Genomic DNA, 54596 nt, shown 5'->3' on the forward strand with positions numbered 1-54596 from the left:
CCGCAGGAGGGCGAGCCCGTCGTCGTCAAGGGGTTCCCCGACTCCTTCCAGGCCACCGACCTGGAGAAGACCCTCGTCGACCTGGGCTTCGCCCCCGGCGGCGACAAGGACCTCGTCCTCGCGGGCTTCATGACCCACATGTGCGTCGCCTTCACCGCGCAGGGGGCGGTCAACCGCGGCTACCGGCCCACCGTCGTCGCCGAGGCCACCGCCACCCGGTCCCTGGCCGCCCCGGACGGCACCGTCCTGTCCGCCGCCACCGTCCAGGCCGCCGCCCTGACCACGATCACCGACCGGTTCGGTCCCGTGGTCCGCACGGTCGAGGACCTGCCCGCCTGAGCACCCGTGCCGGGCCGCGTCCGCACCGCCGAGGTGCGGCCGCGGCCCCCTTGGGCGATGTTGAGGAGGTGCCGGACGGGGCACTCGGCGATGACGACAGCTCAAGGAGGCAATGATGGCGCTGCGTCATCGACTCATCGAAGTGAGCCCGGCGACGGTGTGGACCGTCCTCGCCGACGGCACCAAGTACGCCCAATGGGTGGTCGGCACCGCGTCGTCGCGGCCGGTGCGCGGCCAGTGGCCGGAGGTCGGCGCGGCGATCGAGTACGAGGTGCGCCTGGGCCCGTTCCGGGCGACCAACGAAACGGTCGTACGCCGCTGCAAGAAGGGGTCCGGCGAGGAACGTTCCGTACTGGAGCTGGAGGCGAAGGCGGGCCCCCTCGGCACGGCTCGCATCGCGATCGACGTACGCCCCTGGGGAGAGCACACCCTGGTGAGAGTGGACGAGCACCCCCTGCACGGTGTGGCGGGAGCCCTGCACAACGCCGGCGTCGAGATGGTGATCCAGCTGCGCCACCGCGCGATGCTCGCCCGCCTCGCCCGCGTCTGCGAGGCCGAGGCGGGCGGTCCGCAAGCCGCCCCGGACACGGCGGCCGGGCACGGCTCGCCACGGCGTGGAGGCGCGGCGGGCCATGCCTGACGCGGTGGTGATCGGGGCCGGGCCCAACGGTCTGGTCGCGGCCAACGTACTGGCGGACGCCGGGTGGAGCGTCACGGTGCTGGAGGAGCAGCCCGAGGCCGGCGGTGCGGTGCGGCACGACCGAGGCGTGCACCCGGATTTCGTCAGCGACCTCTTCAGCTCCTTCTACCCGCTGGCCGCCGCGTCGCCGGTGCTGAAGCAGCTGCGGCTGCACGAGTACGGGCTGCGGTGGAGCCACGCGCCGAGGGTGCTTGCCCACCCCCTCACCGACGGCCGCTGCGCCGTCCTCGACCGGCGTACCGACGTCACCGCCGCCTCCCTCGACGCCTTCGCCGCGGGCGACGGAGCGTCCTGGCGGCGGCTGCACGACGTGTGGGAAGGCCTCCGCCCCGACCTGCTGGACGCCTTGTTCACGCCGTTCCCGCCGATCCGGGCCACCGCGCGCATGGCCCGGCGTCTGAAGCCCGCGGGCGCGCTCCGCCTGGCCCGCTCCCTCGTGCTGCCGGTCCGGCGGTTCGGCGAGGAGGAGTTCGCGGGCGAGGGCGGCCGCCTCCTGCTTGCGGGCAACGCGCTGCACGCCGACCTCGCGCCCGAGGCGGCGGGCAGCGGCGGATTCGGCTGGCTCATGTCGATGCTGGGCCAGACCTACGGGTTCCCGGTACCGGTCGGCGGCTCCGGCGAGCTGATCAAGGCGCTGGTCGCGCGGCTTGCGGCACGCGGTGGCAGTGTGCGGTGCGGTCGCAGGGCGGAGCGGATCGTCGTCCGCGACGGGCGCGCGGTCGGTGTGCGCACCTCGGACGGCGACACCGTGCGTGCCGCGCGCGCCGTCCTCGCCGACGTGTCGGTGCCCGCTCTGTACGGCGAACTGGTCGAGGCGGAACACCTGCCGGGGCAGCTCCTGACGGACCTGCGGCGCTTCCAGTGGGACTTCGCCACCTTCAAGGTCGACTGGGCACTCGACGGGCCGGTCCCCTGGCAGACCGAAGGAGCGGTGGGGGCGGGCACCGTCCATCTGGCCGACGGGGTGGACGAGCTCACCCGGTTCGCCGCACAGCTCGCCATGCATCAGGTGCCCGACCGCCCGTTCCTGCTCTTCGGCCAGATGACGACTTCGGATGCCACCCGCTCACCGCGGGGCACCGAATCCGCCTGGGCCTACACCCACGTACCGCAGGAGATCCGCGCGGACGCCGGTGACGAGGGGATCTCCGGGGCGTGGCGGCCCGGCGAGCAGGAGGCCATGGCCGACCGGGTGGAGCGGCAGGTCGAACGCTTCGCCCCCGGTTTCCGTGCCCTGGTCCGCGCCCGCCGCGTCCTGGCGCCCACCACCATGGAATCCCTGGACCGCAATCTGCGCGGCGGCGCGCTCAACGGCGGCACGACGGCGCTGCACCAGCAACTGGTCTTCCGGCCCGCTCCGGGCACAGGGCGCCCGGAGACACCCGTGGCCGGGCTGTTCCTCGCCTCGGCGGGGGCGCATCCCGGCGGCGGCGTGCACGGGGCTCCGGGAGCCAATGCGGCGCGGGCCGCACTGCGCCGCCGGCTGCCGGTGCCGCTCGCGGGAGCGCAGCGCCTGCTCACCGGTCGCGGGCGCCCCGGCGGGCCGCCCGTCCCCGTACGGCCCCCGAGGTAGAACACCGGCATGACGAGGCACCGGGGAAGCCGGTCCGTGCCGACCGCGGAGATCGGCGACCGCCATCCGCTGTCGCTGGCCCTCACCACCCTGACGGCGGTCAGCGGTCTCGTCGACGCCGTCTGCTATCTGGGCCTCGGCCGCGTCTTCACCGCCAACATGACGGGAAACGTCGTCGTCATCGGCTTCGCCCTGGCCGGGGCGCCGGGCTTCTCCGTCGTCGGGTCCCTGGTGTCCCTGGCGGCGTTCCTCGTCGGCGCCGTGGCCGCGGGCCGGCTGGCCCGTGCCTTCCGCGATCGGCACCGCGTGCCGTGGGTGCGCACCGCGGTGTGGATCGAGGCCGTGCTCCTCGGCGCGGCCACCGCCGTCGCGTTCACCGCCGGAAGTACGCCGCCGTATCCCGTGATCGCCCTCGTGGCGCTCGCGATGGGGCTGCGCAACGGCACCGTCGGCAAGCTGGCCGTGCCGTCGATGAGCACGACGGTCCTGACCCGGACCCTCGCGGCGCTCGCCGCGGATTCCCGGCTCGCGGGCGGCACCGACCGGCGGGCCGTCCGCCGGAGCGTCGCCGTGGTGGCGATGGTCGCGGGCGCGGTCCCCGGCGCGTGGCTCGTCCTCCACCACGGGATCGGCTGGCCGCTGCTCCTGACCACGCTGATCGTCGCCGCGACGGCTCTCGCGTACCGTGAGCACGACTGAATCCCTGCCGCCGCACCCTCGACGCGGTCCAAAAACGCCGGTGGGCCCCGCCGCGACGGGGGAGACACGGCGGGACCCACCCATCGAGTGCCCGCTGAGAACGCCCTCACACCCCCGTGTCGTGTCCGAGTGCGAGCCCACCGCCCGACGCCCCCCGCCGGACCCTCCGGACCGCCCCCGCCCCAGGCCCCCGTCGTGGCTCCCCCAGCGTCCCGAACCTCGCGTGTGAGGGCCGAAAACAGCGGTCACTTTTCCGTCGTGGTCGCGTCTTCCCGCACGCCTTTCGTCTGATTGACGCTGTTGTTCGGCAGGAGTAGGAAACCAGTATCGCCCACACCCGTCCGGCGATGGTCAATTCAGGAGGGAAGCCCATGACCATCGATCAAAAGCAGTTGCTGCAAGGGATTTACGACGCGATCTTCGACGCACTCACCACCACCCCTTCCGGAATCGGCGGCGGTCAGCCCATTTTACGGCGGGCTCAGACTTATATGTCGCTGCAACTTCCTGGAAATCCCGTGGACGCGGCGCAGTTCGCGAACCCGTGGTCGCCGAACAATCCGAACGGTTCCGTCGCGGCGAGCGAGAACTTCGCGACCCTGGTCGACCCCGTCCCCTTGCTGACACCGGCCTATGCGGTCGGCGGCGTCAGCACCGACAACGTCTACGGCGAGATCGTCCGCGCGAACGTGAACCCGCCACCGGCGGACCCCGAGGGACAGAAGGCCTACGAGAAGGCGTTCAATCTGCTGTTCGTGGACGGGCAGGACTTCGACCAGGACGGTCTTCCCGTCACGGTGAAGGTCGACTCACCGCTGTACCGCAACTACAAGAACAAGATGCAGCTGTACAACGCCGCCCTGCTCAGCTACACGACCAACTTCCTCCAGTACGACCTGAGCAAACCGGAGGACCAGCGGAAGTGGGCGATCCTGGCGCCGGTGCTCAGGGCACCCGTCGACTTGGCCTACCAGGACCTCCAGGCAGCCAGCCCCGGCGTGGTGGAGAGCGCCCTCGCCACCCTGGGACAGCACCAGCAGTCGAGCCTTGCGGGCATCTTCTCCCGCGCCCGGCAGACGTATCTGCAGACCAGGCGAGGCAGCCTCGTCGACGCCAACATCTTCTGGCACCTGTGCGAGGCCTTCCCCGGCAACTGGTTCGCCGAATCGGCCGCCGCGAACTTCACGGCACTGACGCTGAGCTCCAACAGGCTCCGCATCAACGAGGAATCGCGATTCTCCCGCTATGGAGCGGGCGGCGGGATCAATCTCGGTCTGTGGCGGGTCGGCGCGGCCGGTTCCACGGAAAGGACCCAGTACAGCCTCCACACCGAGACATCGAACATGAACATCTCGTTCCGTTTCGGCCGGATTGAAATACGCCGCCGCTGGCTGGACACTTCTCTCACCTCCTTGCGCGGCTGGAGCACGGCAGGCCGTCGCCCGGGCGACTATTCGACCGGCGAGATCAGCGACAAGAATGAGGGAATCTTCTCCCTGCTGCCGACGGCATTCATCGTGGCAAGGGACATCAAGATAAGCGCGGACTGGGGTACGACCGACCTCCAGCGGGCCACACAGGCCACGTCGATCCGCAGCAGCGTCGGAATAGGTCCTTTCTCCCTCTCGGGCAGTTACCAGAACAGCTCGTCGACCCGTCGATTCGCGTCGTCCTTCGACGGCACGACCCTCACGGTCCCCGGCGTCCAGATCGTCGCCTGGCTGAGCAGTCTGGTTCCCTTCTCGCCGCCGACCGACGGCCCGCCCTCGGCCAGGGCGGAGCAGTTGGCGCTGGCGGCGGCCAGGCAGCCGGCCCGCACCAACGTGTACGCCATCCCGTGGCTGGAGTCCGTGGGCGGCGACGGCGGACACACCGCCGGCCAGGGTGCCTCGCCCGCTTCGGGCACGGGCGCCGAAGGCGCACGGGAGGATGCGCCCGAGTCGACGGACGCCACGGCGGCGCCTCCTCCGGACGCCCCCGACAGCCAGTTCATCTCCGTGGAGTCGTGAGTGCCAGCGACATCGTGAGCACCGGCGCCGGCCCGTCGGCGACCCGCTCGCACTGACCGCAAGGCCGCCGAGGCCTTGCGGTCAGCTCACGTTCAGGTGACGTCCGCGCCGGTGATCACCGGGCCGGAGCGCTCCCTGATCGTCTGCACGATCGCCGAGAAGTCGCGCTCCGCCCCGCCGTCCGCGGCGAACTCCTCGTACAGTTCGGCCGCGCGCAGGCCCAGCGCGGCGTCCACGCCGGTCGCGCGTGCCGCCCCGGCGGCCAGGCCGAGGTCCTTCGCCATGAGGGCGGCCGCGAAGCCCGGTCGGTATTCGCGGTTGGCCGGGCTCGCGGGGACCGGGCCCGGCACCGGGCAGTTGGAGGTGAGCGCCCAGCACTGGCCGGACGCGGTGGAGGCCACGTCGAAGAGGGCCTGCGCGGTCAGGCCCAGGCGTTCGCCGAGTACGAAGGCCTCGCTCACGGCGACCATCGAGACGCCGAGGATCATGTTGTTGCAGATCTTCGCCGCCTGCCCGGCGCCCGCGTCCCCGCAGTGCACGGCCCGCTTCCCCATCACGGCCAGCAGGGGTTCGGCCTGCGCGAACTCCGCCGCGCCGCCGCCCACCATGAAGGTCAGGGTGCCGGCCTCGGCTCCGACCACGCCGCCGGAGACCGGCGCGTCGAGCCCCCGGTGGCCGGCGGCGGTCACCGCCTCGTGCGCGGCGCGGGCATCCGCGACGTCGATGGTGGAGCAGTCGAGGAACAGCGTGCCCGGAGCCGCCGCCGTGAGCAGCCCCCCGTCCCGGTAGAGCGCGAGGACGTGGCGTCCGGCGGGCAGCATGGTGACGACCACGTCGGCGTCCGCCACGGCTTCGACGGCCGAGGCGGCGGGCAGCACTCCCCTCGCCGCCGCGGCGGCCAGCGCGCCGGACGCCAGGTCGTGGCCGATCACGCGGTGCCCGGCGGCGGCCAGGTTCGCGGCCATCGGACCACCCATGTTGCCGAGTCCGACAAAGGCGACGGTCCTCGCCTCGGCCGACTCGGCAGACGCAACTGCCTCGGCTGTCTCGACTGACTCGGCGAGCCCTGCACCCTTGGCCCCGCTCACCACGCCACCTCCTGCGTCACGGCCCCGCCGTTCAGGGCCAGTTCACGGCCCCCGAGCGGCGCGAAGAAACGTGCGACGTCGTCCGCGGCCACCTCGGCGAGCGTGCCGGGGCTCCAGCGCGGCGTGCGGTCCTTGTCGATGACCTGGGCGCGGATGCCCTCCGCGAGGTCGTACGAGGTCAGGGCCGCACACGAGACGCGGTACTCCTGGTCGAGGACGGCTTCCAGCGAGCCGAGGCCGCGTGCGCGCCGCAGCGCCTCCAGGGTCACTTTGAGCGCGGTGGGCGAGCGCCCGAGCAGGGTCTCCGCCGCCTCCTTCGCCGCGCGCGAACCGTCCGCGTGGAGCCGGTCGACGATCTCCTCGACGGTGTCGGCGGCATAGCAGTGGTCGATCCACTCGCGCTCGTCGGCCAGGTGAGCGGGCGGCGCGTCCTGGACGTATCGCGGGAGGACGTCTCGTACGGGCGCCTCGGCGAGGTCCGCGATCAGCCGGGGCAGGGCCGACGACGGTACGAAGTGGTCGGCGAGGCCGCACCTGAGCGCGTCCCCGGCCGTCAACTGCGCCCCGGTGAGGGCGATATGAGCACCGAGCCCGCCGGGCGCGAGGCCAAGCAGATAGGTGCCGCCGACGTCGGGCACGAAGCCGATGCCGGTCTCCGGCATCGCCACGCGGGAGCGTTCGGTGACCACGCGCACCTCCGCATGGGCCGAGACGCCGACACCGCCGCCCATCACGATGCCGTCCATGACGGCCACGAACGGCTTCGGGAAGCGCGCGATGCGGGCGTCGAGGCGGTACTCGTCACGCCAGAAGTCCCGCGTCGCCTCTCCGTCACCGGTCGTCACGTCCTCGTGGATGGACCGGATGTCCCCGCCCGCGCACAGGCCGCGCTCCCCCGCTCCGGTGAGGACGACGGTGTCCACCGCGGGGTCCCGTTCCCAGTCGGTGAGTGCCTGGTCGATGCGGCGCACCATGGTGTGGGTGAGGGCGTTGAGGGCCTTGGGGCGGTTGAGGACCACATGGGCCGCGCGGCCTTCGACGCGCAGCAGCACGGAGTCGAGCAGCACGGAGTCGTCCGCCGCGCTCATCGGACGGCCTCGGTCAGGCCGCGGGCCACGATCAGGCGCATGATCTCGTTGGTTCCTTCCAGGATCTGGTGGACCCGCAGGTCACGGACGATCTTCTCGATGCCGTACTCGCTCAAGTAGCCGTAGCCGCCGTGGAGTTGGAGCGCCCGGTCGGCCACGGAGTAGCCGGTGTCCGTGGCGAACCGCTTGGCCATGGCGCAGAGCTGCGGGGCCCGAGCGTCGTCCCTGTCGAGGGCGTCGGCCGCCTGACGCACCAGCGCGCGGGCGGCCGACAGCTCGGTGGCCATGTCGGCGAGCCGGAACCGCAGCGCCTGGGCGTCCAGGAGCGAGGCGCCGAACGCCTCGCGGTCGGCGAGGTAGGCCACGCTGCGGTGCAGTGCGCTCTGGGCGCCGCCCAGGGAGCAGGCCGCGATGCCGAGGCGTCCGCCGTTGAGGCCGGACATGGCGATGCGGAAGCCGTCCCCCTCGGCGCCGAGCCGCCGGCCGGCGGGGACGCGGACGCCGTCGAGGAGCACCTGGCGGGTCGGCTGGGCGTTCCAGCCCATCTTGCGTTCGTCGGCGCCGAAGGAGAGGCCGGGGTCGTCCCGTTCGACGACGAACGCGGAGATGCCGCCGGGCCCCTCCTCGCCGGTGCGGGCCATGACGACGTACACGTCCGAGGCGCCCGCTCCGGAGATGAACTGCTTGACGCCGGTCAGGACGTAGCCCCCGCCGTGGCGTTCGGCCCGCGTCCGCAGGGCCGCCGCGTCCGATCCGGCACCGGGTTCGGTGAGGCAGTAGCTGCCCAGGGACGCGGCCGTGCACAGGTCCGGCAGCCAGCGGGCGCGCTGGTCCTGGTCGCCGTACCGGTCGATCATCCAGGCGACCATGTTGTGGATGGAGAGGTAGCCCGCGATGGAGGGGCAGCCGGTGGCCAGCGCCTCGAACACGAGGGTTCCGTCGGTGCGGCCGAGCCCGGAACCGCCGTGCTCCTCGCGTACGTAGACTCCGCCGAGGCCCAGTTCGGCGGCCTTGCGCAGGACGTCCACGGGGAAGTGTTTGTCGCGGTCCCAGGCGACGGCGTGCGGCGCCAGATACGTATCGGCGAAGTCGAGTGTGACCTCGGCCAGTGCGAGCTGGTCCTTGGTGAGGGTGGTGGCCATCGATGTCATCGCCGTCATCCCATCGTCGGGATGGTGAAGCTCGCACCCTCCCTGGCCCCGGAGGGCCAGCGCGAGGTGACGGTCTTCGTACGGGTGTAGAAGCGGACGGCGTCGGGGCCGTGCTGGTTGAGGTCGCCGAAGCCGGACCGCTTCCAGCCTCCGAAGGTGTGGTACGCCACCGGTACGGGGATCGGCACGTTGATCCCGACCATGCCGGCGCCGACGCGGCGGGTGAAGTCGCGGGCGGTGTCGCCGTCCCTGGTGAAGAGGGCCACGCCGTTGCCGTAGGGGTGTTCGGTGGGCAGGCGCAGAGCGGTCTCGTAGTCGGCCGCGCGGACCACGCACAGCACCGGGCCGAAGATCTCCTCGCGGTAGATCCGCATGCGCGGCGAGACGCGGTCGAAGAGCGTGGCTCCGGCGAAGAAGCCGTTCTCGTGGCCAGGGAGGGTGAAGTCCCTCCCGTCCACGATCAGTTCGGCCCCTTCGTTGACGCCGATGTCCACGTAACGGCGGACCCGGTCGAGAGCGTCTCGGCTCACCAGCGGGCCGAAGTCGGCCCCGGGGTCGTCGGAGGGGCCGATGCGCAGGTCGGCGACGCGTTCCTTGAGCCGGGCGACGAGCGCGTCGGCGGTCTCCTCGCCCACGGGGACGGCGACCGCGATGGCCATGCAGCGCTCCCCCGCCGAGCCGTACCCGGCGCCGACGAGGGCGTCGACGGCCTGGTCGAGGTCGGCGTCCGGCATGACGATCATGTGGTTCTTGGCGCCGCCGAAGCACTGGGCGCGTTTGCCGTGCGCGGCGGCGGTGGCGTAGATGTGCGCGGCGATCGGCGTGGACCCGACGAAGCCGAGCGCCTGGACCCGGGGGTCCTCCAGGAGGGTGTCGACGGTCTCCTTGCCTCCGTTGACGACGTTCAGGACACCGGGCGGCAGACCCGCCTCCAGGAACAGTTCGGCGAGCCTGAGCGGGACGGAGGGCGCGCGTTCGGACGGCTTGAGGACGAAGGAGTTGCCGCAGGCGAGCGCGGGGGCCGCCTTCCACAGCGGGATCATGGCGGGGAAGTTGAACGGGGTGATCCCTGCGGTGACGCCGAGGGGCACCCGCAGGGAGTGCACGTCGATGCCGGTACCGGCGTTGTCGGTGAACTCGCCCTTGAGGAGGTGCGGGATGCCCGCGGCGAACTCGACTACTTCGAGGCCGCGTTGCAGGTCACCGTGGGCGTCGGAGACCGTCTTGCCGTGCTCGCTGGAGAGCAGCCGGGCCAGGGACTCCCGCTCCTCGTCGACGAGTTGGAGGAAACGCAGCATGACGCGGGCGCGCCGCTGCGGGTTCCACTCCCCCCACGCACGCTGCGCGGACTCGGCGTCGGCGATCGCCGCGACCGTCTCGTCACGCCCGGCCAGCGGCACATGTGCCTGTACAAAGCCGGTGTTGGGGTCGTACACGTCGGCGAAGAGCCCGGACGCCCCGCGCACGTGTTTGCCGCCGATGAAATGTGTCAGTTCACGGACCATGAGAGCCTGCTCTCGTCAGGTGAGTCCGGGGATGGCACGGCAGGCCGTCGGCGCCACCGGGTGCGGTGGGCGGGCGGTTCTGACGTGGGACGCGAAGGCCTAAGAGCCGTCGTGGAGTCGGGCGTCGACAGGGGTCGCCGCTCGCTTCGCCGGATCACCTGGGTCGTGGTCACGGACCGGTGCCATGCGTGTCTGCTCCATCCTCGTGGACAACACGGAACACCCCGCGGCCGGTATCCTGACTCCCGGATCAGCGCGCGTTCTCCCGCCTTCCCGACGGGACGTGCTCCGTCAGTGGCGTATCGCTCGGCGAGAACGCACTCCCCGGTCACAGTGGCGGGACCGCGCCGGATTCACACCGGCTTCCCTGCACCGCGGGCTCTGGTCACGAACATATAGTTGGACGTCCTAGTAAGTCCACCCCGTCCGGCGAGTCGGCGTCCGCGCGATCACTCGCCGTCCTTCAGCTTCACGATCCTGCCGTCCTTGTCGAGCGTGTGATCGTTCCAGTACGTGTCCCACTTGTCCCCGACATGCTCGGGGACCTTCCCCTGCGGGTAGCGGGCATAGCCCTTGGGCGGCTCCTCCCCGTCGGGCTGGCACGCCGACCCGCTGCCACCCACCCGCAGGACGGGATACTCGCCGCCGCCGCAGATCGCGTCCTCCGTGGAACAGGCGGAGAGCACGCCACCCACCGCACCAGCCAGCGCGAGTCCCACCGCGACCCGCGCCACACGGCCGCCGATCGCTCGCGGGGCGGTACGAACTCGGATCTTCCTGGCCACTGTCGGCTCCTTCATGTCGGCTCGTCGCACGTTGCCACACCAGCTTGCGCGAGCCGTGGCTCCCGATCATGAGTACGGGTACTCAAAGAGGAGCGGCCCCTCGGTCACCCGCACGGGAAGCCGCACCCGTACGTCAGGACAGGGTGCCGACCACGTCGCGCACCTGACCGGCGACCGATTCGGGGAGCGGCGCGTAGTGCAGGCCGGACAGGTCCTTCTGGCCCGCCTCACTCGCCGTGTACGTCAGGAACGACTTGAGGGCGGGCAGCGTCTCCTCGTGGTTTCCCTTGTCGCAGACGATCTCGTAGGTCACCTGGACGATCGGGTACGCACCCGGATGCGCGGCGCCGTAGCGGAACTTCAGCTTCATGTCCCGGCCCTTGCCCGCGACGCGCGCCTGCGCGATTCCGGCCGACGCCGTCGTCGGCGTCGGTGCGACCGGGGCGGGCGCGCCCGTGTCGATGCTCACGGTCTTGATCCGCCGGTCCCGCGCGAAGGACAGCTCGAAGTAGCCGATGGCACCGAACCCCGAGGTCACCTCCGATGCCACGCCGCTGGACCCGCTCGCGGAGGCGCCGCCCCCGCCCTGCCAGGCCTTGCCGACCGGGTGGGCCCAGGCGGCGGGCGCCGCGCCCGCGAGGTAGGCCTGGAAGTTCTGGGTGGTGCCGGAGTCGTCCGACCGGTGCACGGGGCGGACCGGCATGGACGGCAGATCGGCGTCGGGGTTGAGGCGCCGGATCGCCGGATCGTCCCATGAGGTGATCTTCCGGTCGAAGATTCCGGCGAGGGTCGGGGCGTCCAGGACGAGGTCCTCCACGCCCGGCAGGTCGTACCCGATCGCGATGGGCCCGCCGACCATGGGCAGGTCGATCGCGCGCCCGCCCCGGCAGACGTCCTTCGAGCGCTCGACCTCCTCGGGCTTCAGCGCGCTGTCGGAGCCGCCGAACGCCGTCGCGCCCCGCAGGAACTGCGCGCCGCCCGCCCCCGACCCGATCGGGTTGTACGCGATCCGCACGCCCGGGCACGCGCGCTGGTACTGCTTGATCCAGTACTTCATGGCGTTCTGCTGGGCGCTCGACCCCGTACCCGGAACCTTGCCGGTGTCGGCGCAGTCGATCCCCGCGACGGCGGAGGAACGCGCGGCGCCCCGCTCGTCGCCGTCCCCGTCGTCACCCCCGATGCCCGCGACTCCGCATCCCGCGAGGGAGAGCGAGAGCAGAACGGTGAGGCAGACCGCCGCGTGCGCTCTGCCTCCTTGGTACGTACGTCCTGGACGTGGGCGTTGCAACGTTGTCCCCTCGGGGTACCGCGACATGGGTCTCGACCGGCCGTGCGTCTCGACCGGCTGTCTGTTCCGACCGACTCCGGGCCGGACCTCAGATGTTCGCCGATCCGCGGCAGCGGCGGGTGAAGCAAGGGCGAACATCGAGCGACGTGCTGCGATACGGGAATCGAGCGGTAGGCAGGCATGTACGCACGGTGTTCGGGGGGGGGCGAGGGCCCGGAGAGGGGGCAGAGCCTCTCACCGGTCGTCCCCCGGAGCATGTCCTAAACTCCGCCCCATGAAGAGCACGCCCGCTGCCGTCGCCGAGGACCTGGCCCCGACCGGCGTGCTCCGAGCGTCCATCAATCTGGGCAACCCCATCCTCGCCCAGGGCACTTCGGCCGCTCCCTCCGGCATCACCGTCGACATCGCGCGCGAGATCGGTGCCCGCCTCGGCGTCCCCGTGGAACTCCGCTGCTTCGACGCCGCACGCAAGTCGTACGAAGCCATGGCGGAGGGCCGGGCCGACCTCTGCTTCCTCGCCGTCGAGCCGGCCCGTGAGGCCGAGGTCGCCTTCACCGCCCCGTACGTGGTGATCGAGGGCGTGTACGCCGTCCCCCGGGAATCGCCCTTCACCGCGGCGGCCGACGTCGACCGGGCGGGGGTGCGGATCGGGGTGAAACGGGGCTCCGCCTACGACCTGTTCCTCTCCCGCACGCTGCGGCACGCGAGCGTCGTACGCGGCGACGAGGGAGTCGACGTGTTCCGCGCCGAGGGCCTGGAGGTCGCGGCGGGCATCAGGCAGCCGCTGACCGCGTACGTGGCGGACCACCCCGAACTGCGGCTGATCGAGGACCGGTTCATGCAGATCCGGCAGGCGGTCGGCACGACACGGGACCGCGCGTCCGGGACGGTCGAGTTCCTCCGCGACCTCGTCGAGGAGCTCAAGGCCACGGGGTTCGTCGCCGCTTCGCTGCGGCGCTCCGGACAGAACGAGTCGCCGGCCGCCCCGCCCGGGTAGTTCGCCCCTCCCCGATCAGAACGGTCCGCTCCTCCTCACAGCGGTCCCGACCCGAGGAGCTGCCCGCCGTCGACGACGAGCGTCTCGCCGGTGATCCAGCGTGCGCCGTCACCGGCGAGGAACGCCACGGCCTCACCCAGGTCCTCGGGTTCGCCGATGCGGCCCAGCGGAGTGGCCGCGGCGACCCGCGCCTCGTTCTCCTGCCAGAGCGCCTCGGCGAGCCGGGTGCGCACGACGCCGGGAGCGATGGCGTTCACGCGGACCTTCGGGCCGAGTTCCAGGGCGAGTTGCTTGGTGAGGTGGATGAGCGCGGCCTTGGACACGTGGTAGATCCCGACGTCCTGAGCCACCGAAAGCCCGCCGATCGAGGCGGTGTTGACGATCGAGCCGCCGTGCTCCCCCATCCACGCCTTCACCGCGAGCGACGTCCACAGGATCGGCGCCCACAGATTGACGTCCATCGTCTTGGCGAAGCGCCCGTGGTCCTGGTCGATGACCGGCCCGTACGCGGGGTTCGTACCGGCGTTGTTCACCAGGATGTCCAGGCGTCCGTACGTCGCCACGGTGTGGTCGACGCAGGCGCGAGCGGCGGCTTCGTCGGTGGCGTGGGCGCCGAACCCGGCCACGGCGCCGCCGAGTTCACGAGCCGCCTCCTCGGCGCGTTCCGCGCTGCGCGAGGTGATCACGACCTGGGCGCCCCGGTCGCGCAGGGCCGCGGCCGCCGCGAGGCCGATGCCCCGCGACGCGCCCGTGACGACGGCGACCTTCCCGTCGAGCGGGCCGCTCATCGCGCGCTCCGCTCGGCCTCGCGGCGCCGCAGCTCGCGCACGGCGATGGTGCGCTTGTGCACCTCGTCGGGGCCGTCGGCGAGGCGCAGGGTGCGCAGATGGGCGTACATGCTCGCGAGCGGGAAGTCGTCGCTCACACCGGCGCCGCCGTGCACCTGGATCGCGCGGTCGACGACCTTGAGGGCGACCTCGGGCGCCGCGACCTTGATCGCGGCGATCTCCGTGCGGGCCTCCTTGTTGCCGACGGTGTCCATGAGATGTGCGGCCTTGAGGGTCAGCAGGCGGGCCATGTCGATCTCGACACGGGACTCGGCGATCCAGTCCTGGATGTTGGCCCGGTCGGACAGGGGCGCGCCGAAGGTCGTACGCGACTGCGCACGGTCGATCATCAGGTCGAGGGCGCGCTCCGCCATGCCGATCGTGCGCATGCAGTGGTGGATGCGGCCGGGGCCGAGCCGGGCCTGACTGATCATGAAGCCGTCGCCCTCGCCCGCGAGCAGAGCGGTGCGCGGGACGCGGACGTCCTCGAAGAGCACCTCCGCGTGGCCCTCGCGGTCCTGGTAGCCGAAGACGGGCAGGCCCCGCAGGACGGTGACGCCGGGGGTGTCGAGCGGGACGACCATCATGCTCTGCTGCCGGTAGCTCGGCCCATCGGGGTCCGTCTTGCCCATGACGATGAGCACGCGGCAGTTCCTGTGCAGGGCGTTCGAGGTCCACCACTTGCGGCCGTTGAGAACGTACTCGTCGCCGTCGCGGACCATCCGCATCTCGATGTTGCGGGCGTCGGAGCTGGCGACCGCGGGTTCGGTCATCGCGAACGCGGAGGCGATCTCACCCGCGAGCAGCGGCCTCAGCCACTTCTCCTTGTGCTCGTCGGTGCCGAAGAGGGTGAGGACCTCCATGTTGCCGGTGTCCGGCGCGTTGCAGTTGGTGGCCTCGGGGGCGAGGTGCGCGCTGCGGCCCATGATCTCGGCGAGTGTCGCGTACTCCAGGTTGGTCAGGCCGGGGCCCCACTCGGGGTGGGGGTGGAAGAGATTCCACAGGCCCTGCCGCCTCGCCTCGGCCTTGAGCTCTTCGAGGACCGGCGGGTGGAAGTGCGGGTCGCCCGACTCCGCCATCTGCGCCTCGTACACCGCCTCGGCGGGGTAGACGTGCTCGTCCATATAGGCGAGCAGCCGCTCCTGGTACTCCTTGGCCCTGTCGCTCACGTCGAACACGGGTCGTCCTCCACGGTCCTGGTCGGGAACTGAGTCTGCAAACCGAGTCTGGAAGTCTGGCCCGGGGCACGCCCGGGTGGATACACCACCGGCTCCTGCGGGCCGTGTCACGGGCGGGCGTCAGGTGCGGGGCGCGGGGCCGAGGAGCCGTGCCAGCTCGGCCGCCGTCGTGGCGGCGTCGCGGTGCACGATTCCGGCGATGCCGAGCCGCTGGGCGGCCACGATGTTCTGGGGCAGGTCGTCGACGAGGACCGTCTCCTCGGGCCGCGCGCCGAGCCGCTCGCAGGCGATGGCGTACGCCCGCCGCGAGGGCTTGCGCACCCCGATCTCGCCCGACACCGTCACGGCGTCGAACATGCCGGCGAGGTCGAAGCCCGCGTAGCAGGCGTCGCCGAGGGAGTTGGAGAGAAGCCCGGCCCGGTGTCCGTCGGCCCGCACCTTCGCCACCAGAGCGATCATGTCGGAGTCCGGGCTCAGCCGCGCCTGGATACGGCTCACCAGGCCCGGCCCTTCGACCACCACCCCGTGCGCCCGCAGCCGCGCCGCGAAGCAGTCATCGAAGTCCCGTTCCCCGATGCGCCCTTCCTCGTGCGCCACGAGCAGCGCACCGCACGCGTCGTCCTCGGAGAGCATCCTGAGCAACAGCCGCGGGTCGTCGGCCAGTTCTCCGCCGATGGCCTCGAAGGCGGCGACGACGCTCGTGGTGAGCACCCCGCCGAAGTCGAACAGGACCGCACCGCGCGTCCGCACGTCGCTCATCGCACCGCACCTTCACTCGCCTCGGGTCCCGTCAACGTATTTGAATCCGGGTTCAAGTTCAAGAGTCGTCGGCCCTCGGCTTCCCGCACCCGCTCCGGTACCTTTGAACCCAATGTCGAGTTCAGTACACGCGACAGGGGAGGTCCGCACATGAGCACTCACATCTCGGTCGCCGACTGGGAGCGCGTCGCGACGCGCGAGGTCACCGTCGGCGACGTCACCCTCAGAGTCTTCGACCACGGCGAGGGGCGGCCGGGCCGGCCCCCGGTGGTGCTGTGCCACGGCTTTCCCGAGCTGGCGTTCTCCTGGCGTCATCAGCTCTTCGCGCTGGCGGAGGCCGGGTACCGCGTCCTGGTCCCCGACATGCGGGGCTACGGCGGGAGCTCACGGCCCGCCGACGCCGACGCGTACGACATCCTGACGCTCTGCGGCGACCTGATCGCGGTCGTCGACGACGTGGGCGCGCGGGACGCGATCTTCATCGGGCACGACTGGGGCGCGGCCGTGGTGTGGCAGTTGGCCCTGGCTCACCCGGAGCGGGTGCGCGCGGTGGCCGGGATGAGCGTGCCGGTGACGATGCGGGCGCCCGCGGCTCCGGTGCCGATCCTGCGCGAGCGGCTCGGCGACGACTTCTACATGGTGTGGTTCCAGGAGCCGGGCGTCGCGGACGCGGCCCTGCGCCAGGACGTGCGCAGGACCCTCGTCACGAAGGAGATCTACTCCCCCGCGTGGGCCGCCCGGACCGAACGCGCCGAGGGCGAGCTGTCACCGCCCCCGTGGCTCGACGACGACGAACTCGCCTACTACGTGGACACGTTCGAGCGGACCGGCTTCACCGGCGGCCTCAACTACTACCGCAACCTGGACCGCAACTGGGCCCTCACCGAGCACCTGGCCGACCGCCGCATCACCCGTCCCGCACTGTTCATCACCGGCTCCAAGGACGTCGTCGCGCAGTTCATGCCCGCGAAGGACCTCGACCGGATGCTGACCGATCAGCGCGGAAACATCGTGCTCGACGGCGCGGGCCACTGGATTCAGCAGGAGCGGCCCGACGAGGTGAACGCCGCTCTCCTGAAGTTCCTCTCCGAACTCGGCTGATAACATCCGCTGCCCATCGATACGTACGGAACCGATGCGCCCAGACCGACGCGTACAGGTTCGAACTCCGGCGAATGGATCGCAGTGGCTGCCCAGGCCCCGGCCGCGGACGGCGGCCAGAAGCAACCGATCACTCCTCGCAGCGCTCGCGGCCTCAGAACGCGCAATGCCCTGATCGCCGCCGCCCGCGAGGTGTTCGAACGCGACGGCTATCTGGACGCCCGCATCACGGACATCTCCAAGGCGGCACACGTCGCCTCCGGGTCGTTCTACACGTATTTCAACAGCAAGGACGAGATCTTCCAGGCGCTGGTCGAGCAGGTGCAGGAGGAGATGCTCCACCCGCACCTGCGCGAGCGCACCGGCATCACCGATCCCCGTGAGCTCATCGACGCCTCGAACCGCGAATACCTGCGCGCGTACAAGAAGAACGCACGCCTGATGGCGCTGTTCGAGCAAGTCGCCCAGGTCGACGAGCAGTTCATGGCCCTGCGCATCGAGCGCGGCAACGCCTTCGCCCGCCGCAACGCCAAGCTCATCCGGACCCTCCAGGAGAACGGCCAGGCCGACACGAGCCTGGACCCGCTGATCACCGCGCACGCCCTGTCCGTGATGGTGAGCCGCATGGCCTACATGGTGTTCGTGCTCGGGCAGCGCATTCCGTACGAGCGGCTCGTCACGACGCTGAACACCATCTGGGAGAACGGACTGCGGCTGACGGACCCCCCGGCGAGGACCTGACCGGGGGATCTGCCCGCGCACCACGGTCACCGGGCGAGTAAGGGTTGTTGTGCACAAGGTCCTTACATCAGGGTGATCGTCATGCGAGAGCCCACCGAACAACTCACCCTGCGCCGCGAACAAGCCACCCCTCTGCGCCCCGACGTCCGCCGGGCGGTGGAGGCCGACCTTCCCGAACTCGTGCGCCTGCGGGCGCTGCTCTTCGAGACCCTCGGCGGAGAGTACTTCAACCCCTCGCCGGAGGAGGACGGATGGCGCCGCAACCTCGCCTCTGTCCTGCGGGACCAGCTGACGGCGGACGCCGCGCGCATCCTCGTCGTGGACGGTGAACACGGCCTCGCCGCCTGCGGCATCGGCACCGTCGAGCAGTGGTTCCCCGGCCCGCACAACCCCAACGGCCGGGTCGGCCATGTGATCGGCGTGGTCACCGACCCCGCGTACCGGCGGCGCGGCCACAGCCGGGCGATCATGCGGGCGCTGCTCGACTGGTTCCGCGCGAGTGAGGCCTCCCGCGTCGATCTGTACGCCTCCCCCGAGGGCGAACCGCTCTACCGGAACCTGGGCTTCGTCGACCACCCCGACCCGGCGCTGTACTGGCGCCCGTGAGCCCCGGGGCATCCATGCCCGACCCATCCATCGGCGAAAGGGATACCGGGCGCCGGGCCTCCGCAGCATGATGAAAGGAGGCGATACGGGGGTGCCGTCATGGCTGTTCGCGCTGGTTCGGGTGGCGTGCGGGTTCCGATGTGGGCGTATGCCGTCGTCGGGTTCGTGCTGGTGGTGGGGCTGTTCTTCGGGATAAGAGGAGTGGCGTCGCCCGGCGGCGGAGCGCGGAGTGGCGGAGGCGACTCGGGGTCTCTGGACGGGGGCACGGGGACGGACACCGGTGGCGGTGACACGGGGGCCGCGGGGGGTGGCGGGGACCCGGGGAGCGGCACGACGAGCGGGTCTTCGGGTGGGGCTCCGAGCGGGTCGGACGGGTCTTCAAGTGGGTCGGGCGGGTCTTCGAGCGGCGCCTGGCAGACCGGTGGCGGGGACGGAGGGAAGGACCGGGACCGGGGCAGCGTCGGGGGCGGCGGCGGTGGGGACCACGGAGGCGGGCAGCCACCCAGCTGGCTGCCGTGGGGGCCCAAGTCGCCCAACACGGACGAGGCGTTCGAGCCCGACAGTCTGTACGACCTGCTCCAGCAGGGCGAGTGCCAACAGGCGTACGACAGCGCGACCGCCTCCCACAGAGGGAATGACAACTCGGCGACCTCCGCGTCCTGGAAGGTCATCGAGGGGCTTGCCGGGATCTGCAAGGCAGCTCACGGTGAGAGCGGCGGACTCACCATCGCGACCAGGGCCGAGGCCGGGCTGCGTGCGGCCGGGTACCGCCCCGGGAGCACCGCGTACCTGTGCAAGGACGGCGACGCCTACGCGATCCTGCAGCGCTTCGTCGCCTACTACACGCGGCACCCCGCCGAGCACGTGGCGCTGCGGGCCGCTCCCCCGGGCACCGCGGCCTGCGGCAATCAGATCGCCGCCAAACGGACGAGGATCACGCCCGGCGACACACTCGGCGTCTACGGCACCTGGCCGGACGCGCCGGACACCGTGGAACTGCGCGCCGCGGAACTGCCGGCGCCGCTCGTCCTGCGGCCCTTCGGCGACGCGGACGACAGGGCGAGGTGCTGCAAGGACGGGACCGTCGCCGTGGACCTGCCGGGGCCCGACGGCTACGGCGGCCGGCGTCCGACAGTGATCGACGTGACGCTCGTGACGAAGAACGGCGTCAGGGTCGCGAAGCCGGCGGCGTTCACGCTCGACTGGAGCGGCACCCCACCGCAGCCTCCGTCCTCGTCCTCGACCAGGTCCTCGTCCCCGTCGCCTTCGCTGTCGGCCCGCGCACCCGGCCCGAGCGGCACGCTCACCCGATGAACGAGCCGCCGGAACCGGAGCCTGATCCGGTCCCCGGGCCGGAACCGGGCGCCGACCCGGAACCGGCACCGGCCCCGGACCCCGAACCGGACCCCGAACCCCAAAGCCCCACCCCGTCCCCCGTCCCCACCCCCGCCGACCCCAGAGTCGGCTGGGTGGAGATCGTCGGCGCCATCGGGTCCCTCGTCACCCTGCTGACCGCGGTCCTCTTCTACTTCGGCTGGGCGAGCACCGACGCCGAGACCAGGGCACTGGGGCTGCGCGACACCGTGTTCCACTTCTCCACCAGCGACTATCTGTTGCGCAGCGTCAGCGCGCTCTATCTTCCCGCCTGGCTGGCCGCGGGCGCCGCGCTCGGCGTGCTCGGGCTGCTCCGCTGGGCGGCGGGCGAACCGGAACGACTCGACCGCGCCGTGCGGGTGCTGCGGTTCGCCTGGGCCGTGCCCGTCGTCCTCGTACCGCTGTATCCGCTCAGCCCGTGGGTGTTCGACCTGCTGCTGCCGCTCACCGCGATCGGCGGCTTCGCGCTCAACGCGTACGCCCGCACCCGCACGCGCCGGGACCTGCGGCTCTGGGGGCTCACGCTGTTCGTCTGTGTCCTGTCTCTGTTCTGGGCCGTGTCGGCGTACGCGGCGATCGCGGGCCGCGGCCGCGCGGACCTGACCGAGCGCACCCTCCGGAACGAATTCCCCGCGGTCGTCGTCTTCAGCGAGAAGGACTTGATGATCCGGGGCGGCGGCAGCTGTTTCCGGCGCGTCACCGACAAGGGCAGTGCGTACGCGTACGAGTACGCCGGTCTGCGCCTGTTCCACGTCTCCGGAGACCGCATCTTCCTCGTCCCACGGAACTGGTCCCCCGGGGACGGCACGCTCTACGTCCTCGAAGAGGGGGCGGGTCAGCGCGTCGACCTGCTCAGCGGGGCCGGTCGCCGGGCACGGGAATGCCGGGGCTAGGGCCGCTCGTCCGGATCGGCGGACGGCGCCTTGCGACCCGGAGCAGCAGAATGACCGAGCACACCGCGGCGAACGCGCACCACGTCGAGATGTACTCCTGTCGCCACAGCACGACGGACACCGCGGCCCCGCCCGCGACCAGGACGCCGAAGAGGACCAGGCCCCGGTCGCCGGACAGGAGCAGCGAGCCGATGGTGGCGAGGAGGTAACCCGCGATGATCAGGTGCGCCCGCGGCAGTCCCACGGAGTATCCGACCGTGTGCCCGCGGATCTCGGCCGTCACGGTGCGCGTCGCCAGTACGTAAGTGAGCGTCGCCGCCGTCGCGATGCCCGCCGCCATCGGGACGAACAGTCGGCGTCGGGCGCTGGGCGGCGCGGAGCACAGTACGGCCGCCGGTACCCACAGGGGAAGGAGCGGAAGCGCGATGACGGCCCAGGCGACCGTGGCGGGTCCGGTACCGCCGTCGTGGTGCCAGACCGCTGCCTCGATGAGCTGGTGGAGGCCCAGGACGAGCGGCAGCGCGGCCAGCGGCAGGTCACGGGGGCGCCGGGCCGCCAGGGTCACGGAGGCAACCCCCACGGCCGTGATGCCCGCGCCCGCGACGAGGTCGGCCGTCTCGCTCCAGCACATGGCAGCCACAGTACGGTCGCCCCGGCGCGGGAGCGCGTCGGCCGCGCCTTTCGGGGAGTTCCCCCGGGCGCGGGCCCGCTCGCCACTTCCCGCCCTCCGCGTCGGCGAAGCACGCGCCTCACGTGTTCCACCTCACCTTTCCCATCCCCAACACGACGCGCTCCACCGGCGGGTGGCCCCGTATGGTGATCGATACAGCTGGTTCGCCCCGTCCGCCAGGCGGGAGCGTCGCAAGAGGGAACCCGGTGTGAATCCGGGACTGCCCCGCAGCGGTGAGCGGGAACGACCGCCGTCACACGCACTGGGACCGGAGTCCGGTCCTGGGAAGCGACGGCCAGTAGGTGTCCGACCGCCTTCTCCAGGAAGGCGCTGGACCGGCCCGCGAGTCCGAAGACCTGCCCGCTGTCCGTGCGCGCACCATGCGTGCGCGGATATCTCGGTGACCTCGAGGGCGGGTCGGCGTGCACACCGGACGGGCGACCGCGTCGACGACGCGATCCCGACCCGCCAGGTGCTGCCACCCTTCGCGCTCTCGTCCCGTCTCCGGGATCTCAGGGATTCATCTCGCGAAGGAGATCTCCGTGACCACCAAGCCCGCAGCCGCGGCAGCACGGGCCACCGTGTACGGCTACCCCCGCCAGGGTCCCAACCGGGAACTCAAGAAGGCGATCGAGGGCTACTGGAAGGGCCGCGTCACCGCGGACGCCCTCCGGGACGCCGCCGCCGAGCTCCGCCGCTCGAACTGGCGTGAACTCGCCGACGCCGGCATCTGCGAAGTCCCTACCGGCGACTTCTCGTACTACGACCATGTCCTCGACACCAGCGTCATGGTCGGCGCGCTTCCCGAGCGGCACCGTTCCGCGGTCGACGCGGACGCGCTCGACGGCTACTTCGCGATGGCGCGCGGCACCCAGGACGTGGCGCCGCTGGAAATGACGAAGTGGTTCGACACCAACTACCACTACCTGGTGCCCGAGTTGGCGCCCGGGACGGTGTTCAGGGCCGACTCCGCCAAGCAGGTCGGCGAGTTCAAGGAGGCCCGCGCGCTGGGCCTGACGGCGCGGCCCGTCCTCGTCGGCCCGGTCACCTACCTCCTGCTGGCCAAGCCCGCTCCCGGGGTGGCCGCCGACTTCGACCCGCTGACCCTCCTCGACCGCCTCCTGCCGGTGTACGCCGAGGTCCTCGCCGACCTGCGTGCGGCGGGCGCCGACTGGGTACAGCTCGACGAGCCCGCGCTCGTCCAGGACCGGACACCGGCCGAGCTCAACGCGGCCGAACGCGCCTACCGTGACCTCGGCGCCCTCACCGACCGGCCGAAACTCCTTGTCGCCTCGTACTTCGACCGGCTCGGCGACGCCCTTCCCGTGCTCGCCAAGGCCCCGGTCGACGGGCTCGCGCTGGACTTCACCGACGCGGCCGCCGCCAACCTCGACGCGCTCGCGGCCGTCGGCGGGCTGCCCGGCAAGCGGCTGGTGGCGGGCGTCGTCAACGGGCGCAACATCTGGGTCAACGACCTGGAGAAGTCCCTCACCACGCTCGGCACGCTGCTCGGCCTGGCCGACCGGGTCGACGTGGCCGCCTCCTGCTCCCTGCTGCACGTCCCCGTCGACGCGGCCCTCGAACGGGACATCGAGCCGCAGATCCTGCGCTGGCTCGCCTTCGCCCGCCAGAAGACCACCGAGATCGTCACGCTCGCCCGGGGGCTCGCGCAGGGCACCGACACGATCTCCACCCAACTCGCCGCGAACCGCGCCGACCTGGCCTCCCGGGCCGGCTCCCCCATCACCCGTGACCCGGCCGTCCGCGCCCGCACCGGGGCCGTCACGGCGGCCGACGCCCGCCGCTTCCAGCCGTACGCGGAGCGTGCGGCGGCCCAGCGCACCGCCCTCGGCCTGCCGCTCCTCCCGACGACCACCATCGGCTCGTTCCCGCAGACCGGCGAACTGCGGGCGGCCCGCGCGGATCTGCGGGCCGGCCGGATCGACGGCGACGGGTACGAGGAGCGCATCAAGGCCGAGATCCAGGAAGTGATCTCCTTCCAGGAGAAGGCGGGCATCGACGTCCTGGTGCACGGTGAGCCCGAACGCAACGACATGGTGCAGTACTTCGCCGAGCAGCTCACCGGGTACCTCGCCACCCAGCACGGCTGGGTCCAGTCGTACGGCACCCGCTATGTGCGACCGCCGATCCTCGCGGGTGACATCTCGCGTCCCGAGCCGATGACGGTGCGCTGGACGACGTACGCCCAGTCGCTCACCGGCCGCCCCGTCAAGGGCATGCTCACCGGCCCCGTCACCATGCTCGCCTGGTCCTTCGTCCGTGACGACCAGCCGCTCGGCGACACGGCCCGCCAGGTAGCCCTCGCCCTGCGCGACGAGGTCGTCGCCCTGGAGGCGGCCGGGACGTCGGTCATCCAGGTCGACGAGCCCGCGCTGCGCGAGACGCTGCCGCTGCGCGCCGCCGACCACCCGGCCTATCTGGCCTGGGCGACCGAGGCGTTCCGGCTCAGCACGAGCGGGGTGCGGCCGGACACGCAGATCCACACGCACATGTGCTACGCCGAGTTCGGCGACATCGTCCAGGCCATCGACGACCTCGACGCCGACGTCATCAGCCTGGAGGCGGCCCGCTCCCACATGCAGGTCGCCCGCGAGCTCGCCGCGCACGGCTATCCGCGGGAGGCGGGTCCCGGCGTGTACGACATCCACTCGCCGCGGGTGCCGAGCGCCGACGAGGCCGCCGCCCTGTTGCGCACGGGGCTCGAGGCGATCCCCGCCGAACGGCTCTGGGTCAATCCGGACTGCGGCCTGAAGACGCGCGGCTGGCCCGAGACGCGGTCGTCCCTGGAGAACCTGGTCGCGGCGGCCAGGACGGTCCGCGAGGAACTCTCCGCCTCCTGACGACACGGCACGACACGTCGACACGGCACGATCCACGCCGATCCGGTCCCGCGCAGCGAGCGTGGGGCCGGATCGGCGCGTCGTGCAAGGATGCGGACCATGAGGTCACGGTTACCGTTCGGGGAGAGACTGACGGCAGAGCTGGGTGTGCCCGGCCGGGCCCGCGAGCTGGACAGCAGCCCGCGCTCCCGGGTGTGGCGAGCCGAGTTGTCCGGCACGCCCGTGGTGGTCAAGCAGCTCGTCGAAGGACCGGACGCCGCCGACCGGTACGCGCGCGAGGTCGCCGCGCTGCGGCTCGCGGCCCGCGTCGACCCGCCGGTGGTGCCCGCGCTCCTCGGCGCCGATCCCGCCGACCGGGTCCTGGTCCTGGAACACCTGGAGGAAGGGCCGCCGCGCGCGGACTGGGTGATCGAGTACGCGGCCGCGCTGGCCCGGCTCCACGCGGCCGCCGACGCGGACACCGCGAGCACCCTCCCCACCTGGGCGGGCCCGGACCACGCCGACATCGACTCCTTCCTCCGGCTCGCCCGGACGCTCGGCGTCGAGGTGCCGCCGACCGTCCCGGCCACTCTGGCCGACCTCGTGGACCGGCTGGCACACACCCCTCGCCGCTCGCTGCTGCACGGCGACCCCTGCCCCGGCAACGACCTGCACACCCGCGACGGCGTCAGGTTCATCGACTTCGAGCAGGCGTCCCTGGGAGACGGGCTCGTCGAGCTCGCCTACCTCCGTATCGGCTTCCCGACCTGCTGGTGCTCGACCATTCCCGCCCCGCCCCTGCTGACAGCGGCCGAAGCCGCCTACCGCACGGCCTGGCGCGCGGCCACGGGCACCGACGCGCAGGGCGATCTCACGGACGCGTGCGCGGGGTGGGTGCTGCGGGGCGACGCACTCGTCGAGCGAGCCCGACGCGGCTCGGTCGACCATCTGGCCGAGCTCCCCCGAAAGGACTGGCGTTGGGGCACGGCAACGGCCCGCCAACGCCTGGCACACCGCCTCGGCGTGGTCAGCCGGATGACGGCCGAGAGCGGCGGACTGAGGGACCTGGGCGACCTGACCGCCTCCATGCGGGCCGGCATGCTGACCCGCTGGCCCGGGCTGCGCCCCCTGCCGTCCCAGCGGCCCTGAGACCGACGGGGGGCTGATGTAGCGTCAGTTGACCGTCAGCTCCGCGATTCCCGGATGCTTCTTCGCGTCCGCGTCGCCCCGCACCGTCACCCGCACGTACCGCGCGAGTCGGCCGTCCGCCGCGGCGGCGGTCGCACGGTGCCAGTGTTCGCCGTCGAGGGAGAGCTCGACCGTGTGCGCCACGGGCTTGGTGTCGGTCCAGGTGGCGGTGACCTTCTTGACGCGTACGGGCTTGGCGAGGTCCGTGGTCAGGTGGCCGCGTGCGCCGTCCGGGACCCAGGCCGTCGCGGTGTTGCCGTCGACTGCCGCGCCCGCGTACATGCCCGGCTGCTGGGAGGAGGCCGTAGCGCCGGTGCAGCGCGCCGCGTTGGTGGTGGGCGTGAGGTCGGGGCGGCGGGTCTTGAGGACGGCCGGGGCACTCTTGGCGACGGTCTGCCGGCCCTGCGGGGTGTCGAGCGTCATCGGCTCGCCGTCGGTGAGGCGCACGGTGGTGCGGTGCGCGCCGATGGCGATGTCGTACGTACGACCCTGCCAGGTCAGGCCGCGCAGGGTGACGCCGCGGCCGAGCTGCGGGGGCAGCATCGGGTCGAGGCGGAGGCGGTCCTCGCGCATCCGCAGGCCGGTCAGGCCGTTGGTGAAGACCTGCAGGAAGCCGCCCTTGCCGGTGAGGAAGTCGTGCGCGGGCGAGCCCGACAGCGGGTCCGAGGCGCCCGCCTTGTCGCCGCGAGCCTCCGAGAACTGCGCGAAGGGGCCGCGTACGAACGGCTTGATGGAGCGCTCCAGATACGTGTACGCGGAGCAGCCGGGCTCACCGATCCCAGCGGCGTCGATGGCGTGCACCGAGTCCGTCATGGCCGGGCCGTCGGGGTCGGTGCGCTGCGCGTAGTAGTCGAGGGTGCCGGCCGCGGCGCCCTCGGGCATCGGCCACTCCAGCGGGTACATCAGCAGAACCGTGTCGGCCTGCTTGATGGTGCCGCCGTCGTAACCGTCGTACTGCTGGAAGACCTTGCGCTTCTCGTCGTACGGGATCCGGATGCGGTCGGCGATCGACTTCCACTCGGCGGGGGCCCGCTCGCCGAGCAGTTCGGCGGCGCGGGTGGCGTGGCGCAGAGCGGTGACGGCACCGGCGTTGGTGAAGACCGCGTCGTCGACGCCGTTGCTGTACTCGTCGGGCCCGGCCGTGTCCTTGACCGAGTAGCTGCCGTCCTTGTTGCGGCTGACGCGGTCCGCCCAGAACTCGGCGATGCCCTTCATCACCGGCCAGCCGCGCCCGCGCAGCCAGCGCGTGTCCTTGGTGGCGAGGTAGTACTGCCAGGTGGCCAGGGAGATGTCGGACTGGAGGTGGATCTGCGTGCGGCAGTGCGGCGGGTCGACGCTGTGGCACTCCTCGGCCAGGTTGCCCGAACTCCCGCTGTTCCAGGGGTAGAAGAGGCCGCGGTAGCCGAGGTCCCGGGCATTGTGGCGCGCTCCGGCGCGCGTGCGGTAGCGGTAGTCGACCACGGACCTGGCGAGTTCGGGACGGGTGGCGAGCAGCCCCGGATACATCCAGGTCTCCGCGTCCCAGAAGACGAGGCCCGCGTAGTTGTCGCTGGTCAGGCCCGCCGGGGCGATGCTGTTGGCCGCGCCCTCGCGGGTGCTGGAGAACAGTCCGTACTGCGCGGAGCGCACCCACGCCTGCATGTCGCGCCGCCCCGGCACCTCGATGTCACTGCGCCACAGCCGCGACCAGGCGTCGGTGTGCGAGCGCAGCAGTCCGTGCCAGCCACGGTCGGCGGCGCGCCGCGAGGTGGCGGTGGCGTTCCGGCGGGGCGCGCGGGAGGTCAGGGCCGTATCGATGCCCACGTACTTGGTGAAGCCGTACGACTGGCCGCGCCGGACAGGCACGGACATGGACTGACGTACCGTCAGCTTCCGTGCGCCGTCGGCCCGCTGGACCCTCGCACCGGGTACCCCGCCGTCGGCGCGGAGCGTGGAGGACACGGCCCCGTCGACGTTCGTGCCGTCCGTACGGAACGCCACGTCCATGGTGGTCCCGCTCCGGCCGTCTTCGCGGTGTCCCTCGGTGCGGTCGCCGCCGCCGGTCTGCCGGATGCGCCGCGCGCCGCGGCCGTCCAGCACGTCGGTGACGGTGGCCTTGCCGCTCCAGTGCGGTGTCATCCGCATGCGTACGGCGCCCGCGTGCGGGTTGGCGCGGTCGGCGAGGACCTCGTACACGAGGTCGGTCCTGCGGCCGTCGGTGGCGGTCCACGTCAACGACGTGCGCACCACACCGCAGTGCAGGAGCAGCGTCTGGCGGTAGTGGGAGATCCGGCCGGTGGGCGTCGAAGAGTTGAAGGTATCGCCCTGGGCTCCGCCGGTGCCGACGGTGAGCGCGGACCATGTGGGGAGGGCGGCCACGGCCTGCCGGTTCTCCGCGGTCTGTTTGTTGTGCGCGTAGAGGCCGGACACGAAGGAACCGTCGTAGCGGGGCGTGAACAGCGGCCAGCCGGTCTTGACCTCGCTGTCGGCGTATCCGGCACCGTTGGGCGGCACGCGCTGCCCGAGGTAGCCGTTGCCGACGAAGGCGTGGTGGGTGTCCTTCGCGTCGAGCTCGGTGGTGCCGAGTGTCCAGCCGTCGCTGCGGCGGCAGTTCGCGGCGGTGGGGGTGGTGTCTGCGGCGGCGGTGGTGGCGGCCCGCGCTGTCTGCGAGGCCGCCGACGGCACCGAGGCGACGAGCGCTCCGGCCAGCAGCACCGCGGTCAGCTGAGCGGCGCGCGGCCGAGCGCCGAGGGAGTACGTCATTGTTCTCCGTCACTCTGGTTCACCTGGGAGGGTCCAGGGACCATAAATTTCCTGAACAAGCCACGTCAATAGATGCGCCTCATTGGTCAAGTCTCGAACGCATGCGCATCAGTCTCGGGCCCGCGCCCACGCGTCGGGCGCTGCGGCGTCACGCGGCGCGTCGCAGAGGGGGCGCGCCATGGGGGCGTGGCGTGATCGAGGGCCGGGAGGGCGCGGGCGCTCAGCGCCGCCCGCCGAGCCCGCACAGCGCGAGTTCCTCCGCGGTGATGGACGGGCCGCTCTGTGCGTCCCGGCCGGGACCGCGGGCGACACCGAGCAGCACCTCGGGCCTGGCCATGCGGGTCAGGGGCGCGGAGAGGGTCATGACGTCCGTCAGCGCCCGCAGCACGGCCTGGTCGCCGGTGGCGGCCCGCATCATCCGCTGGGTGTAGCCCCGCAGCAGCCGGGCCGCCGGTGGCAGCGGTCCGCCCACGGTGTTCGGGTAGTTGAGGTCCTCACCGGTCGCCAGGTCCCAGGGGCCGCCCGTGGCGCGGGCCACCGACCGCTGCACGTGCCGGGCGAAACCCGCGGCATGGGCGGGGCGCTCCCGCAGGGCCCGGTCGAGCGCGGCCACGCTGTGAGCGGCCACCGACAGGCCCTGTCCGTAGACGGGGTTGAAGGTCGCGACCGCGTCGCCCAGGGCGACGAACCCCTCCGGCGCGGCGGGCAGCCTCTCGAAGCGCAGACGCCGGTTGACGGTGCTGCGCGTGAGGTGCACGTCGGTCAGCGGCTCGGCACAGGAGATCAGGTCGGCCAGGAGCGGGTCCCGCATGGTCCGGGCGAAGGCTTCGAAGTCCTCGGCGTTTCTGGTGGGCTGGGCGCCGCGGGTGCCCGCCACGGTGACCAGCCAGCGGCCGTCCTCCACGGGCAGCAGGGTGCCTGCGCGGCCGGGGCCTCCGGAGCGGGCGTCGGGCTGGATGCTGACGAGGGGGAAGCGGTCCGTGCCCGGCGGCGCGCGGAAGAGCCGGGTGGCGTAGACCTGCCCGGCGTCCACGGTCTCCTCCCGGACGGCGGGCAGACCGAGGCGGGCGAGGTGCCGGGAGGACTGCGAGCCCCGGCCCGAGGCGTCGACGACCAGATCCGCGGCCAGCTCCTCGCCCGTGCCGCGGCCCGTCTCCCGTAAGGCAACTCCCGTCACCCTGCGCGGATCACCCAGGAGTTCGACGGCCTCGGCGCCGTCCCGCAGAACGACCTGCGGCCGGGCCAGGACGCGTTCACGGACGACGGCGTCGAGCAGGTCACGGGTGCAGGAGACGATGAACTTCGTGTCGGGCCTGCGCGGCAGCCAGCCCTGGGGGCCGAGGACGACCATGTCCGCCGTGACCGCCACCCGGCGCGCACCGGCGGCCACCCATGCCCCGACGGTGCCCGGCATCAGCGCCTCGATGACGCGTGCGCCCCCGGACATCACCAAGTGCGTGTGGCGGGCCTGCGGCAGCCCTTTGCGCGGCCCGGGCCCCCTCGGCATGCGGTCCCGGTCGACGAGCACGACTTCGTCCACGTGGCGGGACAGCACGCTCGCGGCCAGCATCCCGGCCATGCCCGCGCCGAGCACCACGGCACGGCTGCCGGTGCTGCCGGTGCCGGTCCTCGTCCTGCCGTGTGACGACGTCATGGCCGCGACCTTTCCGAGCACAAAGGTGCGGGCTGAAGCCCCTACGGCACAAGCACGGAATCGGACGACAACGGTGGCGGCGCGGCGGTCCGCGATAAGCACTCAGGCAGACGCGAGGGGGTCAGGCACAAGAGAGCGGGCGAGAGCAGCTCAGGCACAAGAGAGGGGCAAGCACAGGAGAGGGAGGGAACACCCGGTACGAGTGTTCCCTCCCTCTGTCCACACCCTCTGTCCACCGCCTTCAGCTGCCCCGGCCAGGGAGCCCTGAGAGGCGAGAGGTCAGTGACGCGGGCCCTGCTTCCGGTCGCGCCAGTCCTCGCCCTTCGCGTCACCGCGGCCGCGCTCGCCCTTGGCGCGGTCGAACTCGATCTGCTCCTTGCGCACCTGGTCCGAGACCTCGCGGGTCTCGGTGACGTTCTCCGTCTCCAGGCGGACGCGCTCGACGGGCACCGCTTCCTTGCGGACCACCGGCCTCTCGGCGTGCAGGGTCACCTCGGCCTCTTCCTCGCCGATCTTCGCGCGGGTGCCGTCACCCTCGCGGATGGGTTCGCGGACCACGCGAACCTCCTCGTGCGAGAGGGGTACGGACGTCGTCACGTCCTCGGTGACGACGACCTTGCGCAGCCGGGCCCGGCCGACCGTCTCCTCCTCCTTGCCGACGCGCAGCCGCTCCTCGGAGCGGACCATCTCCTCGTTGTGGTGCTCGCCCGCACCGGCACGGGTCGCGAACTCGCGACCACCGCCCGCGCCCGCTCCGGCCATGTCGCCGCGGCCGCGGCCCTGAGCGGTGCCGGGCCGCATGCCGCCCGCCATGCCACCGGCGCCCTCGGGCCGTGCGAGGCCGTAGTGGCGGTAGAGCTCGTGCTCCTGCTCCGGCTCGAGGTGCTGGTCGGCTTCCACGCGCGGGGCGTCCTTGACGGCCTCCTTCGTGGTCGCCACGTGCAGCTGGTCCTCCTGGCGACGGGCGCCGGCGAGCGGGACGAAGCTCTGCTTCATCCCGAAGAGACCGGTCTTGACGGTCACCCACTCGGGACGACCACTGCGGTCGTCGAGGTAGATCTGCTCGACGCTGCCGATCTTTTCGCCGGTCTGGTCATAGGCCGTCAGGCCCGCAAGCCCGTCGGGGTTGGTGAAGGCCTCGCCCTGCGTCATGGGTGATCACTCCCTTGGAGCGCGCGACGGGCAGAATCGACTCTCGCCACGGACGACGCACGCTTCCCCTCCATCGCGCGCCGCCCCGCCGCACCCCGCAACCAGGAGCGTCACGGAACGTGTGCGGAATTCCTGGGGAGAGGCCTTCAGCGGCACGATTGCGGCGATTCGACCCCGCTATTCCGGCCCGCGGGAAATTAGGCCATTCGGGTAGCCCGTGCGGGGGCGGAGGCTGCCTGGCGGGACAGACGTGCGGGTGGCGTACGCGGACAAGTCCCAGGACGGGGGACGCCCTGCCGTTCCACCATGACCGCAGGCTAGGTTGAGCCGCATGAGCAACCTTGACCGTCAGGCGGTTCCGTCCCTGTGCGGCGGCCGCGGCTTCGTCGTCGCCGAACCCGTACGCGAGCTGTTGAGCCCGCGCCGCGTGCGCCTCGGCGCGTCGACCGAGGTCCGCCGGCTCCTCCCGAACCTCGGGCGCCGCATGATCGGGGCGTGGGCCTTCGTCGACCACTACGGCCCCGACGACATCGCCGACGAGCCGGGCATGCAGGTGCCGCCCCACCCGCACATGGGCCTGCAGACCGTCAGCTGGCTGCACGAGGGCGAGGTGCTGCACCGCGACTCCACCGGCAGCCTGCAGACCATCCGCCCGCGCGAACTGGGCCTCATGACGTCGGGCCGGGCGATCTCGCACTCGGAGGAGTCACCGAAGTCGCACGCCCGCTTCCTGCACGGCGCCCAGCTGTGGGTGGCGCTGCCTGACGCGCACCGGCACACCGACCCGACGTTCGAGCACCACGCCGACCTGCCCACGGTCACCGCCCCCGGCGTCGAGGCGACGGTCCTCCTGGGCGACCTCGACGGGTCCCGCTCCCCCGGCAGCACGTACTCCCCCATCGTCGGCGCCGACCTCACCCTCACCTCCGGCACCGAGACACGCCTGCCACTCGTCCCCGACTTCGAGTACGGGGTGCTCTCGATGTCGGGCGAGGCGCACGTCGACGGCGTCCCCGTACTGCCGGGCTCGATGCTCTACCTCGGCTGCGGCCGCACGGAGTTGCCCCTGCGGGCCGACTCCGACGCGGAACTCATGCTGCTCGGCGGCGAGCCCTTCGAAGAGGAACTCATCATGTGGTGGAACTTCGTGGGCCGCACCCAGAAAGAGATCGCACAGGCCCGCGAGGAGTGGATGCAGGGGTCCGGGTTCGGGGTGGTGAAGGGCTACGACGGCGCGCCCCTGCCTGCGCCGAAGCTGCCCGACCTCCCTCTCAAACCACGCGGAAGGGCGCGCTGACCTGGGAAGAGGAGGCCCGTCGGCCCAGGAACCGACAAGGCTCCTAGCTGTTCACGCCGTGCCGAACCAGGGGTTTCACCTGCCCGTCACGCCAACTGTCGGACCTGCACAGCTGGTTGGGGAGAGACCACCTGCCCAGCCGCTCGTTGGCGGCACCGGGCCCTTCGAAGCCGCTTTCCCATCGGGCCCTTCCGGGGGACGACGAGCATGCGGCCGCCTGCGGCTACCGCACGCCTCTTGCGGGCCGCGCCCCGTGTTCTCGTTGGACCCTGGCACACGAGCACGGGACCAGTCAGTTCTGGTCCGGCCCCGGGAGCGGAGTGGACTGCAGGCGTTGCATCCACAGGGAGCTCAGGTATTGGCCGTTCTTCACGGCGTACTCGTGGAAGGTTCCGATTTCGGCGAAGCCGAACTTGCGGTGCAGGGCCACCGACACGTCGTTCGGCAGGGCGATGCCGGCGAGGGCGACATGCACCGGTTCATCGGCCAGGAGGCCGAAGAGCGCACGGTAGAGGGCGGTTCCCAGCCCCTGTCCCCTGCTGTCCTCGCCGAGTCCGATGCTCACCTCGACCGTTTCCCGGAAAGCGTCCTGATCGCGGTAGCACTGGCTGCAGGCATAACCGAGAACCTGGTTGCCGCGCCGGGCGACGAGCATCCGGTACGGACCCGTCTCCGCGAACTGAGCGAACCAGTCCCGCCGCTCCTCCATGCGATGCGCTCCGGTGGCGAACCGGGCGTGCGAGGTCGCGGCCGTGTGATTCTGGATGGCGACGATCCCGGGCAGGTCAGCCGTAATCGCAGGGACGAGTTCAACAGCGGTCTCGTACGTGTCGTGCAAGAGGGGCTCCTCACCTCACGGGGGGTGTCGTACCGGCACGCTATGGGCGCCGTCGGCCACACAGAACCCCATGATCCGAGGGCGCTGGTCATAGGCTGCACCTATGGCCCTGGAACTCGCGGACCTGCGCGTCTTCGTCACCGCCGCATCCGCCGGCTCGCTGTCCGCCGCAGCACGTGAGCTGCGCGTCGCGCAACCGTCCGTCAGCGAGCGGCTGCGCCGACTGGAACGGCTCGTCGGTCAGCCACTGCTCGACCGCTCCAGCCGAGGAGTGTCGCTGACGCCCGCGGGGGAACGGCTGCTGCCCCACGCGGAGAGGTGTCTGGATCTGGCGGCTCGGGCCCTGGACATCGCACGGGAGGACGACACCCAGGGCACCCTGCACGTGACCACCCACGCCAGCTACGCACCGCTGGCCATCCCCGTCGTCATCGATGCCCTGCAACCGCTCAGATACGCCGTCGTGGTCGACGACCAGCACAGTCAGGACGCGCTCCAGCGGGTGGCCGCGGGCGTGACCGACATCGCCATCACCCTGCCGATGCCGCACGCTCACGAGGTACGGCTGCACACGTTCCGCAGGGAGCCGGTCATCGCGGCCTGTCACCCGGACCACCCGCTCACCGCGCGCCCCTGCGACACTGCAGGGCTGAGCGGCCACCCCCTCGCCGTGAACCTCTGGGGCAGCGGTGCGCAGCTCTTTCACGAACTGCTCCTGGACGCCCCCACCCGCGCGCATCAGCTCTACCGCATCAGTTCCGCCGAGACGGCAGCCGACCTCGCGCGCTCCGGGCAGGCCGTCGCCGTCCTCACCCGCGCCACGGTCGAACGCGACCTCGCCGCCCGCACCCTGGTCGAACTCGACGTGATCGACATGCCCGAGTGGCACGTCCACCTCATGGCAGCCCACCACCGCGAACGCGCCGCCGAGCCCGCCATCGCCACCGTGATCAACGCCCTGAGCCGCCTCAAGTCCTGACCCACCGCACCCACGGACACCACCACGCGGGCAACGCCCCGCCCCCACGCATCACCAGCCTCGCCCAAGCCGTCCTCACTCCGCACCTGACCAGCGCGGGCGCCGGCTGCAGCGCGACCTGTGAGGACGATCCAGTGGCGGCCACCGGCGGCCGGTACGAGTGTCGAGGGAGCCTCCAGAGTGTCGCAGCAAGGGCCGTCGGGCCTGGGTGAGCAATCTTCCACCGCTTGTTGCCAGCTCTCACCGATCCGTCACTCTGCGTGCGGCGTGTTGCTGCTGGCCGCTGATGGTGGTTAGCGCTGCTTTCGGATGGCTCTCCTGTGTGCTGTGGTGCTGTGGCTGTGCGGGGGCTCGGTGCCGGGCCGGTGGTGCAGCCGCATGCTGATCAGCGCGGTGATCGTGAAGGCGGCGGCCTGGTAGAGCATGGCGGGCCAGAACGCGGTGTCCGCATCGGCGGCGGCGTAGTAGGCGAGTCCGGCCGCGGTCACACCAATGGCAGGGCGGCGACAACGCGTCGCAGGTGTACCGCGGCGGGCTGCCGATCCACCGCCAGGTTCTCGACTTCCTCCAGCTCATCGCGGAGTTGAGTGAGCATCTTCGCAGGCGGGATGTAGAGGTACTGCCGCCGGGCATCCAGGAGGCGTTCGTCGAGCAAGTCCATCTGCGCGGCGGTGACGCTTCCCAGCGCCAGAGTCCGGTCCATGGAGCGGCGGGCAGCCTCGATCCGGCCGTCGAGCAGGTCGACCGGTGCGCCGGCTCTGTCGGACTGCCGATCCGGCGTCCAGGCGCCCGCGCCGGAACGGCGAAGCCGAGATCCTGGGCCGGGCAGTCGTACAGGCGGCACAGTAAGCGACCAGCCCGTCGAGGCTCTCCCCCCACATGCCCGCCCCGCCCTGCCCGTGTGGCACACATCGGTGCGTGCCACACCCGGCGACCGCACGCTGTCCGACGACGAGTGGGCGGACATCGCCCGCCGGGTCGTCGCCGCCACCGGCATCGATCCCGGCGCCGGGAAATCCGGCTGCCGCTGGGCGGCCGTACGGCACGCAGACGACCACATCCACATCGTCGCCACCCGCGTATGCGAAGACGGCAGGAGCCCCGACGACTTCCGCTCCGGCAAACGGGCCCAGGCCGAATGCCGTCTCATCGAGAAGGGGTTGGGCCTAACCCTGGTCAACGCGGGCGACGGCACCGCCGCTAAACGGCCAACCAGCGGAGCGCCACAAAGCGAGCGTCAGGGCCGGGAGCAGACCGCCCGTGAGGGACTGCGCGAGACCGTCCGCCGGGCCGCGGCCGGCGCCACCAGCGAAGCGGAGTTCTTCGACCGGCTGGCCGCCGCCGGCCTGCTCATCCACAAGCGCCAAGCGCCCTCCGGCGACCTGCTCGGCTACAAGGTCACGCTGACCGACGATCGTAACGAGGACAACGAGCCGGTCTACTTCGCAGGCTCCACGCTCGCTGCTGACCTCTCCCTGCCTCGCATCCGCGAACGCTGGTCGGCCGCCCAGCAGGACGCCGCCGTCGGGCCGGACGAGCGCGCCAGCGCGCCGAGCGGTCCGGCGCGGGCACAGCGCCGTGCGGCAGCCGCCGCCTGGCAGGCGATCGTGATCATCGACTACGGCAATGACCGTCAGGCCGCAGCCCTCATCGCGGCGGCCGGTGAGGTCCTGGTCCTCGCCGCCCTCGCCAAAACCTCCGCCGCCCACACCCGCAAGCAACTCCAAGAGGCGGCACGCTCTTTCGGATGCACTGGGAGCAGCCGCTCGTCATCGACGGCGAGGTCCGCGGGTGCCCGCAGTGCGGCGCATACCGGGACTGGATCGTCTTCAGCATGCGCGATGACACGATCTGGCTGCGCTGCCGCGCCGGCCACAACAGTGTCGAGCCGCGCCTGGACCCCGCACCCCCTCCCCGCCTGCAGCGGATCGCGTGTCGGCCCAAGTCGGGCCGCCCGCTCCGCACATCAAAGGGGTCCCGCATGCGTCGCCGCACCACGACTGCTCTCGTCCTGACCACACTCGTCTCACTCACCCTCGCGGGCTGCTCCGACGACAGCACCGGCTCCACGGGGGCTTCATCGGTAGCGACCTCCTCGCCCCGTGGTGCAAGCGGCATCACCGGGACCACACCGCTGTCCTCGGCTGCGCTGAACACACGGCTCCTGGCCGAACAGGACCTGGGCGAGGGCTACATACGCAAGGCGCAGCGCACCCAGTACGACGACGTGACGGTGATCGGCTGTTCTGTGGGGGTCCTGCGTGGCCCAGGCTTGCAGATGCCGCTGTTTTCGCAGTTCAGATGGTTCTTGGTAGCGAGCTAGGGAGTGCAGCAGCTGTGGTGCAAGCGATGTCACTCGGACGGTTCCCAGCTGCCCCTACGGGAGTTGGCCGACGACGTGCTGGCTTCGTTCACTTCAAGCAGCAGCGTTTGCCCCGGGCCGGCTTCACCAGCCAGCCCGGTGTGGCGCGCCGCGGTGGGCAAGGTACGGGGCCCGCGCGGGCCGTTCGCGACATTCGTACAAGACCGGCAGCCGTCGCCCCCGCACCATCGCCTTATGAACGACCACGACGCACAGCACGCGCAGCCGATGCATGTGGACCGCGACGGACCGCGGGACGCGTCGCCGCTGCTGCTCATCCACGGATCTGGAGCCTCGGGTGCCTCTTGGGGGCCGGTGGTCCCGGCCCTCGCCGCCCGTCATCATGTCGTCCGGATAGACCTCCCGGGCTGCGGCCAGTCCCCGCCCGCCACGTCCTACGACGTTCCGGCGCAGGCGGGCCGCGTGGCGGCGCTGCTCGACGAACTCGGGCTGCGCGCCGTCACCGTGGCCGGCCACTCCAGCGGCGGATACGTCGCCACCGCGCTCGTGGAGCAGCGCCCCGACCTGGTGGGTTCGCTGGCGCTGATCAGCACCGGCCCGCGCCTCGACGCGCTCCTGCCGCAGCCGGCCATCCTCCGCGCCATGCTGGCACCTCCCTTCGGGCCGCTGCTGTGGTGGCGGCGTTCGGATGCGATGATCCGCAAAGGCATCGGCGCCACGCTCGCCGGCCCGGCGGCCATCCCGCCCGGCATGGTCGCCGACCTGCGGAGCACCACGTACCGCGCGTTCCGCAAGGTGCTGCGCGAGAACACCGCGTACCTCACCGAGCAGTCCGTGCCCGAGCGGCTCGCCGCCCTCGGGCTCCCGGTGCTCGTGATCTTCGGCGGTGCCGATCCCAGGTGGGACCCGGCGTCGGCACGCCAGTACGACGTCGTGCCGGACGTGCGGGTCGAGATGCTGCCGGGTGTCGGGCACATGCCCATGCTGGAAGCGCCCGAGCCGGTGGGCCGGCTGCTGCTGGACTTCGCGGCCCTTTGCGCCGGAACCCCGCCAACAGGCCCGGCCTAGACTGCTGTCGTGTCGTCCCAAGGCGTGCCACCCGCGTGGTCGGGCGTTGACATCGCAGTACCGGTGCCTTCGCACCGGCTGCCGGGCGTCAGCATGGCCGGATTCCGCCAGCGTGTCCCCACGCCCGTCGACATCGCGATGGTCGCGCATCCGTCCGTCACCTTACTCATCGATCTGAGCGACGATGACGGCCTGGTCTATGACAGGCAGGGCCGGCACGGACACGGCAGTGTCGTGATCGGTCTGGCCCCCGGGGAGCTGCGGGCGGCCGGCCTGGTGGGCGAGTGCCTGCAGATCCGGCTGCAGCCGGGTGTGGCGACCGCGGTGCTCGGCTCGTCGGCCGGGGTCAGCGGAAGCGTGGAGCCCTTGGCAGACGTCTGGGGCCGCGACGCCGGACGCATCGAGGAACGGCTGCGTACAGCCGGGTCGTGGAACGAGCGGTTCGCGATCGCGGCGGACGTCGTGCGCCGGCGGATGGGGGACGGCCTGCGGGTCGAACCGGAGGTCGCCCACGTCTGGAGGCGGACGGTCGCTGGCAGTGGCAGGGTGCGTATCGACGGCCTGGCGGACGAGGTCGGTTGGAGCCGCAAGCGCCTGTGGGCGCGTTTCCGGGCGCAGCTCGGCGTCACCCCCAAGCGAGCCGCCCAGCTGGTGCGGTTCGACCATGCGGCCCATCTGCTCGCGGCGGGTCTCCCTCCCGCCGGTGTCGCGGCCGAGAGCGGTTACGTCGACCAGTCCCATCTGCACCGCGACGTGAAGGCGTTCACGGGACTTACGCCGACTGCCGTCGCCGCCGCGCCGTGGCTGGCAATCGACGACGTCGCATGGCCGGACTCCTGGCGGGCAGGGAGGCCCGTGAGGGAGGGCGCACTCGGTTCCGGCCAGCGCTGAGCCGCCCGGCCGCCGCCCTCACCGTGCTCCCGGCCGGACGACCGCGCGGGCCGATGCAGGCCAACGCGTTCAGCCAGAAAAATGGCCAACGTGCCGGCCCGCGTCAGCGCGAGCCCGGGCCGGTAATCCGGGTATCCGGGTTCTCGTGTATGCGGTTAGCCGTTGCCCTGCTGCACGCTTGCACGTGCACACTCCCCAGTCGCGCCTGCGTCCACAACGTGTACGACACGGCTGGAGTACCTGTTCAACTCGGCCTCACAATCCACCCCGCACCACAGTCCACCGCACTCGCGGGACCCCCACAGAACGGCTGCTCAGGTGCACGTCAACACCCTGCTCCTCCAGCACATCCTGAGCGAGGAGAAGTGGCCGAAGCGGCTCATCGACGCCGCCCGGCGGGCTCTGTCCCCGTTGTTCTGGACCCACGTGAACCCCTACGGCCGGTTCGAGCTGGACATGGATTCTCACCTCGACCTCGCTGTTGTGGCGTAAGCCTAGGTGGCCTGGCCTGAGTCGTCGGTCAGAGCGTCGGTCAGAGCAGCCGCGGTCAAAGTGAGGTGCTGGACCAGGACCGCTGCTGCGGTGTCGGCGTCGCGGGCCAGCACCGCCTCCTCCAGCCTGCGGTGTTCCTCGGCGCCGTCCCGGTCGGGGTTGCGGTGCGCCGACCAACGGCGGGCCAGCTCACTCTGGGTCCACAACCGGTCGAAGGTCTCCAGCAGCGCGCGGTTGCCACACCCCTCCAGCAACGTGCGGTGGAAGGCTCTGTGAGCTTCGGCCCAAGCGCCGGTGTAGTACTCGCTCTCCTCCGGCGCGTATGCCGGAGTGCGCACCAGGCGATGGTGGGCGGCCCGCACGCGGGCCTCCCAGTCGACGTCGCCACGCTCGATGGACATGCGCAGTACGACCGGTTCGACGGTCCGACGGGCTTCCGCGATCTCCTGCCAGCGGCGGTCGGAGAAGGACGGGACGGCAAAACCGCGGTTGGGCAGCCGGTCGGCGAGCCCCTCGCCGACCACCCGCACGAGCGCCTCGCGCACCACAGCCAGGCTCACGCCCTGCTCCTTGGCAAGATCCTGCGGCTTGAGAGGGGCGCCAGGGGGGTGGTCCCCACGCATGATCGCGTCCCGCAGGTGTGCGTAGACCTGCTCGGAAAGCATCTGCTTCCCCGGTGGGGTCGAGGAGTGCGCCGTCTGATCCATGAGCCCATCCTAGACGATCCACTAGATAATCGATTATCCGTGTTACCGTCGATTCATTAGTCGACGAGGACGTCCTCGTCCGGAAAGGAACGACCGCTGTGCCTGCCAACGACCCCTTCGCCTGCCTCCCTCAGGCGGCCTCGTTCACCGTCACCAGCACCACCGTCACCGACGGCGCCGCGTGGCCGCCCGAGCAGCACTCCTCCGGCCTGCCCGGCGGGAAGGACGCATCCCCGCAGCTGTCCTGGAGCGGCGCCCCGGACGGCACCAAGAGCTATGCCGTCACCGTCTACGACCCCGACGCCCCCACCGGGTCCGGGTTCTGGCACTGGGCGGTCGCCGACATCCCTGCCACCGTCACCGAGCTGCCCGAGGGCGCCGGCGACGACACCGGCTCACAGTTGCCCGAGGGCGCCTACCAGTTGCCCAACGACGCCCGCATGGCCCGCTACATCGGCGCCGCCCCGCCGGCCGGACACGGCCCGCACCGTTACTTCGTCGTCGTGCACGCCCTCGACATCCCCTCGACAGGCGTCCCGGCCGACGCCACACCGGCCCTCCTCGGCTTCACCATGGCCGGTCACACCCTTGGACGCGCGGTGTTGACCGCCACCGCTGAAACACCCGCCTGACAGCGCCACCCGACTCCTGGAGACATCACCACCATGCACCTCGATGCCCTTCCCGACTCCGCCCGTACCGGAGACGGCCCGATGGACCTGAACGCCGTCCGTGATGTCAGCCGCGCCATCAGTGCCGCTCACCTGTTCATATATCTCGTCCCCGAGACCGCCGAGGAGGCGGCCGCGCTCGGCGTGACCGACCGCGGGCCGACGTATCTGGCCTTCCGGTCGGCCGCGATGGGCGCAGTTCCGTGGCAGGTCACGCTCGCGGCCTTCTACAACTTCAGCCCGCGGGCAGCGCGGGCCATGGCGGGCGTATGGGACGCCGCGCCGCCCGAGCGGTGGCAGGCCGCCCGCTTCCTGGCCGCCGGCCGGGCGATGCGGCGCGTCGACGTACATCTCACCGACGACCACCTTGCCGAGGCGCGCTCGCTGATCGACCCGGTCGTCGCCGGTGCCGACTACGCCGGTAAGGTGCTGGCCGCCGCGAACGCCTCGGTCGTGCTTCCCCCCGATCCTCTCGTCGCACTCTGGCAGCAGATCACGGTGGCGCGCGAGTGGCGAGGCGACGCCCACCTCGTCGTACTCGCCGACAACGGCCTCGGGCCGTGCGACTGTCTCGTTCTGCACACCGCGACCGGCCACCTCCCGACGGCTCTGGCGCGAGCGACCCGCCGGTGGGACGACGAGGAGTGGAGCGCGGCGACGGCACGCCTCGTCGCGCGCGGCTGGCTCGACTCCCACGGCGTGGTCACCGACGCCGGCAGTGCGGCGCGCGAGCGCATCGAAGTGGAGACAGACCGGCACTGCGCCGCGCTATGGGCACCGATCGGCAACGCAGGCGCCCGCCGCTTCGCCTCGCTCATCGCGCCGATCACCAACGCATTCACCGCAGCAGGGACGTTTCGGGCCGTTCGCGGACAGTCTGATCTCCATAAACGATCCTTTCCCCGAGCAAGATCAACCGAAGGTGCGGGAGGACGCACGGACGCCGCATCGGTTCTCACAACCCGTTCTCACGCCAGAGCGGGCGACGCCCCCGTTCTGAGAACTGAATTGTGAGAACCTCCGGGGTCATGACAGACCCTCACGACCCCGCCCCGGCCGACGCCGACGACGTCGAGCGCCACCCCTGCCCGCGGTGCGCGGTGCGCGGTCGCACCAGGATCGCCGTGTGCCGCTCGCGCGGCGGCGCGGTCGCCGGGACGTACCACACCGGCCGGTGCACCAAGGCGCCCCGGCTCGCGAAGCTCCTGCGGGTCCAGACCCCGGCCGACCGCGGGCCGGGGCAGCCGTGGCGGCCCGGCACCCCGCCGCCAGCGGTCGACCCGGACACCCCGGGCGCGGACATCCGGATCGGCTACGCCCGATGCTCGCCCCTCGGGCAGGAACTCGACTCCCAGCTCGACGCCCTCGCCAAGCACCGCGTCCCGCGAGAGAAGGTCTTCAGCGAGAAGATCAGCACCCGCATCCGGGTCCGCCCCCAGTTCGAGGCCGCGCTCGCCGCCGCCCGCGACATCAAGGCCCACGCCCCGCACTGCCGGGTCATCTTCACCGTCTATGAGATGAAGTGCCTCGGCCGCGACGCCGCCGAACTCACCGCGCTCGCCGACCACCTAACCGCCCACGGCCTGGTCCTGGAGATGCTCGCCGGACCGCTGCCCGGTATGTACGACCCCAGCGGGCCGGGCCGACTGCTGTTCGCATTCTTCGCCGCGATGGCGGAGACCGAACGGGAGAACATCCGGGAGTCGACCCTGGAAGGCATCTACCGTGCACTCGCCGAGCACGAGAAACGGGTGGCGTACCTGGAAGCCGTCGAACAGGCCCGCGCCGACTTCGCCGCCCTCACTGGCAGTGAGGTTCCTGAAGCTCGCACAGAAGCCAAGGCCCTACCTACACGCTGAGTTACTTGTCACTTCGCGGCAGCTTCGGGAGAACAGGGCCGTGTACACGAACCCGCCACGAGCCCTTCCGCCCAAGCTCAACCAGATCGTCGGTACGCCCCAACGCCGGCGTCCACACAGCGACATCGCCGCTCAGCGACTCAAACCCCGCCTCACCCTGCGCATCCCACATCGAGCCGTCCTCCGCAGGCGGGGTCTCGCCCCACACCTGCACCGTTACCGCCGCAGTATGCGTGTTACCGGCACTGCACACGTCCACTCGGCCAGGAAACACATTCACAAACACATCCGAATTGAACGCATCCGGAAACTCGACCGGAAGCTCCGCATCCCAAGACTCCACAAACGCGAACGCGTAAGAGTCCACAAACACATCAAGCCGCTGCTCCCGCACCAGCCCAGCCACGAAGGTCACTCCCACCCGAAGCATCCGGACAACAACAACGATCCTATCGACGCGCCCTCCACCCCACACCGACAACCTCGGCGCCCCGGCCGGCCGCGGGCCACCCTCGTCAGAGGTGTGCGCCGGGCGGCCCGGATCCGCGTCGCCGCTTCCCGTGCACCCGGCCAACGGCCGGAAGCACGTATCCCACCGGACGGCAACCATGCGCGCCTCCGCGGCAACTGACTGACAAGCCCGTGTCCCGCGGGCTCCCCCACGTACGTACAGATTGGGAAGAACACGCATGACTGAGCTGCACAGCCGCCGCAAGGCACGGCACCGCAGAAAGAAGAAGGCGCTGCTGATAGGTGGCCCGTTGGCGGTGGCCGCCGCGGGGGCCATGGCCTACGGCACGGCTTTCGGGGTGTTCGGCGAGGACGCGCAGCCCAGGGCCGCGGCCGCCGCCGCACCGTCCTGGGCCACGGACGCGGCCGACGGATTCGCCTCGGTGCACGCGCTCGGGCAGAAAGGGACGTACGGCGGGCGGGACGGGAGGACCGTGACCGTGCGCACCCTCGCCGACCTGGAGAAGTACGCGAGTGCCCCGGAGCCGTACGTCATCGTGGTGGCCGCGACGATCTCCATGGACCCCAAGGGCAAGGAGGTCAAGGTCGCCTCGGACAAGACGATCGTGGGCGCGGGCACCTCCGGGCAGATCGTCGGCGGCGGGTTCTTCCTCGGCCGGGGCGTGCACAACGTCATCATCCGGAACTTGACGATCCGGGACTCCTACCACGGCATGTGGAACGACAAGGAGCACGGCTGGGACGCCGTCCAGATGGACGGCGCGCACCATGTGTGGATCGACCACAACAACCTGCGGCACATGGCCGACGGCCTGATCGACAGCCGCAAGGACACCACCTATGTGACGGTGTCCTGGAACAGGCTGAGCAACAACAACAAGACGTTCGGCATCGGCTGGACGCAGAACGCCACCGCGAACCTGACGATCCATCACAACTGGTTCCGCGAGACCGAGCAGCGCAACCCGTCCACGGACAACGTCGCTCACGCGCACCTGTACAACAACTACCTCCAGGACGACCCGGACACGAAGGTCACCTCTTCCTACGGCAACTACTCGCGCGGCCACACCGAGATGGTCCTGGAGAACAGCTACTTCCAGGGGATGAACAACCCCGTCATCAAGGACGCGACCGCCGCCCTCGTCCAGCGTGGCAACGTCTTCGACAGGACGAGCGGCCGCAACGAGAGCGGCGGCGCTGCGTTCGACCCCAAGACGTACTACAAGTACAGCCTGGACAAGGCGGCCGACGTGCCTGCTCTCCTCAAGTCCGGTGCCGGGCCGCGCAGTTCGATCGGTGCGCCGAGCGCCGCCAGACGGGCCGCCGCGCGTACCACCCTGACCGTGGCGAAGGACGGCAGTGGGCAGTACAGGAGCGTGCAGAAGGCCGTCGACGCCGTCCCGGCGGGCAACACCGCGCGCGTGGTGATCCGCATCGCCCCCGGCACCTACCGTGAGACGGTCAAGGTCCCGGCGAACAAGACCCACGTCACCTTCGAGGGCACCGGCACCAGCCGCAAGAACACCGTCATCGTCGAGGGCCACGCCGCCGAGATGGCCAAGCCCGGCGGAGGGACGTACGGCACCGGCGGCAGCGCCACCGTCGCCGTGGAGGCCGACGACTTCCAGGCCCGCAACCTCACCATCTCCAACGACTTCGACGAAGCGCGGAACCAGCACTTCGACGACCACCAGGCCGTGGCCCTGGTCACCGCCGCCGACCGCGTACGCCTGGACGACCTCATCGTCAGCGGTGACCAGGACACCCTGCTCCTCGACACGGCCGCCAAGGACAGGACGGGCCGCGTCCACCTGACCGACTCCTACGTCATCGGCAACACCGACTTCGTCTTCGGCCGGGCCACCGCGGTCATCGACAAGTCCGTCCTCACCCTGAAGAAGCGCTGGAACGGCGCTTCGGCCGGATACGTCACCGCGCCCAGCACCCCGGCCGGGCGCAACGGGTTCCTCATCACCCGCACCACCATCGACGGTGACGTCGCCGCCCGGAGCTTCCACCTCGGCCGACCCTGGCACGCCGGCGGCGACGCGAGCCTCGACCCGCAGGCCACCATCCGTGACAGCAGGCTCGGCGCGGCCGTCAAGGCAGCCCCCTGGACCGACATGGGCGGCTTCTCCTGGAAGAACGACCGGTTCGCGGAGTACAACAACGAGGGCCCCGGCGCCGGGCCCGCCGGTCACGACCGCCCGCACCTGACCGACGCCCAGGCCGCCACCCAGAGCAGGGCGCACTGGCTCGGTGACTGGAAGCCCACAGCCTGAATCGCTCAGCCGAACGTAAGAGATTGCCGGGAACTCGTGGCCCGCGCGAACCGACTTCTCTTCCCGTACGACCCCTGCGAAGGGGTAGGACGGGCAGGGGAGGAAGACGGTGGGGGCGGAGCGCCAGGAAGTGCGGCCGACTGCCGACGAGGGCGCTGTGGGTGAGGGCGGCCGCAGTGGGGCACTGACGGCGCTGCTGACCAGCGCCATGGTGTTCTCGATGCTTCAGCTGTTCCTGCTGGGGGCCCTTGGCCCGCGCATCGTCGATGACCTGGACATTTCACCAACGGTTCTCGGGCTGACCACCACAGTGGGCTTCGGGGCCGCCGCGGTGCTCTCGCCGCTCGGCGGACGCCTGGTGGACCGTGGGGGGCCGCGCCGCTGTCTCGTCGCGCTGTTGTTGATCTCCGCCGCCGCGTTGGCGTTGATCGGTTCGGCGTCGGGCGCCGGAATGCTCCTCGCCTCGGTCGCGCTCGGTGGGTTGCCGCAGGCGCTGGCCAATCCCGCGACGAACAAGGCGATTCTGGCGTCCTTTCCCCCGGAGAAGCGGGGGCCGGTCACCGGCATGAAGCAGTCCGGGGTGCAGTTGGGCGCCTTCGCGGCCGGGCTGCCGCTGGCCGCACTGGCGGGGGCCGCGGGCTGGCGGGGCGCCGTGTGGGCGGCAGCCGGTGCCGCGGTCGTCGCCGCGGGCTGGGCGGCACGGTCCCTGCCCGGCGACCCGCCCGCCAAGCACGTGCCCACGGCTTGGGTGCCGCGTGGCTCGACGGCCTGGCTCGCTGTCTTCTCGCTGTTCCTCGGCAGCGGGATCGCCTCGGTGAACACCTACATGGCGCTGTACGGCACGGAGAAGCTCGACCTCGGGCCCACGGCGGCCGGTGCGTTGGTCGCGGTCCTGGGTGTGGCCGGGATCGCGGGCCGGGTGGGTTGGTCGAAGGTGGCGAGCGATCCGGGGCGGGCTGTGCGCCTTCCAGGTCTCCTGGCCGCCGGTGCGGTGGGTGCCGCGCTGCTCCTGGCCGCCGCCGTGCACATGCGTCCGCTGGCCTGGCTAGGCGCGGTGTCCGTCGGTGTCTTCGCCGTCGCGGCCAACGCGGTGTCGATGGTCCTCGTGATGCAGCGTGCGGCTCCCGGGCGCGCCGGGCAGGACTCGGCGCTGGTCGCGGCGGGGTTCTTCGCCGGTTTCGCCGTCGGACCGCCACTGTTCGGGCTCCTCGCGGCCCGTGGGCACTACGAGGGCGGCTGGATGGTCGTCGCTGGTGAGTTCGCGGTGGCGTGCGCGGTCGCAGCGCTCTGGGTGGTACGGGACCGGGCGGCGAGAACATGACCGGGCCTGTGTCGGACGGCGTCGCGCCCGTCTCGGACGGGGCCGGCCGTTCCTCGGGCGGGGCTGGGGCCGCTTCTGGTGGGACTGGGGCCGTTTCGGGCGACGTCGCGGACAGGACGAGATCCCCGTACGGCGACGGCATGACCGATTCCGGATCGCACGTGTCGGCGCCCGCCCCCGACTGGGCCCACCCCGCCCTGACCGCCCTGCTCGACCGGGCCGCCCGCACCCGCTCCGAGGTCGGCGACCGCTTCCCGCTGTTCGCCGATCCCGGCAGCGGACGCTGGACGACCAGCCGACGCGGCTCGTGGACCGGAGGGTTCTGGGCGGGGTTGTCGTGGCTGCGGGCCCTGCACAGCGGCGAGCGGCACGACCGGGAGGCGGCGAGCCAGTGCACGGCCCGGCTCGCCGATTGGGTGGACGCCGACACCGCCACGCGCGGGCTGATCTTCTGGTACGGAACAGCGCTCGCGGACGGACCAGGTGCCACCGGGCTGCGACAGCGCGCGGCCGCGGCCTGTTGGGACGCGTACGACGAGCAACTCGGGTTGGTCCCCTGGGGTTCGGCCTTCGGCGGGCCCAGGCTGATCGCCCGCGCGGACGCGGTGCCGGGCCTCGTCCAACTCCTCGCCACTGTGGACGCGTCGGCTGCCGCGTCTCATCTCCGGCAGCATCTCGCCCTGTGCGCGGGTCGGATGGCTTCGCGCTTCGATCCGGTGACCGGCTGGTCCCCGTGTGCGGAACCGCCGCCCGGCTGGAGCCGCGGGCGGGCGTGGCTGCTGCTGGCGGCCGCCGACGCTTCGACGCTGCTCGGCACCGGCGAACGGGGAGAGGCCGCCTCCCGCTCGCCGGGCCTTTCCCAGGTCCCTCTGGCCGACGACGACCGGCCGGGCGGGCTGCCCGACACCTCCGCCGCCGCGATCACCGCGGTCGCGCTGCTGAAACTCGGCCGGCGCGAGTCGGCCGTCACTCTGCTCGATCAGCTGGTCAGTCGTCATCTGACGCCCGACGGCCGGCTTCTCGACGGCTGTTACGACCTCGCCACCGGCACAGCCACGCGACACGAGCTGATCTGGGGCGACTTCTTCCTCGCGCTCGGCCTCGCCATCCTCACGGGACTGGTGGCCGCTCACGACGTCTGACGCAGCACCCTCCGCGCCACCGACGTCATGTGCAGCTCGTCCGGGCCGTCCAGAATGCGGGCCGTCCGCCCGGTGCGGAACAGTCCGGGCAGCGCGGTATCGGGGCCGAGGCCCGCGGCGCCGTGGACCTGGATGGCGGCATCCGCGACCTGTTGCAGCATGCGCGCGGCGGCGACCTTCGCGAGACCGACCTCCACATGGGCGTCCCGGCCCGCGTCGAGCCGCGCCACCGCCTCGTACACGAGCGGCCGGGTCGTGCGCAGGGCGAGCAGGGACTCGAAGACGTGCTGTTGCACGAGCTGCAGGTCAGCGAGGGGGCCGCGGGAACGGGTGCGGGTCAGCGCCCGCTCGCGCATCAGGTCGAAGGCCCGCTGGGCCTGCCCGAGCCAGCGCAGGCAGCGCAGCGTGCGGCCGAGCAGCAGCCGTTCACCCGCGATGGCCAGAGCCTGGCCGCGCGCGCCGAGCAGGTGGTCCGCATCCACGGTGACGTCGGCCAGGGCGATCTCGCACTGCCCGCTCGCTCCGAGGACCGGCAGGTCGCGCACTACTTCGAAGCCGGGGGTGGAGGTGGGCACCAGGAGCAGGGACAGGCCCTCGCGGTCCGGTGCGGAACCGTCGGTGCGGGCGAGGACGGTGACGAGGTCGGCGTCGGCAGCCCCGCTGATGAACCACTTGCGGCCGTTGACCCGCCAACTGCCCGCGGCCGACCGCGTGGCGGTTGTCTCGGTGAGGAAGGGGTCGGTACCGGGGGTGTCGGGTTCCGTCATGGCGTACGACGTGCGGATCTCACCGGCGACCAGGCGCTTCAGGTACATCTCCCGGACGCGGGTGCTGCCGTGGCGCCGCAGCATCAGCACGTCGAGGAGGGGTGCGGAGCCGAGCGCGGCGGGTCCGTGGTCGCTGGCGCCTTCGGCCTCGGCGATGTGGGCGTACGCGCCCAGCGGCAGCCCCTGGCCGCCGAGGTCGCAGGGCAGGGGCAAGGCCCACAGGCCCTGTCTCCTCGCCTCGTCCTTGAGGGCGCGCATCTGCGTTGCGGCCTCCGGCCCACCGGCGTCCAGCACCGGTTCGCAGGGCATCACGTGGCGGCGGACGAACGACGCCACCTGGTCCCTCAACTCGGTTGTTCCGGCAGGGCAAGAGGGAAGCCCGCTCACCGCACTCATACGACTCTCCATCATTTCCTCCAGTTTCCCGGGAACCCACGGGACCGGCACTCCGACTGCTCTTCCGAAGGACGGGTCGGGCGCGGAGGCTCCCGAGTTCCCGGCACACCAGCACATTCGGGGTGAGGAGAGGCATGGCGACACCAGCCACCGAGCGGACGGTCCGGCCACTGGACGGGCTGCGGCTTGAGACATCCGGGCCGCCGGGCCCCGGCGCGGGCCTCCTCCAGGAGCACCTGCGGCTGCTGGGGGCCCGGGCGGCCGAGCCGACGGGCGAGGGTTTCGCCTTGTGCGGGGCTGGGTTCGACGACGTCACCGCCGAGGTCACCTGGGGCGAGGCGAACGGTCTGACCGACGAGGCCACCGTGCAGGCCGCCACCGGCATCATGGGCGTGCACGGCCGCCGTGACGGCTCCCCGCGCGGCCTGGCCGTCGACTATGCCGCCACCGCCACCGGCGTGCTCGCCGCACAGGGCCTGCTCGCCGGGCTCCTGGCCCAGGCCCGCGGCGGTGGTCGGGTCGCACGGGTGCGCACCAGCGCCCAGCGAGCCGGTCTCCTGGCCGTCTCGCAGTATCTGGCCGCCGCCGGCGCCGACGAGGGCGAGGCGGTGGCAGCCGCTCCCGGTGGGCCTCCGTTCACGGCGGCCGACGGCACGGTGTTCGAGCTGGAGACCCTCGACCCCGGGGCGTGGGCCGCGTTCTGGCGCGCCCTGGACGCACCCGAGGAAGCGATACGCGCGGGCTGGCGGCCCTTCCAGTTCCGGTACGCCACCGCCTGCGCCCCCTTCCCGCAGGCCCTGCACGACACGGCGCGGGCGAGTGCGTGGGAGCGGATCCGGTACGCGGCCGGGACGTCCGGCGCCGAGGTGTGCCCCCTGCGGTCCCTGGCCGAGCGGGCCGCCGAGCACGACGGGGCCGCCCCTTGGACGCTGACCTCGTACGAAGCCTCCTACGTCGCGAAGCCGCCGGGCACTCGGCCCCTGGAAGGCCTGACGGTCCTGGAAGCGGGACGCCGCATCCAGGCCCCCCTCACCGCGCACCTCTTGGGCCTGCTGGGCGCCGACGTCATCCGCGTCGAGCCGCCGGGCGGGGACCCGCTGCGCGGCATGCCGCCCGCCTGTTCCGGGATCTCCGCACGGTGGCTGGCCCTCAACCGGGGCAAGAAGGCCGTCGAGGTCGACATCAAGTCGGCCGGTGACCGGCGGCGGCTGCGGGAGATGGCCGCCGAAGCCGATGTGTTCCTGCACAATTGGGCGCCGGGCAAGGCGGCCCAACTCGGCTTGGACAGGGACGACTTGGCCACGGTGAATCCGGCACTGGTGTACGCGTACACGAGCGGGTGGGCGGACCGGCTCACGGACGCGCCGATGGGCACCGACTTCATGGTGCAGGCCCGCACGGGCGTCGGGGAGGCGGCACGACCCGCCGACGAGCCGCCCGCGCCCTCCCTGATGACCCTCCTGGACGTACTCGGCGGCCTGCTCGGGACCGAGGCCGTGCTCGCGGGTCTGCTGCTTCGTGAACGCACCGGCCGAGGCGTACGCGTGGACTCCTCCCTCCTCGGCGCCGCCGACGTACTCACCGCCCCTGCCCTACAGGAGGCGGCCGCCGGGCGCTGGGCGAGGAGACCCGCCGGATTCCGCCGCCCCCTGCCCACCGCCGACGGGTGGATCGCCCCCACCGACGACTGCGCCGCCGCGGCCGCCGCGTACGACCTGAGCGGGCTGCCCACCGACGAAGCCCTGACGCGACTGCGCGCCCACGGCCTGACCGTGACCGCCGTCACCACCGACCTGGCCGCCCTGCACCACGACCCGCGCTTCACCGGCTCGATCAGCCGCGACGCACACGGGGCGCCCGCCGTCCCCGACCCCTGGAGCTTCTGACATGCCCGTCGCCCTGCACGACCTGCTCCCCACCCGGCTCCGCCGCTCCTGGGCGGCCGAGGGGACCTGCCCCGACCTCGACCTCTACAGCCTCTACCGGGCCCACCGGATCGACGCCCTGCACCGCACCGCGGTGATCGACGCCAAGGGGAAGCTCTGTTACACCGCGCTGGACCGCAAGGCGCGATGTCTGGCCGCCGGGCTCGCCGGGCTCGGCATAGGCGAGGGCGATGTCGTCGGCGTCCAACTGCCCAACGGCCGCAACGCGGTGATCGCCGATCTCGCCCTGGCCGCACTCGGCGCCGTGGCGCTGCCTTTCCCGGTCGGCCGCGGCGGGCGTGAGGCGGCTTCCCTGCTCGGCAGAGCCGAGGCGGTCGCGGTGATCGCCGCCACCGAGCACCGGGGTTCCCGGCACGCGGAGGATCTGCTGCGTCTCGCCGGTGAACTGCCCGCGCTGCGCACGGTCGTCGCGGCAGGCCCCGGCGGCGCGCCACAGGGCTCCGTGCCGCTCGCGCAGCTGCTGCGCTCGGATGCGACGGCCTTCGTACCCGCACGCCCCGGCCCCGATTCCGCGGCGCGCATCCTGGTCTCCTCGGGTTCCGAGGCCGAACCGAAGATGATCGCGTACTCGCACAACGCGCTGGCCGGCGGTCGCGGCAACTTCCTGGCGTCCCTGATGCCCGACGGGGAGCCGCCCCGCTGCCTCTTCCTCGTCCCGCTCGCCTCCGCCTTCGGCAGCAACGGCACCGCCGTCGCGCTGGCCAGGCACGGCGGCACCCTCATCCTGCTCGACCACTTCACGCCCGAGGCCGCCCTCGACGCGATCGCCGAGCACGAGCCGACCCATGTGCTCGGTGTGCCGACGATGATCCGGATGATGCTCGACCGACTCGCCGAAGCGCCTCGCGTCCTGCCCGCGCCCACCGCGCTGGTCCTCGGCGGGTCGGCGCTCAACGCGGCCACCGCCGATGAGGCCCGGCGCGCCTTCGGCTGCCCGGTCGTCAACCTCTACGGGTCGGCGGACGGCGTCAACTGCCATACGGGACTGGGCGAACCGCCGGAGCAGGAAGAGGGACCCGGCGTACCGGCGGGCCATCCGGACGCGCGGGTCGCGGACATCCGCATAGCCGTCCCCGGCACCCCGCAGATGCGGGAAGTGACCGCGGGAACGGTCGGCGAGATCGTCGCCCGCGGGCCCATGACGCCTCTGTGCTACGTCGGGGCACCCGAGCTGGACGCGCGCTATCGCACCGCCGACGGCTGGGTACGCACCGGTGACCTCGGCATACTCGGCGAGGACGGGATGCTGCGGGTGGTGGGCCGCCTCAAGGACGTGGTGATCCGGGGCGGGGCCAACATCAGCCCTGCCGAGGTCGAGATCGAGCTGGCCGCGCACCCGGGTATACGGGACGTGGTGTGCGTGGGCGTCCCCGACCCGCTGATGGGCGAGCGGCTCGCGGCCTGCGTGGTGACCCGCGAGGGGCAGGCGCCCACCCTGGAGGAGCTCTGCGCGCACTTGGACGCAAGCGGTCTGGAGCGGCGCAAGCACCCGGAGCGGCTCCTTGTGGTGGAGGCGCTGCCGCTGACTCCCGCGGGCAAGCCGGACCGGGCCGGACTGCGGGCGCGGTTGACCGAGGACGCGACATCGGGTCCTGCCGCTCCCCTGGCGCAGGCCGTCTGACGGGACCGCGAGACAGCTGAACCAACAAGAGGTGGCGCCCCAGGGACCTGGTCGGTCCCCGGGGCGCCCTCTGCACGGTCCTCGCGCGGCTCAGGAAGCGGCCAGGGCCTTCTGTACGACGCCCGCCGCGTTCCGGTAGACCGGCAGCAGCTCCAGGTCCTTGCCCGGATAGTTGACGATCTCCAGCTGCTTGGCGCCCGCGTCCGGCAGGACCTCTCCTGTGGACATGTGCGCGTTGTCCAGGACGAAGGACGGCTTCTTCGCCGACAGCTTGGACAGCTGACCGGCGGTCACCGCCTCCGGGCCGTACGTTCCCACCACCTCGGCGCCCGCCATCCTGGCCGCCCAGGCGGAGAAGACCTGTGCCACCACCACCGGGGCCTTGCCGCCCGGCCAGGCGGCCTTCAGCTCTTTGCGCAGCTTTCCGTACTCGGCGTCGAAGGTCTTCTTCCACTGCGCGGCGGAGCCCTCGGTACCGAACTTCTTGCCCAGGCTCGTCACTTGGGCCCCGGCCTTCTCGGCGTCGTTGTCGAGGTCGACCTCGATGAGTTCGGCGTCGGAACCCGCAGCCTCCTTGATCTTCTCGGCGTACGGTTCGAACGGCGCGTACAGCACGAAGTCGGCATCGGCGACCGCCGCCAGGTCGGACGGCTTGGGGTCGTAGTCGGGGGCGTGGTGCACCGACTGCGGGACGATGACCTGCACGTCCTTGGCGCCCGCGGCCTTGGCGAAGGCGCCCTCCCAGGTGGTGGTGGCCACGACCTTCGGATCGCCGTCGTGCCCGGGCTCACCGTCAGAGGAGTCTTCGGAACCGCAGGCCGCGGTGAGGACCAGGGATCCGGTCAGTGCGAGGAGGGGGATGATGCGGACGCGGGTGCGCGCCATGAGCGGGTACTCCGTTCGGGGAAGAGATGGACGCCGAGGGCCACGGCCCCCGCCGTCAGGACGAGGACCGGGCCGGGAGGCAGGTCCAGGGACAGCGCGATGAGGAAGCCGGTCGTGTTGACCGTGATCCCGATGACGACGGCCCACAGGGTGATCGAGGTCAGGGAGGCGCCCAGGCGGCGGGCCGCCAGTGCGGGCAGCAGGGTCAGAGCGTCCACAAGAAGCGCGCCGGTCAACTTGATGGCTCCGGCGACCGCCACCGCGACCAGGACCAGCAGGAGCAGGGTCAGCCGCTCGACGCGGACCCCGGAGCAGAGGGCGAGTTCACGGTCGTAAAGGAGCAGCGCGAGATCCCGCCGACGCCACCAGAAGAGCCCCGGCACCAGAACGGCAAGGCTGCCAAGGACCCACAGGTCGTAGATGCCCACCGACAGGATCGACCCCCACAGCAGGGCGAACGCCCCGGAGGCGTTGACCCCCGACACCGAGAGTGTGAGGAGCGCCGCCGCGATGGCCAGGCTCATCAGCAGGCCCATCGCGCCGGAGAGTCCGTCCGGGGTTCGGGCCAGCGGCGCCACCCCCGCACCGGCGAGCGCGCAGGCGATCAGCGCACACACCATGGGGTCGAGCCCGGTCAACAGCCCGACGGCGACGCCCAGCAGAGCGACGTGCATCATCGCGAACCGCACCGGCATGATGTCCAGCCCGACGATCACCACCCCGATCACCGGAAGGCCGACAGCGGCGAGCAGAAGCGCGGCACCCGCCCGCTGCACCGGGAGAAGCTGCAGCAGCGCGCCGACATCGGTCAGGGCGAGGTTCATATGACCTCCCGCAACCGGCCCGCGGCCATCTCGAGCACCCGCTCGCACCGGTCGGCCAGCGCCCGGTCATGGGTGACCACGATGAGCGTGACCGGCAGCGAGAGCAGCAGATCGGCCGCCTCCTCCTGGCCGGAGAAGTCCAGAGCCGCGGTGGGCTCATCGGCGAGCAGCACCCCCGCCCCGGCGGCCACGGACCCGACCGCCCGCGCCAGGTACATGCGCTGCAGCTGGCCTCCGGACAGCGTGTGCAAGGGCCGGTCGACACACGCCCCGACCCCCAGCTTCTCCGCCGCCTCCAGCGCCCGATCGGCCGCACCGCCGCTGTGCAGCAACTCCCGCGCGAGCAGCGGGAACCGTCCCACGGCGGGCTTCTGCGGAATCCACGCGCACGCGCGCCGCCGCCAGGCCCACTCGGCCGGCGTACGCGCCGGCCGGGCCCCGACCGTGATCTCGCCGTCCGCCTTGCGGTGCAGGCCGAGCAGCGCCCGCAGCAGCGTGGTCTTGCCCGATCCGTTGGTTCCGGTCAGCGCCACCTGTTCACCGGCCGCGACATCGAGATCCACCTCACGTACGGCATCCACGCGCCCGTGCCGACAGCCGACGCCACGCATCCGCACGGCCAGTCCGCCCACTTCCCACTCCCTGGTCACGAGAGAGCAGTCGGATGGGGAGGGCGCCTGGTTCCCGACCTCGCACAACGCGTTCGTACGCACTTCCCGCAGCCCTCGGCCGGGATCAACGTCGAAGGGGCGACACGCCATCCTCCTGCCCCTAGGTCCTGTCTGACAAAGGATCTTGGGTGGGTTCGCGGAGCCAGAGGATGAGTGCGGCGAGGTGGACTCCGGCCTTGTAGCGGGTGGCGAGTT

General features: G+C 71.7%; 49 protein-coding genes, 1 pseudogene and 2 riboswitches (1 of these 52 running past the window's edge). Of the genes and pseudogenes, 28 read left to right on the plus strand and 22 right to left on the minus strand.

Translation table 11 applies throughout. The annotated features are described in order from the left end of the window. From ACZ69I_RS10685 to ACZ69I_RS10705, 5 genes are all read left to right on the plus strand, one after another. A protein-coding gene (locus ACZ69I_RS10685) for an isochorismatase family protein (protein WP_467675497.1) crosses the window boundary here: on the plus strand, positions 1-339 show its 3' portion. 285 nt of this gene lie to the left of the window's left edge; 339 of the gene's 624 nt are visible here — the last part of the coding sequence; its start codon lies off the left edge, out of view; it ends in the stop codon at positions 337-339. A gap of 115 nt (positions 340-454) precedes the next feature. Continuing rightward, the gene (locus tag ACZ69I_RS10690; protein WP_467675495.1) at positions 455-979 is read left to right on the plus strand and encodes an SRPBCC family protein; all 525 of its coding nucleotides are present in this window, start codon (positions 455-457) and stop codon (positions 977-979) included. Then, positions 972-2612: a phytoene desaturase family protein gene (locus ACZ69I_RS10695; protein WP_470831507.1), complete on the plus strand. Its 1641-nt coding sequence runs from the start codon at positions 972-974 to the stop codon at positions 2610-2612. Before ACZ69I_RS10690 ends, ACZ69I_RS10695 begins: the two co-directional genes overlap by 8 nt. 9 nt (positions 2613-2621) lie before the next feature. Then, on the plus strand, positions 2622-3311 hold the full coding sequence (locus ACZ69I_RS10700; protein WP_470831508.1) for a YoaK family protein: 690 nt from the start codon (positions 2622-2624) through the stop codon (positions 3309-3311). A 371-nt stretch (positions 3312-3682) separates the two neighbouring features. Then, positions 3683-5320 (plus strand): hypothetical protein, encoded by a 1638-nt coding sequence (locus ACZ69I_RS10705; protein WP_470831510.1) that lies wholly within the window; start codon positions 3683-3685, stop codon positions 5318-5320. A 92-nt stretch (positions 5321-5412) separates the two neighbouring features. On the opposite strand, the gene mmsB is transcribed toward ACZ69I_RS10705, so the two are convergent. The 6 genes from mmsB to pstS form a co-directional block, all read right to left on the minus strand. Further along, positions 5413-6408, minus strand: a complete 996-nt coding sequence (mmsB, locus tag ACZ69I_RS10710; RefSeq protein ID WP_470831511.1) for a 3-hydroxyisobutyrate dehydrogenase — start codon at positions 6406-6408, stop codon at positions 5413-5415. After that, positions 6405-7496 (minus strand): enoyl-CoA hydratase/isomerase family protein, encoded by a 1092-nt coding sequence (locus tag ACZ69I_RS10715; RefSeq protein ID WP_470831512.1) that lies wholly within the window; start codon positions 7494-7496, stop codon positions 6405-6407. The genes mmsB and ACZ69I_RS10715 overlap by 4 nt, the downstream gene beginning before the upstream one ends. Beyond that, positions 7493-8638, minus strand: a complete 1146-nt coding sequence (locus ACZ69I_RS10720; protein ID WP_470831599.1) for an acyl-CoA dehydrogenase family protein — start codon at positions 8636-8638, stop codon at positions 7493-7495. Before ACZ69I_RS10720 ends, ACZ69I_RS10715 begins: the two co-directional genes overlap by 4 nt. Before the next feature lie 14 nt (positions 8639-8652). Continuing rightward, positions 8653-10152, minus strand: coding sequence for a CoA-acylating methylmalonate-semialdehyde dehydrogenase (locus ACZ69I_RS10725; RefSeq protein ID WP_470831513.1), 1500 nt, complete (start codon positions 10150-10152; stop codon positions 8653-8655). A 211-nt stretch (positions 10153-10363) separates the two neighbouring features. Next, positions 10364-10544, minus strand: a riboswitch (cobalamin riboswitch). Positions 10545-10601: 57 nt separating this feature from the next. Continuing rightward, positions 10602-10937 carry an SCO0607 family lipoprotein gene (locus ACZ69I_RS10730; RefSeq protein WP_470831514.1) on the minus strand — a complete coding sequence of 112 codons (336 nt, stop codon included), beginning with the start codon at positions 10935-10937 and terminating at the stop codon, positions 10602-10604. A gap of 133 nt (positions 10938-11070) precedes the next feature. After that, on the minus strand, positions 11071-12225 hold the full coding sequence (pstS, locus tag ACZ69I_RS10735; RefSeq protein ID WP_470831516.1) for a phosphate ABC transporter substrate-binding protein PstS: 1155 nt from the start codon (positions 12223-12225) through the stop codon (positions 11071-11073). A 274-nt stretch (positions 12226-12499) separates the two neighbouring features. Between pstS and ACZ69I_RS10740 the strand changes: the two genes are divergently transcribed. Next, positions 12500-13222, plus strand: coding sequence for a transporter substrate-binding domain-containing protein (locus ACZ69I_RS10740; RefSeq protein ID WP_470831517.1), 723 nt, complete (start codon positions 12500-12502; stop codon positions 13220-13222). Between the two features lie 35 nt (positions 13223-13257). Here ACZ69I_RS10740 and ACZ69I_RS10745 read toward each other — a convergent pair whose 3' ends face one another. From ACZ69I_RS10745 to ACZ69I_RS10755, 3 genes are all read right to left on the minus strand, one after another. Beyond that, positions 13258-14010 (minus strand): SDR family oxidoreductase, encoded by a 753-nt coding sequence (locus ACZ69I_RS10745; protein WP_470831519.1) that lies wholly within the window; start codon positions 14008-14010, stop codon positions 13258-13260. Then, positions 14007-15227: an acyl-CoA dehydrogenase family protein gene (locus ACZ69I_RS10750; protein WP_470831521.1), complete on the minus strand. Its 1221-nt coding sequence runs from the start codon at positions 15225-15227 to the stop codon at positions 14007-14009. The genes ACZ69I_RS10745 and ACZ69I_RS10750 overlap by 4 nt, the downstream gene beginning before the upstream one ends. A 120-nt stretch (positions 15228-15347) precedes the next feature. Next, on the minus strand, positions 15348-15986 hold the full coding sequence (locus tag ACZ69I_RS10755) for an HAD family hydrolase (protein WP_470831522.1): 639 nt from the start codon (positions 15984-15986) through the stop codon (positions 15348-15350). 150 nt (positions 15987-16136) lie between these two features. Here ACZ69I_RS10755 and ACZ69I_RS10760 point away from each other — a divergent pair, with 150 nt between their 5' ends. The 5 genes from ACZ69I_RS10760 (at position 16137) to ACZ69I_RS10780 (ending at position 20701) form a co-directional block, all read left to right on the plus strand. After that, on the plus strand, positions 16137-17087 hold the full coding sequence (locus tag ACZ69I_RS10760) for an alpha/beta fold hydrolase (protein ID WP_470831523.1): 951 nt from the start codon (positions 16137-16139) through the stop codon (positions 17085-17087). Between the two features lie 84 nt (positions 17088-17171). Continuing rightward, positions 17172-17828, plus strand: coding sequence for a TetR/AcrR family transcriptional regulator (locus ACZ69I_RS10765; protein WP_467675469.1), 657 nt, complete (start codon positions 17172-17174; stop codon positions 17826-17828). Positions 17829-17909: 81 nt separating this feature from the next. Continuing rightward, positions 17910-18434, plus strand: a complete 525-nt coding sequence (locus ACZ69I_RS10770) for a GNAT family N-acetyltransferase (protein WP_470831525.1) — start codon at positions 17910-17912, stop codon at positions 18432-18434. A gap of 99 nt (positions 18435-18533) precedes the next feature. Continuing rightward, complete coding sequence (locus tag ACZ69I_RS10775; RefSeq protein ID WP_470831526.1) at positions 18534-19748, plus strand: hypothetical protein; 1215 nt, start codon at positions 18534-18536, stop codon at positions 19746-19748. Further along, positions 19745-20701 (plus strand): hypothetical protein, encoded by a 957-nt coding sequence (locus ACZ69I_RS10780; RefSeq protein ID WP_470831528.1) that lies wholly within the window; start codon positions 19745-19747, stop codon positions 20699-20701. The genes ACZ69I_RS10775 and ACZ69I_RS10780 overlap by 4 nt, the downstream gene beginning before the upstream one ends. On the opposite strand, the gene ACZ69I_RS10785 is transcribed toward ACZ69I_RS10780, so the two are convergent. Next, positions 20661-21332, minus strand: coding sequence for a DUF6629 family protein (locus tag ACZ69I_RS10785; RefSeq protein WP_470831530.1), 672 nt, complete (start codon positions 21330-21332; stop codon positions 20661-20663). The genes ACZ69I_RS10780 and ACZ69I_RS10785 overlap by 41 nt on opposite strands. A gap of 182 nt (positions 21333-21514) precedes the next feature. After that, positions 21515-21749: riboswitch (cobalamin riboswitch) on the plus strand. A gap of 164 nt (positions 21750-21913) precedes the next feature. Between ACZ69I_RS10785 and metE the strand changes: the two genes are divergently transcribed. Continuing rightward, complete coding sequence (gene metE, locus ACZ69I_RS10790) at positions 21914-24232, plus strand: 5-methyltetrahydropteroyltriglutamate--homocysteine S-methyltransferase (protein ID WP_470831531.1); 2319 nt, start codon at positions 21914-21916, stop codon at positions 24230-24232. Between the two features lie 99 nt (positions 24233-24331). Further along, positions 24332-25360: a phosphotransferase gene (locus ACZ69I_RS10795; RefSeq protein WP_470831533.1), complete on the plus strand. Its 1029-nt coding sequence runs from the start codon at positions 24332-24334 to the stop codon at positions 25358-25360. A 24-nt stretch (positions 25361-25384) separates the two neighbouring features. Here ACZ69I_RS10795 and ACZ69I_RS10800 read toward each other — a convergent pair whose 3' ends face one another. From ACZ69I_RS10800 to ACZ69I_RS10810, 3 genes are all read right to left on the minus strand, one after another. Then, positions 25385-28141 (minus strand): glycosyl hydrolase family 65 domain-containing protein, encoded by a 2757-nt coding sequence (locus ACZ69I_RS10800; protein WP_470831534.1) that lies wholly within the window; start codon positions 28139-28141, stop codon positions 25385-25387. A gap of 220 nt (positions 28142-28361) precedes the next feature. Continuing rightward, positions 28362-29795 (minus strand): NAD(P)/FAD-dependent oxidoreductase, encoded by a 1434-nt coding sequence (locus tag ACZ69I_RS10805; RefSeq protein ID WP_470831536.1) that lies wholly within the window; start codon positions 29793-29795, stop codon positions 28362-28364. A 279-nt stretch (positions 29796-30074) separates the two neighbouring features. Next, a complete protein-coding gene (locus ACZ69I_RS10810; protein WP_467675451.1) occupies positions 30075-30947 on the minus strand; it encodes a DUF2382 domain-containing protein in 873 nt (290 codons plus the stop codon). Between the two features lie 331 nt (positions 30948-31278). On the opposite strand from ACZ69I_RS10810, the gene ACZ69I_RS10815 reads away from it, so the two are divergent. Further along, positions 31279-32244, plus strand: a complete 966-nt coding sequence (locus ACZ69I_RS10815) for a pirin family protein (RefSeq protein WP_470831538.1) — start codon at positions 31279-31281, stop codon at positions 32242-32244. Between the two features lie 292 nt (positions 32245-32536). Here the strand turns inward: ACZ69I_RS10815 and ACZ69I_RS10820 are convergent, their stop codons facing one another. Next, positions 32537-33082 (minus strand): GNAT family N-acetyltransferase, encoded by a 546-nt coding sequence (locus ACZ69I_RS10820; RefSeq protein ID WP_470831539.1) that lies wholly within the window; start codon positions 33080-33082, stop codon positions 32537-32539. Between the two features lie 103 nt (positions 33083-33185). On the opposite strand from ACZ69I_RS10820, the gene ACZ69I_RS10825 reads away from it, so the two are divergent. Further along, positions 33186-34061 carry a LysR family transcriptional regulator gene (locus tag ACZ69I_RS10825; RefSeq protein WP_470831540.1) on the plus strand — a complete coding sequence of 292 codons (876 nt, stop codon included), beginning with the start codon at positions 33186-33188 and terminating at the stop codon, positions 34059-34061. Positions 34062-34354: 293 nt separating this feature from the next. Here ACZ69I_RS10825 and ACZ69I_RS10830 read toward each other — a convergent pair whose 3' ends face one another. After that, entirely contained in the window at positions 34355-34549 is a 195-nt protein-coding gene (locus ACZ69I_RS10830; protein WP_470831542.1) for a hypothetical protein, read from the minus strand. Beyond that, positions 34546-34764 (minus strand): hypothetical protein, encoded by a 219-nt coding sequence (locus tag ACZ69I_RS10835; RefSeq protein WP_470831543.1) that lies wholly within the window; start codon positions 34762-34764, stop codon positions 34546-34548. Before ACZ69I_RS10835 ends, ACZ69I_RS10830 begins: the two co-directional genes overlap by 4 nt. A gap of 112 nt (positions 34765-34876) precedes the next feature. On the opposite strand from ACZ69I_RS10835, the pseudogene ACZ69I_RS10840 reads away from it, so the two are divergent. From ACZ69I_RS10840 to ACZ69I_RS10860, 5 genes and pseudogenes are all read left to right on the plus strand, one after another. Next, a pseudogene (locus ACZ69I_RS10840) lies at positions 34877-35878 on the plus strand (relaxase/mobilization nuclease domain-containing protein); the annotation flags it as partial. A gap of 164 nt (positions 35879-36042) precedes the next feature. Next, a complete protein-coding gene (locus ACZ69I_RS10845) occupies positions 36043-36384 on the plus strand; it encodes a hypothetical protein (protein WP_470831545.1) in 342 nt (113 codons plus the stop codon). A 234-nt stretch (positions 36385-36618) separates the two neighbouring features. Further along, a complete protein-coding gene (locus ACZ69I_RS10850) occupies positions 36619-37452 on the plus strand; it encodes an alpha/beta fold hydrolase (protein WP_470831547.1) in 834 nt (277 codons plus the stop codon). A 9-nt stretch (positions 37453-37461) separates the two neighbouring features. After that, entirely contained in the window at positions 37462-38343 is an 882-nt protein-coding gene (locus ACZ69I_RS10855) for an AraC family transcriptional regulator (RefSeq protein WP_470831549.1), read from the plus strand. Positions 38344-38661: 318 nt separating this feature from the next. Next, positions 38662-38835, plus strand: coding sequence for a Tn3 family transposase (locus ACZ69I_RS10860; protein ID WP_470831551.1), 174 nt, complete (start codon positions 38662-38664; stop codon positions 38833-38835). A gap of 2 nt (positions 38836-38837) precedes the next feature. Here the strand turns inward: ACZ69I_RS10860 and ACZ69I_RS10865 are convergent, their stop codons facing one another. Next, positions 38838-39542 (minus strand): GntR family transcriptional regulator, encoded by a 705-nt coding sequence (locus ACZ69I_RS10865; protein WP_470831553.1) that lies wholly within the window; start codon positions 39540-39542, stop codon positions 38838-38840. Positions 39543-39640: 98 nt separating this feature from the next. Between ACZ69I_RS10865 and ACZ69I_RS10870 the strand changes: the two genes are divergently transcribed. Genes ACZ69I_RS10870 through ACZ69I_RS10880 form a run of 3 tightly spaced genes read left to right on the plus strand, consistent with a single transcriptional unit; the run spans position 39641 to position 42072 of the window. Then, entirely contained in the window at positions 39641-40174 is a 534-nt protein-coding gene (locus ACZ69I_RS10870; RefSeq protein ID WP_470831554.1) for a YbhB/YbcL family Raf kinase inhibitor-like protein, read from the plus strand. Positions 40175-40207: 33 nt separating this feature from the next. Next, on the plus strand, positions 40208-41227 hold the full coding sequence (locus tag ACZ69I_RS10875; protein WP_470831555.1) for an SCO6745 family protein: 1020 nt from the start codon (positions 40208-40210) through the stop codon (positions 41225-41227). Between the two features lie 14 nt (positions 41228-41241). Beyond that, a complete protein-coding gene (locus tag ACZ69I_RS10880; RefSeq protein ID WP_470831557.1) occupies positions 41242-42072 on the plus strand; it encodes a recombinase family protein in 831 nt (276 codons plus the stop codon). 1 nt (position 42073) lies between these two features. Here the strand turns inward: ACZ69I_RS10880 and ACZ69I_RS10885 are convergent, their stop codons facing one another. Then, complete coding sequence (locus ACZ69I_RS10885; protein ID WP_470831558.1) at positions 42074-42478, minus strand: hypothetical protein; 405 nt, start codon at positions 42476-42478, stop codon at positions 42074-42076. 283 nt (positions 42479-42761) lie between these two features. On the opposite strand from ACZ69I_RS10885, the gene ACZ69I_RS10890 reads away from it, so the two are divergent. The 3 genes from ACZ69I_RS10890 to ACZ69I_RS10900 all read left to right on the plus strand — a co-directional run bounded on the left by ACZ69I_RS10890 (position 42762) and on the right by ACZ69I_RS10900 (position 47291). Then, on the plus strand, positions 42762-44828 hold the full coding sequence (locus tag ACZ69I_RS10890) for a pectinesterase family protein (protein ID WP_470831560.1): 2067 nt from the start codon (positions 42762-42764) through the stop codon (positions 44826-44828). A 109-nt stretch (positions 44829-44937) separates the two neighbouring features. After that, positions 44938-46149: an MFS transporter gene (locus tag ACZ69I_RS10895; protein ID WP_470831562.1), complete on the plus strand. Its 1212-nt coding sequence runs from the start codon at positions 44938-44940 to the stop codon at positions 46147-46149. Between the two features lie 140 nt (positions 46150-46289). After that, positions 46290-47291, plus strand: a complete 1002-nt coding sequence (locus tag ACZ69I_RS10900) for a sugar ABC transporter permease (protein WP_470831563.1) — start codon at positions 46290-46292, stop codon at positions 47289-47291. On the opposite strand, the gene ACZ69I_RS10905 is transcribed toward ACZ69I_RS10900, so the two are convergent. Further along, entirely contained in the window at positions 47279-48454 is a 1176-nt protein-coding gene (locus ACZ69I_RS10905) for an acyl-CoA dehydrogenase family protein (RefSeq protein ID WP_470831565.1), read from the minus strand. The genes ACZ69I_RS10900 and ACZ69I_RS10905 overlap by 13 nt on opposite strands. Positions 48455-48588: 134 nt before the next feature. On the opposite strand from ACZ69I_RS10905, the gene ACZ69I_RS10910 reads away from it, so the two are divergent. Both ACZ69I_RS10910 and ACZ69I_RS10915 read left to right on the plus strand, forming a co-directional pair. After that, positions 48589-50340: a CoA transferase gene (locus ACZ69I_RS10910; RefSeq protein ID WP_470831566.1), complete on the plus strand. Its 1752-nt coding sequence runs from the start codon at positions 48589-48591 to the stop codon at positions 50338-50340. Position 50341: 1 nt separating this feature from the next. Continuing rightward, positions 50342-52021 carry a class I adenylate-forming enzyme family protein gene (locus ACZ69I_RS10915; protein WP_470831568.1) on the plus strand — a complete coding sequence of 560 codons (1680 nt, stop codon included), beginning with the start codon at positions 50342-50344 and terminating at the stop codon, positions 52019-52021. A gap of 90 nt (positions 52022-52111) precedes the next feature. Here the strand turns inward: ACZ69I_RS10915 and ACZ69I_RS10920 are convergent, their stop codons facing one another. Genes ACZ69I_RS10920 through ACZ69I_RS10930 form a run of 3 tightly spaced genes read right to left on the minus strand, consistent with a single transcriptional unit; the run spans position 52112 to position 54362 of the window. Beyond that, positions 52112-52906 carry a metal ABC transporter solute-binding protein, Zn/Mn family gene (locus ACZ69I_RS10920; protein WP_470831569.1) on the minus strand — a complete coding sequence of 265 codons (795 nt, stop codon included), beginning with the start codon at positions 52904-52906 and terminating at the stop codon, positions 52112-52114. Further along, positions 52864-53730, minus strand: a complete 867-nt coding sequence (locus ACZ69I_RS10925; protein ID WP_470831570.1) for a metal ABC transporter permease — start codon at positions 53728-53730, stop codon at positions 52864-52866. Before ACZ69I_RS10925 ends, ACZ69I_RS10920 begins: the two co-directional genes overlap by 43 nt. Next, a complete protein-coding gene (locus ACZ69I_RS10930) occupies positions 53727-54362 on the minus strand; it encodes a metal ABC transporter ATP-binding protein (protein WP_470831571.1) in 636 nt (211 codons plus the stop codon). The genes ACZ69I_RS10925 and ACZ69I_RS10930 overlap by 4 nt, the downstream gene beginning before the upstream one ends. Positions 54363-54596 lie beyond the last annotated feature (234 nt).

It is taken from the genome of Streptomyces sp. NPDC036815 (genome assembly GCF_055609205.1).

What these genes read in the sequence shown, in the direction of transcription:
- ACZ69I_RS10825 (WP_470831540.1), top strand. Translation starts at nt 33,186, where the DNA reads ATGGCCCTGGAACTCGCGGACCTGCGCGTCTTCGTCACCGCCGCATCC.
- ACZ69I_RS10760 (WP_470831523.1), top strand. Translation starts at nt 16,137, where the DNA reads ATGAGCACTCACATCTCGGTCGCCGACTGGGAGCGCGTCGCGACGCGC.
- ACZ69I_RS10740 (WP_470831517.1), top strand. Translation starts at nt 12,500, where the DNA reads ATGAAGAGCACGCCCGCTGCCGTCGCCGAGGACCTGGCCCCGACCGGC.
- ACZ69I_RS10880 (WP_470831557.1), top strand. Translation starts at nt 41,242, where the DNA reads ATGACAGACCCTCACGACCCCGCCCCGGCCGACGCCGACGACGTCGAG.
- ACZ69I_RS10875 (WP_470831555.1), top strand. Translation starts at nt 40,208, where the DNA reads ATGCACCTCGATGCCCTTCCCGACTCCGCCCGTACCGGAGACGGCCCG.
- ACZ69I_RS10780 (WP_470831528.1), top strand. Translation starts at nt 19,745, where the DNA reads ATGAACGAGCCGCCGGAACCGGAGCCTGATCCGGTCCCCGGGCCGGAA.
- ACZ69I_RS10805 (WP_470831536.1), bottom strand. Translation starts at nt 29,795, where the DNA reads ATGACGTCGTCACACGGCAGGACGAGGACCGGCACCGGCAGCACCGGC.
- ACZ69I_RS10720 (WP_470831599.1), bottom strand. Translation starts at nt 8,638, where the DNA reads ATGGCCACCACCCTCACCAAGGACCAGCTCGCACTGGCCGAGGTCACA.
- ACZ69I_RS10810 (WP_467675451.1), bottom strand. Translation starts at nt 30,947, where the DNA reads ATGACGCAGGGCGAGGCCTTCACCAACCCCGACGGGCTTGCGGGCCTG.
- ACZ69I_RS10755 (WP_470831522.1), bottom strand. Translation starts at nt 15,986, where the DNA reads ATGAGCGACGTGCGGACGCGCGGTGCGGTCCTGTTCGACTTCGGCGGG.
- ACZ69I_RS10915 (WP_470831568.1), top strand. Translation starts at nt 50,342, where the DNA reads ATGCCCGTCGCCCTGCACGACCTGCTCCCCACCCGGCTCCGCCGCTCC.
- ACZ69I_RS10920 (WP_470831569.1), bottom strand. Translation starts at nt 52,906, where the DNA reads ATGGCGCGCACCCGCGTCCGCATCATCCCCCTCCTCGCACTGACCGGA.
- ACZ69I_RS10695 (WP_470831507.1), top strand. Translation starts at nt 972, where the DNA reads ATGCCTGACGCGGTGGTGATCGGGGCCGGGCCCAACGGTCTGGTCGCG.
- ACZ69I_RS10700 (WP_470831508.1), top strand. Translation starts at nt 2,622, where the DNA reads ATGACGAGGCACCGGGGAAGCCGGTCCGTGCCGACCGCGGAGATCGGC.
- ACZ69I_RS10835 (WP_470831543.1), bottom strand. Translation starts at nt 34,764, where the DNA reads ATGGACCGGACTCTGGCGCTGGGAAGCGTCACCGCCGCGCAGATGGAC.
- ACZ69I_RS10800 (WP_470831534.1), bottom strand. Translation starts at nt 28,141, where the DNA reads ATGACGTACTCCCTCGGCGCTCGGCCGCGCGCCGCTCAGCTGACCGCG.
- ACZ69I_RS10890 (WP_470831560.1), top strand. Translation starts at nt 42,762, where the DNA reads ATGACTGAGCTGCACAGCCGCCGCAAGGCACGGCACCGCAGAAAGAAG.
- ACZ69I_RS10925 (WP_470831570.1), bottom strand. Translation starts at nt 53,730, where the DNA reads ATGAACCTCGCCCTGACCGATGTCGGCGCGCTGCTGCAGCTTCTCCCG.
- ACZ69I_RS10745 (WP_470831519.1), bottom strand. Translation starts at nt 14,010, where the DNA reads ATGAGCGGCCCGCTCGACGGGAAGGTCGCCGTCGTCACGGGCGCGTCG.
- ACZ69I_RS10900 (WP_470831563.1), top strand. Translation starts at nt 46,290, where the DNA reads ATGACCGATTCCGGATCGCACGTGTCGGCGCCCGCCCCCGACTGGGCC.
- ACZ69I_RS10775 (WP_470831526.1), top strand. Translation starts at nt 18,534, where the DNA reads ATGGCTGTTCGCGCTGGTTCGGGTGGCGTGCGGGTTCCGATGTGGGCG.
- ACZ69I_RS10690 (WP_467675495.1), top strand. Translation starts at nt 455, where the DNA reads ATGGCGCTGCGTCATCGACTCATCGAAGTGAGCCCGGCGACGGTGTGG.
- ACZ69I_RS10795 (WP_470831533.1), top strand. Translation starts at nt 24,332, where the DNA reads ATGAGGTCACGGTTACCGTTCGGGGAGAGACTGACGGCAGAGCTGGGT.
- ACZ69I_RS10770 (WP_470831525.1), top strand. Translation starts at nt 17,910, where the DNA reads ATGCGAGAGCCCACCGAACAACTCACCCTGCGCCGCGAACAAGCCACC.
- ACZ69I_RS10705 (WP_470831510.1), top strand. Translation starts at nt 3,683, where the DNA reads ATGACCATCGATCAAAAGCAGTTGCTGCAAGGGATTTACGACGCGATC.
- ACZ69I_RS10850 (WP_470831547.1), top strand. Translation starts at nt 36,619, where the DNA reads ATGAACGACCACGACGCACAGCACGCGCAGCCGATGCATGTGGACCGC.
- ACZ69I_RS10905 (WP_470831565.1), bottom strand. Translation starts at nt 48,454, where the DNA reads ATGAGTGCGGTGAGCGGGCTTCCCTCTTGCCCTGCCGGAACAACCGAG.
- ACZ69I_RS10910 (WP_470831566.1), top strand. Translation starts at nt 48,589, where the DNA reads ATGGCGACACCAGCCACCGAGCGGACGGTCCGGCCACTGGACGGGCTG.
- ACZ69I_RS10715 (WP_470831512.1), bottom strand. Translation starts at nt 7,496, where the DNA reads ATGAGCGCGGCGGACGACTCCGTGCTGCTCGACTCCGTGCTGCTGCGC.
- ACZ69I_RS10865 (WP_470831553.1), bottom strand. Translation starts at nt 39,542, where the DNA reads ATGGATCAGACGGCGCACTCCTCGACCCCACCGGGGAAGCAGATGCTT.
- ACZ69I_RS10785 (WP_470831530.1), bottom strand. Translation starts at nt 21,332, where the DNA reads ATGTGCTGGAGCGAGACGGCCGACCTCGTCGCGGGCGCGGGCATCACG.
- ACZ69I_RS10845 (WP_470831545.1), top strand. Translation starts at nt 36,043, where the DNA reads ATGCGTCGCCGCACCACGACTGCTCTCGTCCTGACCACACTCGTCTCA.
- ACZ69I_RS10815 (WP_470831538.1), top strand. Translation starts at nt 31,279, where the DNA reads ATGAGCAACCTTGACCGTCAGGCGGTTCCGTCCCTGTGCGGCGGCCGC.
- ACZ69I_RS10725 (WP_470831513.1), bottom strand. Translation starts at nt 10,152, where the DNA reads ATGGTCCGTGAACTGACACATTTCATCGGCGGCAAACACGTGCGCGGG.